Source organism: Syntrophorhabdaceae bacterium, from assembly GCA_036504895.1.
Lineage (GTDB): Bacteria > Desulfobacterota > Syntrophorhabdia > Syntrophorhabdales > Syntrophorhabdaceae > PNOM01.
In genome coordinates this window covers 1-57,671 of sequence record DASXUJ010000073.1, presented here as the reverse complement: position 1 = coordinate 57,671, position 57,671 = coordinate 1, and the positions used below count along the sequence as shown (strand labels likewise).

The window sequence follows — 57,671 nt, the reverse complement described above, 5'->3', positions numbered from 1 at the left end:
GACGCTTCTCGAATGGTATGCCAATGAAGATACCCTCGACGGCGCAGTCTTTGCGAGGACCTATAGAGATATGATTCTCCAGGGCATGCTGAAAGGGGCCGTCACTGACCTGGAAGTGAATGTGATCGTGAACAAGACAACGACTTATACCCTATCCCTGTGATGGGATGGCGGCGACAATTGTTGTTCCTATGAGTCAACTCTTTTAAGGAGGATCTCCCATGAAAGGAAGCACTGCAAAGAAATTTATGGCATTCACCCTCGTAGCCCTCTCTCTCTTCTGTTTCATCTCGACCACCGTATATGCACAGGACAAGGTTATAAAGCTCAAATATTCTACATTTTATCCACCGGTCCATAAGAACAGCGTCCTTACTGAGCAGTGGTGCAGGGAGATTGAAAAAAGGACCAATAACCGCGTAAAGATCACCTATTTCGCAGGTGGAGTTCTCACACCTGCCGCTCAGACTTATGACGGCGTGGTAAAGGGGATCACGGACATAGGCCAGAGCGTCGTAACCTACACGCTGGGAAGGCTGCCCATTACGGAAAGCATCAACCTGCCGCTGGGCTATTCGAGCGGCTACCAGGCAACCAAGATGGCCAACGCCCTCTATCAGAAATTCAAAGCAAAAGAACTTGACGATGTGAAGATCCTCTATTTCCACGCCCACGGACCCGGACTCTTCAGCACCAAGAAACCCGTTCTTAAAATGGAAGATCTCAAAGGCCAGAGGATCAAGTGCGACGGCGTGACCGCAAAGACGGTTGAGGCCATGGGCGCCCTTCCCGTAACTATGCCCGTCCCCGAAACTTACGATGCCCTGATGAAGGGTCTGGTAGACGGCATCTTGCTCCCCATGGAGGCGCTCAAAGGCTTCAGGCTCGGCGAGCTCGTCAAATCGACCTATGTGAACAGGGGGGCCGCATACAGCTCCGGCCAGTTCGTGGCAATGAACAAGGCGAAGTGGAATGCCCTGCCCCCGGATATTCAGCAGATCTTCATGAAAGTCAGCGAGGAATGGATCGAGAAGCAGGGAAAACAGTGGGACGAGCTCGATAAAGAGGGCCGCGAGTTTTCCATCGCCAAGGGTCTCAAGATCGTAAACGCATCGCCCGAAGAAGTGGAAAAGGCTTTCAAGAGAACAAGGCCCGTGGTGGAAGCATATGCCAAGGAGCTCAACAAGAAGGGTTTTCCCGGTGACGAGATAATAAACTTTTGCCTCAACTTTCTGAAAAACAACCCTTAAGAAACACGGCACGATAGCGCAGGTGATTATATGATTGAAGTGAAGTTTATCGGCAGAGGCGGGCAAGGTGCGGTCATCGCATCCCAGATACTCGCGAAGGTGTACTTTCACATGGGCAAATACCCCCAATGCTATTCCCTCTTCGGGGGGGAGCGGCGCGGAGCCCCCGTGGCGAGTTTTCTGAGGGTAGACGAGGAGAAGATCCTCCTCAAGTGCGAGATAAAAAGGCCTGATCAGATAATCTACATGGCCGCAGACCTCATCGACGAGAAGGAGATAATGGCGAACCTGAAACCGGGTGGTACGATCATCATCAATAACGCCCTCACCCGTGATGGTTTTGCCTCTCTGAGGAAGTTCAGGATCGCCCTTGTCAATGCCTTGTCCGTCTCCGAGGACTCCGGTCTCGGAAGCACAATCAATACCGCAATCCTCGGCGCGTACTGCCGGGCGAACCCCGATGTGCCCTTTACCTTTCTCGAGACGGCCATAAGAGAGACTGTGCCTGCCAGGATAGAAGAAAACGTGGCCGCCGCAAAAAGGGCATTCGACGTAACGGAGTTGCGCGAGGGGGTGCAATCTTGAAAAATAGACGCTCTTATGAACAGATCGATTTGAAAAGGATTGCCCCCTATTCCGATACCACCACGGAATCCTTTAAAACAGGCCACTGGGGTCCGCGAAAGCCGAAGTATGAGGAAAAAATATCGCCCTGCCGTGAGGCCTGCCCGGCAGGAAACGACATAGCCGGAGTGTTGGCAAAGGCAGGGTCGGGGGATTTTGACGGAGCCCTCTCCTTACTCCTCGCGGAGAATCCTTTGCCCGGCGTGTGCGGCAGGGTCTGTTATCATCCCTGCCAGACGAAATGCAATCGAGCGGAATTTGACCAGGCAGTGGAGATAAGGAGCCTTGAAAGGGCACTCTCCGACTACGGGTCCGTCACACTTCCGATTCAAAAGAACAAGAAACCAAAACGGGTAGCCGTGATCGGCTCCGGTCCCGCGGGACTGTCAGCCGCCTATTTTCTGGCGCGCCTCGGGCATAAAATAACACTGTTCGAACAAAGGGAGGAGCTCGGCGGGGTGCTCCGCTATGGAATTCCCCCCTACCGTCTTCCCAAGGACGTCCTGGACCGGGAGATCTCAAGAATCATAAATCTCGGGATAGAGGTGAAAACCAAAACAAAAGTAGATAAAAACCTGCTTAAAAAATTGCGTGCCGACTATGATGCCCTTTTTCTCTCAGTCGGCGCATGGCTGCCCAGGGGCCTCTTTTTGGAAGGTCCTCACGGGAAGGATGTGCTCAAGGGCCTCGACTTTCTTTCCAACCCCCGGGCACGTAAAACCGCAGCAGGCAAGAAGCGTATAGTGGTGATCGGAGGCGGAGACGTGGCCGTGGACGTGGCAAGAACAGCCTTGCGTCTTTCCGGGAAAGGCTCAACCGTCACCATGGTGGCCCCGGAGAGCCCTGGCAGCTTTCCCGCAATTCCCGAGGCCGTCCGGGAAGCCATGGAAGAAGGAATAAAAATGTACGGGGGATTTCGCCCCGCTGCACTCAATGGCTCCAGGAAACTTGAAAACATCACATTTTCAAAAACAAAAGTAATCAGTGACCTGGAAACGGGTCTTTACACGATGATGCCTGCCAGGGGCAAACCCCTTACCCTGGAAGCGGACCTCGTAATTTCCGCCATAGGACAGGTCCCGGAGACGAGCCCTATTTCTGCCGGGCTGCTGGAAGAAGACGGGAGCCACGTTTACGTGGACCGGTTCGGGATGACCCCGCTCGATAAACTTTACGCAGGTGGCGATCTTGTCAAACAGAGACCCGCGGTGGTGGATGCTATCGCCTCCGGCAAAAGGAGCGCCCTCGCCATTCACCTGTCAGACGGGAAAAAGGAGAAGACCATCTCTTCCATAACCCTCGGAAACGGGCCCTCTCTCTCGTTCCGGTCGTACCTGGCGCCGGACGGGGTGAACCTAAAGAAGACTGTGGAATATTCGCAGTTGAATACCCTTGTCTATCGTACAAGCACTCCGAATTACGGCGATACCCAATCTCCTGAATCGCGGGCGGCAAATTTCGCTGAAATCACCGCAGCACTAAAAAAGGAAAAGGCGATCGAAGAGGCCAAAAGGTGCTTCAATTGCGGACGATGCGTGGAATGCGATCTCTGCTATTTCCTCTGTCCTGATATCTCCATATTCAAAGGTCTTAAGAAGGGCTATGAAGTCGACAAGGATTATTGCAAAGGATGCAGTATTTGTGCGGTGACATGCCCCAGGCACGTGATCGAAATGGAGGAAAACAGATGAGAGAGCTGACTACCGGCAACTATGCGGTGGCCGAGGCAGTGCGCCTCGCGAGGGCCGAGCTGGTGGCCGCCTATCCTATAACACCTCAGACGCCGATTTACGAAAAGCTCGCCGAGATGGATGCCCAGGGCAAGCTTCCGGGTATAATGGTAAAAGTCGAATCCGAACATTCCGCCATGGCGGAATGTGTGGCCGCTTCCATGGCAGGAGTGCGCGTATTCACGGCGACCGCGTCCCAGGGACTGGCCCTGATGCACGAAATGCTCCATTTCGCCTCCGGAAACAGGACCCCGGTGGTAATGGCCTGTGTAAACCGCGTAATTGCGGCGCCCTGGGCCTTCGGAAGCGATCAGACCGACACCCTCGCCCAGAGGGATACGGGGTGGATGCAGTTTTATTGTGAGGACGGCCAGGAGGCCCTCGATACAGTCATTCAGGCTTACAGAATCGCAGAGAAGGCGCTTATCCCGGTTATGGTTATAATGGATGCTTTCTTTACGTCCCATTTCATGGAACCGATCGAGATACCGGAGCAGGCCGTGGTGGATCGTTTTCTGCCGGCCCCCAAGCTTCCGGAGAGGTTTGACGTGAAGCACCCCGCCTCCATCTCCAATGTGGTGAATGCGGTAAAGTACATGGAGTTCCGGGAACAGAGCTTCCGCGATATGGAGGGGGCACGGCCTCTCATAAAAGAGGCGGATGGGGCGTGGGGAAAACTCACCGGCCGCACCTATGGGGTGATTGAAGCAATACAGACGAAAGATGCCGAAATAGTCCTCGTCACCACCGGCGCCATGACGAGCAGCGCAAGGCTGGCCCAGAGGAAGATGCGGGAAGACGGGGTCCGGGTGGGACTCCTGAAGATAAAGGCCTTCAGGCCATTCCCTTATAAAGAGGTCCAGGAAGCAGTCAGCCACGTACGGAAAGTCGCGGTCATCGACAGAAACTGCTCCATGGGGAAAGGCGGCATTTTTTGCGCTGAACTGAAAAGCGCCCTCTGTAATCTCGATAAGAGGCCAAAGGTATGGGGATATATTGCCGGTCTTTCCGGCGCGAATGTATCTCCCGAGATGATCGAGGGAGTAGTGAGAAAAACATTGAAGCAGAAGAATCCGGGGGAACTCCCTGAATGGATTTCGGAGGAATGACCATGGCAGCGAAGCAGACTGAATTGACGGCCTTGACCGAGAAATTCCGGCAGGGTCACTATGCGTGTCCCGGATGCGGCGTGGCTATCGCCATGCGACTGGTACTTAAAGCCCTCGGCGAAAAGACCATTGTAGCAGTAGTGACCTCGTGCTCGGGCGTAATCAGTATGGCCTACCCCTTCACTGCCCTTGGAGTGCCCAATTTTCATACTGCCTTCGAGATCGGCGCCCCCACGGCGGGAGGCATTGCCCACGCCATGGAAATCAGAGGAAAGAAAGATATCAACGTGGTGACCTTCGCCGGTGACGGCGGCACTTTCGATATAGGGCTTCAGGGCCTTTCCGCCTCCTGTGACAGAAATGAGAATTTCATCTATGTCTGTCTCGATAATGAGGCGTACATGAATACGGGCATCCAATCAAGCTCGGCAACCCCCGCGGACGCATGGACCATGACCACCCCAACGGGGCGGCAAAGGAGCAAGAAAAAATTTATGGAAATTATCGCGGCTCACAGGATACCCTATGCCGCGACGGCATCCGTCGGCTTTCCCGAAGACCTTATGACCAAGGTCCTTAGAGCTAAAGAAGTCAGGGGCACCAGATTCCTCCATATTCTGACCCCTTGTCCCACGGGGTGGAGAATGAGCGAGGGCGACACCGCAAGGGCCGCCATGCTTTCGGTGGAAACCAGGCTTTTTCCGCTTTACGAGATCCGCGACGGCGTGGACTATACAGTCACTCAAGAGCCTCAGGGGCTACCGGTGAGCCGGTACCTGAAAATGCAGGGCAGATACCGCCATATGACCGATCAGGACATCTCACGGGTCCAGGAGGAGGTCGACGAGGAGTGGCTGCGGCTTATGTCCCGAGTTGCCCCTCCCTGCCGGCGGGAAAGGCAACAATCTTAATCACTATGAGCAGAAATCCTGCAGGACCGGAGAATAAGGCCCCTGCAGGGTCTTATTCTCCGGAAAGGACGAAGGCCGTGAAGAGAATAGTCGGGAAGCCTCGATCAGGCTCTTCTTCCCCTCGATAAAGGGAAATCGGGGAATCCCGAGGCCTCCGGCGCCCGGCACACGTTCCGGTAAGGAAGTATCAAAAATCACGGAGGTTGAGGATGAAACAATTTTTGTTGGCAGTCAAAAGACTCGATATCACCTGCCATACCATTGCCGGGATCGTGTTGGCTTTTATGATGCTCGTGACCCTGGGCGACGTGTTCATGCGGAATATCGGTCACCCTATCGTGGGCACTGTGGAGCTCATTTCTTTTTGCGGCTCCGTGGTCGTCGGCTTCGCGATCCCCTATGCGTCCTGGATGAAGGTACATGTCTACGTTGACATCCTGATCACAAAGCTCAATACCCGCAACAGGATGATCATGAGCGCCATGACGAGGGTCCTGGCTATCGCCCTTTTTATCTTTATCGGATATAATTTCATTCTCTACGGACTGGATCTAAAGAATACCCATGAAGTGAGCGCGGGACTCAAGCTCCCTTACTACCCCATACCTTTCGGCCTCAGCTTCAGTTGTTTCCTCCAGGCAGTCACCCTCTTTGCCGATTTTGTAAAGACCGTGAAAGGAGGCGACTATGAATGAGATAACCGTCGGTATTCTGGCCCTCCTGATACTCCTGATCCTCTTTCTCACCGGGATCGAGCTGGCCTTCTGCATGGCCATTATCGGATTTGCGGGCTTCGTCTATCTCGTCTCTTTCTCCGCGGCCTGTAATCTCCTCGTGAAAGACTTCTTCGACACCTTCACGTCTTACAGCTACACTGTTATCCCTCTTTTTGTCCTCATGGGACAGATCGCGTCAAATTCGGATATTGCGAAACGCCTCTATACCGCCTCCCATAAATGGGTAGGCCACGTGCCCGGGGGCCTTGCCATGACCACCGTGGCCGGCGCTACGATTTTCAAGGCCATGTGCGGCTCGACTCTCGCCACCGCTGCCACCTTCGCGGGGATTGCCATCCCTGAGATGGACCGCTATGGTTACAAAAAAGAGCTCTCCACGGGAGTGGTCGCTTCGGTAGGCACCATCGGCATGTTGATCCCCCCCACCGTGGTGCTCATTATATACGGCATCATAGTAGAACAATCCATAGGACGGCTCTTCCTCGCAGGGATTGTGCCGGGCCTTCTCATCGCCTTCTTCTTTCTGTGCGTAATTTATGGATGGGTGAAAATCGATCCGACTGTTGCGCCCGCGACCCCCAAGGCATCCTGGGCCGAAAGACTCCATGTATTACCCGAGTTTATCGTCGTGGCTGTCATCTTCACCGTTGTTATAGGGGGGCTCATGATAGGCGTCTTCAGCCCCACGGAAGCCGGCAGCATCGGCACCCTTGCGGTCCTTGTCCTTGCCGCGTGCAGAAAGGAGCTCACCTTCAGGGTACTCGTGAAATCATGGGACGAATCGCTGAGGACCGCGGTCATGACCCTTATGCTGATTGCCGGATCGGTGGTACTCGGCCACTTTCTCGCGGTCACGGAGATACCCTTCATCGCGGCGGACTGGGTCACGGGCCTTCCTATTCCTCGCTTTTGCGTGATGATCCTCATAATCATGGTCTACCTTGTAGGCGGCTCCTTTATCGACGACCTTGCTTTTATGATCCTTGCGACGCCCATTTTTTATCCTGCCGTGGTCAAGCTGGGCTATGATCCCATCTGGTTTGGCATCATGGTCGGCATCACCATTATGATCGGCGTAATCATTCCGCCGGTCGCAATCTGTGTCTTCGTGGTGAGGAATATCACGGGTGTGCCTTTCAACGTCATCTACAAGGGCGTTCTGCCCTTTCTCCTGAGTCTTATCGCGGCTGCCCTTCTCCTCTTTATCTTTCCCCAGATCGCCACATTTCTGCCCAATTTTTTTATGGGCTCCGGTGGCGGTTGATCCGCGGATAGGATGACTCTCGCGGGAGCATGGGTGAAGGAGGAATTTCATGGGAGCAATTGAAGAAGCAAATAAAAGGGCGGTCCTGGAGTTTTACGAGCTGCTCCTGAACAGGAAAGATTTCGAAGCCTCCAGGAGATTCATGGCTGACGGGTATATACAACATAATCCCGCGGTGGGCGACCGCCCCGAAGGACTGAAAACATTTGTCGCCTTCCTGAAGGAGAATTTTCCTGATCAAAGAAACGAAATCAAACGAGTCATCGCAGAGGGCGACTACGTGGTCCTCCACGTGCATGCCCTGCGTCCCCCTGAAACCATGGGACGGGTCATTATTGAGATATTCAGGCTCCGGGAAGGAAAGATAGAAGAACATTGGGATGTAATACAATCGATTCCCGAGCAGTCAGCGAACCCGAACGGGATGTTCTGATCCTACACTAGATGAGAGGGACCGTGGGGTGTGATACATGCCCGGTTCCCGATTGGAGGAAGACATATGAATTTTATCGATCTTAGCGGCCGGGTAGCTCTAATTACCGGCGCAGGGAAAGGAATCGGCGAGGCGATCGCCGAGAGGTTCGTCGAAGCCCGCGCTGCAGTCGCGCTTGTCAGCCTTCACGGCGCCCGGGAGGCGACCGAGAGGCTAAAGTCCAAAGGGGCCGATGTGGAGGCCTTTGCATGCGATGTGTCGGACCCGAAGGCAGTGAGGGAGACGGTCGATGCAGTCCTCAAGAGATTCGATCATATCGATATACTGGTCAATAATGCCGGTGTGGGGGGAGAGATCGCCCCGGTGTGGGAGGTATCCGACGAGGAATGGAACCGGGTAATATCGACCGATCTGTCGGGGGTATTCTATTGCTGCCGAGCAATCGTCCCCCACATGCGAAGCCGCGGATGGGGAAGGATCATCACCGTGGCAAGCGTGGCCGGAAAGGAAGGGAACCCCAATATGGCTCCCTATAGCGCGGCCAAGGCCGGCGTAATAGGATTTACAAAATCATTGGGGAAAGAGGTCGCAAAAGATAACATCACGGTGAACGTCATCACTCCCGGCGTAATTAAGACGGGATTGGTAAACGAGCTGACCCCGGAGCAAGCAAAGTATCTCATTGAGCGCATCCCTATGGGAAGGATCGGCAAGGCCGAAGAGGTGGCTGCCATGGTCCATTGGCTCGCTTCCGACGATGCCACTTTCAGTACAGGGGCGGTTTTCGACCTGTCAGGAGGACGCGCCACATATTAGAAAGAACACCTTGGATACTGGACGGGGACAGACATCTCATGCAAGGTGTCTGTCCCCGTCCAGTCTGTCTGCCATGAATTACTCACGCGTGTGTCCGGCCGAAAGCCTCCATACCCATTCTGACCGTCGCCGCCTTGCCGGGAGCCGTCATTTCCACTTCTTCATAGGACCCCACATAGGCAGGGAGCACACTCTGATGCATCACGTAAGGCGGGAGTGCACAAGTAGTATAGAGGGAAACCTTCAAAACCGCAGCCTTTCCCTTCCCCGCGCCTTCGACTATTGTCTCGATCCGGTAAAAACCATCTCTTTCAGGAACAGCCGAGAAATATGTTCCATTGTCGCCCATATGGACAGGAACGGATGAGCCGTTTGATTCCTTCAGGGAGAACTTCGCAGGGACAGCTCCTTTTGCGGTCCTGGTCCTGACGATATATTCTTTGTCTTTGTGAAGAAATACATCGAATGTGAACGAACCGTTGCCTGTGAACTCTTTCTCGAAACTCTGCAGAGACCGCTCCCTCATTAAAACATTTCTCACTGCTTCGCGTAAACTTTTCATACCTATTCCTCCTCTATGAATTGTATTGTTTTATTCAACGGAGGCATTGTTCTTGCGCCTCATGCGCGAACCGGCAGAGTACCCGCACCTCTTGCTTCTTCCTGTCCGGATCTGCTCTTTCTTTTTTTCCCACCACATGATTGCCCATTTTGATTCCCCTTCGTAGGGAAGCCTCCATATGCCTTCGGTCCGGACGAGATGATCGTCCAGAAAACGCCTTATTCTTTCTTCTTCTCTCAGGGTCAGGTCCTCGAACATCCACTTCTGTGCTTCCAGGGCTTCCTCTCTGTTGGCCCATCCATCGGACTTCTTCTCACTCACAAATACAATGTTTGCAAGGATGCCCAGATATTTGTGGATGACATCATAATAAAGCGAGGTATAACTCGGACCCATATCGAGCTTTCGGCCCGCCGCCTCATATATGCGACGATCGAAAGGCCCGTCTCCCACTGTTGCCGAGACGACAATTTTCCTTCGTGCCCTTTCATCCAATCCCACAATCATTCCGGGCAGATCTTGATAAAGTGCCGCTCCCGATGCAACGACCACATCGCATTCGTCAATGCGGTCCCACTCATGATCTTTTCCCTCATTGGGAAGAAAAGACAAATTGGTTATTCCCTGTTCGAGGCAGTACCTTCGCGCGAGATCGGTACTGCGATGGGAAAACCCTGCGACAATAACGCTTTTGACTTTTCGAGCCAGCGGGATAGCCATGTCGCCGCTTGCGCCCCCTATATCCAATACAGTCCAATCGGGATCAGCCACGATCACCTTGAGGAGGCCTTGCGCGTATTCGGTTCCCCCTGCCCGTGTCGACAGATCCGGACTCTTCCCTTTGCGGAATTCCGCCCCGTCGACCAGCCCAAGCCGGCTGACCGCACTGCCGTGGTCGTGATCGGCGATAAGCCTTGCATCCGGGGGGTTCCCACGTTTTCTGACGCTCTTGCCCCCTTTCATCTCCGACATCAATGGACCGATCGTCCTTACCTGCCCGATCTCTTGCATTTTGCCTCCTTTTCTCGGAACCCTGACGAAACGCCACGGGTCAGGATCTGTAACGCGAGCTTCCGAGTGCCTTCCATATGGCTTTTGCGTGAAATTACGGCCTTACTTCTCTCAAGATAGGCGATTCCCAAAAAGACGGACCATATGACCTGGGCGAGTGCTCGCGGGTCGCACTCGACAAACACCTTCTCCGCCACTGCATAGCCGACTATCTTGTGCTGAAGCGCAACCACCTTCGAACCCACCTCGTGAAGAAGGTCACGTAATTCCGCAGGGAGGTTTCCGATCATCTCGCTTTGATGAAAATATTGCCAGGCCGTAAAAGCTATGGGGTCCTTCTCATAAAACTTCTCGAAGCTGTCCCACAATTTCTCCAGTAGCTGGTTTTTTACCTTTTCACGGTTCTCATATACATCTTCGAGGAGAAGGGCAAAGTAATCGGCATTCGCCACTATTGCACTTATTAAGATCTCCTCCTTGCTTTTGAAGTAGAGATAGAGGGCCGCCCTGCTTAATTCCGCACGCTCCGCTATCTTTTCCATGGTAATGGCGTGGTATCCTTCCTCGTCATATATGGCCATTGCCGCATCGATCGCCGCCTCACGCCTTATCTCCCGCTCTCTCTTTCTCCGCTCGGTTAATCCCATTTGGACACTTCCTTTATATGTTAGACATCATGTCTATATTCTAGATATGTTGTTTAGTCATGTCAAGTCTTTTGTCTCAAAATGTTTCTCTTTTTAACCAGGTTTTTAGTCGGCACAGAAGCAATGCACGGGGTTTAGCAAAACGATGATAATGAAGTCAGGAGGTTACGTAAATAGTCGGTCGCCCGACATTTATTTCAAAAGATCACTTTTTGACAGAATTTCGTAGCAAAAAGCGCAACAAAAAAGAGGCTCTGTCGAGCCCCTTTTTCTATCCGGTCCCTTTGACGCGATGACCGGGACGAAAATATATAGCTTCTATCGTAATTGCCTTGATGCGGGCGTCTGGCCTCCCTGTACGCCGAGTCGTCCACCGGTCCCCAATCCTCCTTTGACTTCCTGGGCCCGGTAACTGCGTACCACTCTCACCAGTTTGTTATAAGAATCCATGAAAGCAGCGGTAAGTATTTTTCCCTCGGGTGTACTGGTGTATCCGCCCATGCCGCCCCCTCCACCGCTACCGAAGGCCGCCCCCGCCAGGGAAAAGTCGAAATTCTTTGCGCTCCCTTCCGCGGCGGCGAGTTGGATACCGGAGCGGTTGTCAACGAGTAAGAGGGTGGTAGAAGCTTCGTTCGATTTAAAACCACCCGCCACTGCGCCCACTACCTTGCCCACAGAACCGAAAAGTCCGCCCAGTGCTCCCCCCACACCACTCGTCCCTTTCTGGCTGAAATTTATGGAAGGACTCATGGTGTAATCGGCAGCTACCATCTGTCCCTTACCAAAGCCGCTACCCTTCCTCATCTCGCCACTCTGCTCCAGCGCCCGCTCCTGCATTATATTCTGCATTGCCCGGCCACGTTCTACTATCACGAAACAGTTCGACTGCTGGACCATCATCCTCAGCACGGGTATGGTAGAGCCGAGTTTATACTGAGAAAGATTCGCGTACCAGGGAGCAGTCTGGTCCTCCACCACCGCCATGGTACCGAGTGTCTCATTGCATCGTTCCAGCTGAGTATTTGCTCCTTCCGATGTCGCTCCCCCTGCCGATCCCCCGGCAGTGCTGTTGGCGCCGCCCAGAGTCGGATCCGTAGCCCATGAGCCGGTAATGCCTATTGCAGCGGCCAAAAAGAGGCTCATACAGAATGTGCCGACGTGCGTGCTCCAATTGATTCGCTTTCCCCTCATCATTTCCTCCTCGTGGTGCGATTCCATACAATACTCTTCCAACAATACCGAACGATTTAGCCCCTTCTGTCCCTCCCTCATTCTTACGCCGGGGGTCACAAAGGCACCGGGTATAAAGTTCTCACCCGGTATTAAGGATAGTCCGATTAAAAAAGTTAGTCAAGATTGAATAAAAGGGAGGATTCGTGCCGGAACTCGCGGTGAGAAAGAACGGCGAAAGGCAACGCCGCCTCACCGGAATATCTCCTCTCCCCCGTCAAGGGTTTTCTTTCAGGTGTTTGGAAGGGTCTGCGGGAGGGCCTGGCCCTTTTCCTTGAGACCTGAGATACCTTTCAAAAAGATATCGAAGATGGTCTCCGAAAGCTGCTCCCAGGTGATAGGCCCCTTAGGGTTGTACCACCTGTAAATCCAGTTGCACATGCCGAGAAGGCTGAAGGTGATCATAGTAAGCTGATCTTTCTCTATCGAAGAGCCGAGATAACCGGAAAGTACTTCCGTAATAATGCGATAATACTCCTTTTCTTTCACCAGTATCTTCTTACGGGATTTGCGGGGAAGATTATGGGCTTCGCTTATCAGGACTTTCGCCTTATACATGTTCTGAGGATAGATCTCCACATGACGAAAAATCAGTTTCCTCAACTTATCCATATCGGTCTTCTCTTTTTCCAGGTCTTCCTCGAGACCCTCCAGGACGATGTCTATGAAGCTGTTTATGATAAAGTCAAGAAGCTCCGTCTTGCTGGTAAAATAATGGTATATGCCGCCCTTGCTCAACTTTGCGGCCGTCGCCACATCATGCATGCTCGTCTCGACAAAGCCCTTTGTAGCGAAAAGTTCGGCCCCGGCTTTTGCAATAGAGCTGATTCTCTTGCTCGACGGTTTCCTGCTTTCCTCCATAACTCCCCCTTAAGATGGATGTAACCACATATCAAACCGGGTAGAGTCGGTCCAATCCGGTATCGCCTTGGATATTAACCAGTTTGATTTTTCCTGTCAAGAAAAATCTAGGATGGAAGCCGGTTTACCCGTTGCCGGGTACGGCTCCTCCCCCAGTTCGACGGGGAATATATCCGTGGCCGCCCATCGAAAGAACGCATCTCCTTACCCGGTCTGGATCCTGTTCGCGGCCGCCCCAGGCTAAGTGCCCGGGCACGCCTCGCTGAAAGCCACGCCCGCACAGACGCGGCCTTCTTAATGACGGGTCCCGGGTCTCCTCGCGCTTATCTCACGGCCCTTACCATTCGATGCCTTTCTGGGCTTTTATCCCCGAATTGAAAGGATGTTTGATCTCTCCCATCTCGGTCACGAGGTCGGCCAGCTCTATAAGCTTTTGGGGCGCATCACGGCCTGTAACGATAATGTGCAGATCGTGGGGTTTGTTTCGGAGAGATTCCATGGCCTCCGCTTCATCGACCATGCCGTAGTTGAGGGCATAGGTAAATTCATCCAGGATGATTATGCGGTGACGCCCCTCCTGAATTCGTGATTTCGCCAGTTGCCATCCATTCACGGCGGCTTCGCGGTCTTTGTCCAGATCGTCCGATTCCCATGTGAAGCCCTGACCTACTACATGAAATTCGATCAGGTCTTTAAACCTCTCGGCAGCCTTCAGTTCTCCGTAATTTCCCGCACCCTTGATGAACTGGACCACGCAGACAGGCAGTTTGTGACCCAATGCCCGAAATGCAAGCCCGAGTGCAGCGGTGGTTTTCCCCTTGCCCTTCCCTGTATGGACCATCAACAGTCCTTTTGTCGCCATCTGATTCCTCCTCACCTGGGGATAATTCAGACCCTGTTTTTCAACGGGTCCAGCCCCTTTCATTGCGCCTTGCCTTGCGTATTGTGAGGTTATTTCGTCCCTTTAGACGGCTCCCCATTCGCTTTGATATACTCCCGTGCGAACTTGAGCACATCATCACCCGGTAATCCCTTGGCCTTCATATTCTTTACATAATCTTCGAAGAGGGGTCCCAGCTTCGAAGCCCATTTCGCATTCTCCTCCGCTGAGAGGGTGATTATTTTGTTCCCTTTTTTAGCGGTAAACCTCTTTCCCGCTTCGTCGACCTGCTCCCACACCTTGATCTGCTTTTCTATCCATTCGTGATTGATCTGTTCGATAGCCTTCTGGTACCTGCACCTCCGACAACTCCTTCGGCTTGAATTTTGCGTAATAAGCGTTCATAAGGCGGGTTGCTACCGCGCCGTTCGGATACCCGAGGGGATAATCGAGCACCTCGCTGAGGGGAAATTTGCCGCTCGTATACCCGAGAACCACCGTGCCCGCGTCGACCACGCCCTGTACCATGCTGTCATAGGTCTGAGTGGGTGGATTGAGCGTCCCTCCGGCATAATGGCGGACCTTTACCCTGCCCTCAGTCCTCTTCTCTACCTCTTTGGCCCAATCCGCCGTGATTTTGGCATGCTCGTGACTCGGGGGAAAGAACGTGGAAAACCTGATGTTCACCGTCTTTTCCTGCGCCCATACACACGATATTGCAACGAAACTGAGCAGAAACCCGCAAAGCACCGCACCTACACACCTTTGCTTCATTGTACCCTCCTCGACGGCTTCCACCAAGTCTGTTCCACTTCCGGCCGTCCGGTTTGTTAATGGCCCTGCTACTATGTTACAAATTGAACTGTCAACAAAAACCTCTTTTTACTTGCTTTCTTAAATACGGGAAAAAAATGAACCTTGTTATTGTCGTCGCTGGTGCAAAGGCTTTTGACTCAACCCCTCACTGTCTTATCGCGCGGACCGGTCCAAGGATTCCGAATCCTTGCGGCGCCTCTTTATTGTTCGGTGCCGGCGGGATTAAGGGGGACATGTTATGCTACTCGATTCCCAGGTCTGTTTTCAGCGCATGGACCGCCTCGGACGCGGTGCATGTATTGGGGAATGCGCGGTTAAAGCCTATCTCCTTGAATCGCCGATCGATCTCGGGCCAATTTTTTTCAAGCTCCAGGGGCGCGGCTACCGTTCCCCCCACATAAAGTACGATGTCTTTGAGGCCGGCTTCGATACATTTCTGCCTGAGCCCTTCACAGTCCAGAAGCCCCATCCCGTACATAGAAGAGACGAGAATGGCATCCGCGTCGATTTCGATCGCCGCGTTGATAAACTCCTGTTGAGGCACCACGGCCCCAAGAAATGCCACGGTAAAGCCCGCATCCTTAAAAGCCTTTTGAAGTACCCATCCGCCGATCATATGCGCGTCCGAACCTATCGTTCCGATCACAATGGCCTTATTTACCTGTCTCTTTTCCATATCTTCTCCTCCGGAGGTCTTTATTTCTTCTTTAGTATCGAGGCGAACTGAAGGTCCTTCACCACGGACTCAAAAGTCAACTTCCGTCCCTCTATTTTCTCCCGCTCCGCCAGTTTCGCCCTATGGTATTCTTTCACCTCGTCGGGAAGAGGGATATTTCCGGAATCGAGATATCGCACCGCGTTTTCCGCGTCTCTCGCCACCACGACGTTTCCTTTATTATATTTCCATGGGGTAAGCATAGTATCGATCCATCCGGCTTCTACACCCTTGCAGAGTCCCACTGCCATATCGCCATCTCCCGCCTCCAGACATTTTTCCATTACCGCCCTCACTTCCGCCTCTATCATTGCTTCTTCCAGCCGCAGTTTTTCACTCTCCGCGATTCTTTGAGTACCCATCAGAGTAATAAGGTGTCGCGCCAATCTCACGGATCTCGTCATGCCCTCTTTCGTAGGGGTTGCAAATGCCTCATCCTGACATTTCAGTATGACGCCGGTGAAGCCGCCCATAATCGTAATTGCCGCATTCCAGGCGATCATGGCGTTTGCCTCTTCCTCGCGGGCAGGCCATGCACCCAGGAAGGGGAATCCTCCTGTAATGAAAGTGATACCCTTGTAACCGAACCGGCCGCAATATTCGTTGCAGAGTCTTTCGGTCACTCTGATCATGGCGATGTCCTGGATCATATTCATATTGAGCCCGTGTTCCAGGAACTGGTACTTTACGCCCTGTTCGGCGGCAAGCAGTGATTCGGAGACACATACAAAGGATCTGAACCCCGCGCTGTCATAGCCGGTGAGGTTTGACGGGTTATGGGGGCACTGGGGCACTCCCCGCTCCGTATAGATACCCGCGAGCCGTGCTTCATATTGATTGATCCTGATCTCTTCTTCGAGGGGTATGTTCTTGCAGTGGGCGATGACCTCCTGGAGGGACCGGGTATTGCATGCGTTCCAGCCGGAGGCAAGGGCGATCTCCGAGGCGAGACGTCCGTCCTCGTCGGTGGAATTGAGGGTCAGGGGAGACTTGACCGCCCTCTTTATCTTTCTCGCCGCCTCCACGCCGAAATTAACGATCGGCCAGCCGTTGAGCATGGACATACCCTCTTTTCTGCTCCTTTCGATACCCGCGGCTGCGCTTTTATAATCATTCTTTCGCGTATAGGAGTCGGAATAGATGTTCCACATTCCGTTGGGTGCGAGGTCCGACTCCTCTTCCACGTATTGCAGGCCCTCAAGTACATATTCGGTGAGGGCCCGGCCGAACTGGGGGATCAACAGGTGTATGCCCCTTTCCTTCGCGTCTTTGTGCTTGAGTGCATAGTTCTTGCCCTGAGACAACTCGGCGGCCTTCTCGATGCATTGATCGAAATCTTCGAGGTCTTTTCCCGTCTCCCACTGAGTCAGTACTTCCTCTTTGCGGATCTTGAAGAACTGGTCGTCCGTCAGCCGTTTGTTTTTTATCTGCTCCGCCATGTCTTCTCCTTTCCTTTTAGATCCCCTGCCCCCAGTCTGCCCCTTCATGGGAGGGGAATGGTTTACTTATCAATCGAGAATTTACCGCTTACCTTTCCACCGGTCTTCCATTCATCTTTCTATGAGCATCGACCTTGGGAATTATTGCATAACAACATCCCGTTGTCAACCGGTTGGTCGGTCTAATTGTCATTTTTTTCATCTACTTTTTTCTTTGTATTCCGTGACCCCGGCTGATTCCAAATGGCGGAGCGTGTAATAAGAACCCGCCTCGGAGAGCAGGATGCCTCCCATAATTAGTTTTACTGTTTAACCTGTTGTTACTTCTTCCCGGGCCGCGTATGTACCGGCGATCCGGCCGAAGACAATACAATCGGGTATCCCATTCCCACCGAGCCGGTTGGACCCGTGCACACCTCCGCACGCTTCGCCGGCCGCATAGAGTCGGGGAATTACTTTGCCGTCAATATCGATGACCCTTGCCTTCCGGTTAATCCTGAGTCCCCCCATACAATAATGGATTGAAGGCCACTGCGGTATGGCATAGAAAGGACCTTCCGTCAAAGGCGCCATATTGCTCGTCATGGGCTTATTAAAATCCGGGTCGATGCCGTTGGCGATGAACCCATTATGGGCGCTGATCGAATCACGCAACGATCCGGAAGGGACGTCTATCTTTCCTGCAAGATCCGCTACAGTCTGCGCCTCGATGACCCTTCCCGATGAGACTCCTTTTCGGATCTCTTCTACCGATACCGCGAGCTTACGGAACACTTCCCTGTTAAGGACGGCGTAGGTGGGTTTACCCTCCGATTCCGTCTGGGCGCGGGAGACCACGTCCCGGCGTTCGAGCTCATTTACGAACCTCTTGCCGAGCTTGTTGACATACAGAAGGCCGAAGCCGGTTCCCGAGTATGGATGAAGGGCATAAGAGTCGATCGCGCCCGTCTGCGGCTCGGCGCAGGGGTAAAGCTGCAGGAATTCCAGATGGAGGACGTCAGCCCCTATGGCCCTCGCGTAGCGAATTACTTCACCGGTGGCCCCCCGTTGGTTGGTACAGTTGTACTCGGGCGTCAAGGCAGGGTTGACGCTCATTCTCATCTTCACGTCCCTGCTGAACCCTCCGGATGCTAGCACCAGGGCCCGGGCAGTCTTTATGTTCCTCCGTAATCTCCCGGTCAGGACTTCCACGCCTGAAACCGGACCGTTCTTTTCTTCCCGCCAGATGCGGGTCACCCGGGACTGGAGGCGTATCTCCACTCCCCTGCCTAATGCCAATTCCCTGAGGGGCTCCGTAAATCCACGGCCTCGGGATTCAGATTCCAGATAATTTCGATGCGCGGTATGGCCGCCTATGCGCGGAAGGGTTTCGCGGATCTTCGCTCCCGCACCTATGAGCCAGTTAAGGCCCCCAGGCGCACCTTTCACCATTGTTTCCACAAGATCGGGGCAATTGTAATAATCTCCCCCTCTGAGCGTGTCCTTCTTATGACGCTCCCATGAATCGTCGCCAAGATTGAACTTTTCCCGCAGATGGAGCCTGCTGTCCCATGAAGAATAGCCTCCACCGGAGATAAGTGAATTACCTCCATACCGTCTCATCTTTTCCAATATCACCACGCCGGCGCCCAGCCCTGCCGCCTCCGCTGCCGCCGAAAGACCCGCAAAGCCGGAGCCGACAACAAGGACGTCGACCATCTCGTCCCATTTTTCCGGCCCCTTCCGGCTTCCATCTTCCCATCCGGTCTCTTTTTCCAAAGATCCTCCTATCGATCAGGTCCTCGGGGAGCTGTCACGGCCCGGCAGTTTCATACAGGGATAGGACGTCCGCGGGAAATGGAAATATCTCTCACTCCGGAAGAAGGAGAGCAATAAGAGTCGTCATGTCGCCCATCTCCTCCACGCGGTCGACTGCGCGTATGAGGTTCTCAACTTTTTCCTCCGTCAAGGGCTTTGCCGCGAATCCTATGCATTCCCTGAAGCGCTGCCGGTGTTCCTTTTCCGAGAGAGGGTTATCGGGAAAACCAGGGGGCACTTCGCTTTTGCGCAGGTACTCTTTACCGTCCCTTGTCGTCACCTTCATATCGAGTGGCGTGTGACCTCGTGCTTCCATGGCGGGATCGGATATCACCTCGACCTTCTCCGCAAGCTTCAGCACCTCTTCTTCTCTGATGGCCGATTCTTCGAAATGGGCGAGCTTCGATCCTTTCCTGACCAGCGCATTGGCAACACAATAGCGGATGCTGAATTGTGCGTTCACCTTCGGGTTACTCCCCACCTGAAACGGATGGCCTACAAGCTTATATGTGTACGGCGGAACGATAATCTCTACCCGGTCCACGTCGGCAGCGTCAAATCCCTCATCACCCATGAGCGACAGGATAACCTCCGTGCTCCCCTGGGTCAATCCGCAGCTGGGATACTTTTTGAATACGAGCCTGTCGACTTTATATGACGTCACCAAGCCTGACAAAGCGGTGTCGGCGGAGACCCTGTCCCTGCCGAAAAGGTGGAAATAACCGTATACCCCCTCGAGAAAGTTCCTGGGACCGGTAATTCCTTCTTTGGCAAGGCGCGCGCAAGAGACCCCCGTCTCGGCAGCCCAGCCTTCTATCACCCTCACTGCGAGAGAGCCGTCCACATTTGCCTGAAAACTGCCCCCGCACTTATTAAAGGCAAGGGCCAGGGCATTCCACATCTCTTTTTGAGAAAGGCCAAGCAGTTTGCCTGCGGCCACGGTGGCCGCAAAGGGCACACATACGCCTGTCGGGTCAAATCCGTCGTATTCGGGCTCGCCCAGATTGAGCCTCACCCCCACCTCCGTGCCCACCGCAACCGCGGCGAGAAAATCAGTCCCCCTCACGCCTCCCGCCAGCTCTGCTGCCGCCAATGCGGCGGGTATCGCTGCCGAGCCTATGTGTGCTCCGGGAGCGAGGGCGTCACAGAAATCAAGGGCTCTCGCCATCACGCCGTTTACAAAAGCTGCATGCTGAGAAGGCACTCTGCCGCCGTGTATGAGGATCGACGATTCCTCTCTGCCTCCCGTCTTCTTTGCCATATTGACAACCGTCTCGCAACCCTCCGCGTATGCTCCGGCAACCGTGGTGCCGAGGACGGCAAGGAGCTGATTCTTGATCACCTTGACCGCCGACGGCGGCAGGTCGTTATATCCGGTCTGATACACAAATTCTACAAGTTTTTGCTCGGCACCCATACTCGCCTCCCTCATTATCAGTTTTTCGAAAGAAAACCGCCGGTCCTGAGACCGGACCGTATCACCGACCTCGTGCGGATTCCTTCACTATTATATCCCTTCTTTTTCCGTTGCGATGATTTACCCCCAACCGTCACCGTCTTTTCGAAAGAGGTGTAAAAAAAGCGGAGCACCATGCTCCCCGGCAGAACGACATCTATATTCCGACCGGACGGCCTCAAGTTATCTTTGTTGCGTCCGACTGGTCGGTTCCTATGTGTAGGGTACTATGGCTCGTGCAGGGTGTCAACAGAAAATAGCTACAGAGGGAGGATATGAGAAGTTGATGTTATAAGGAAAGATCTGCGGGCCTCGGGGAGGGAACACAGGTTCCGGAGCGCCCCTTAACCGCTCCCCCTCCTGAGGTTTGCATGGCTTTAAATATCGAGTTGCCTTCGCGTGAGATATTTCTTTGCGATCCTGAGGGCTTGTGCGGGAAAGTCCTCGGCCAGCAGTCCTATGCCGTAAAGGATATATTCCCCGTCGATATAAGCTTTGGGGCTCCTCGGTTTCAGGCTCCACGGCCTTTCGGGGCTAAAGAGCGTCGACTTGAGGACCTTCTCCGGGTGAAGGCCGTACTTGAATATACCACCTGTGCCAATGAGGTTTTCAACAGGCATAAGGTTCTTCCCGTACTGGACCATTATGTCGCCTACCACGGTAAACTCCTGACGGACCGTACCCGCATGGCGCTCCACAGCAATGGCGGCCGCCGACTCGGCCAGGGCGATATCTATATTGAGACCTGCACTGCTCGAAGGGACGTGGCCTACATTATTGGAGAGGTATCTGATTCGCTCCCCCACATTACATTCTTGTCCGTCGAGGGAAGGCACCAGGGCGCGGAGCTTGGCCTTAAACAGTTCTTCTCCCACAAAATCATAGATGGTGGGAGCATTATACCGTATGCCCAGATCACCCTCTACCGTTCTTTTTATCCTGAGCTCGGGCAGCCCCTTCACGATTGTCCGGGAGTTCGCCGGCACCGGATCAGCGACCGAATGGATGTTCGTGGTAGCTCCTCCGACCTCTACGATAACAAGACTACCTATGCCGGGTTCGCCGACCGCTCCATTTGCCAAAAGCGCGGCTGCCTGGAGCGTTGCTTTCGGCGTGGGGACAATGGGCGCACCCACAAAACCCTGCGCCTTATCCAGGCCTTTCGCTTTCGTGATATGGGCGATGAATATCTCCCGAATAAGGTTCTGAGCCGGTTCCACTTCCACCGATTCGAGGGTGGGGAGCACGTTCTTTGCGGTATAGACCTTCTTGCCTCCCTCCTCCAGGAGGACCTTGACTTTCTCAGCCGCCACGCGATTGCCCGCCGCAAGTATGGGACATTGGATACGGGAGCGGGCGAGCATCCCCGCGTTATGAACGATCACATTCTTGTCGCCCCCGTCCGTCCCTCCACAGAGGAGGATTATGTCGCATTGTGCCGATTCTATGGCACCGACAATTTCCTCATCGATCTCAAAGCCGTAGGAGCATACCACTTTTGCCCCTGCGCCAAGGGCGGCCCGTCTCGCAGCTTCCAGGGTGAGCTCGGGCACCAGGCCTATGGCAGCCATTTTCAACCCCCCCGCGGCGCTGCTGCTTGCGTATTTACCCTTTATATCTTTTTCTTCTATACCGTAAGTCTCCGAAAGCTCATTTAGTGCTTCGTTGAGGCCGAGGGTAATATCGGTGCTTACCGTGGTGGGCGCCTGTGCCCGCCCCAGGATGATCTCTTTCTCTATATCGACGGCAAGGACTTTTGTGTACGTGCTCCCGAAGTCGACCAACAGATAAATACCCATTGTCTTTCCTCCTCCCCTTTTGTAAACCCGGTCGGTAGCGAAGGCGACCAAAAAAGGCGCTTTTCGTCCGACCGTCCGGTTCGTTATCTTTAAGGTACTACGGAGGTTCACGCAGTGTCAACAGAAAAAGGATTTGCCGTAGGGCGCACTGGCAACGTGCGGGACCGGGAGAAAAGAGATATCTTCTACCGGTTCATCCGTTCCGGGTCTGAACGCGCATATGTGCCAGCTCCGCGATCAGCTTCCCTGCCCACCTATAGATGTTGTTTTCTTTTACACTAGTATACATCCGGGCCATACGGTCGGTTCGCTCGGATGCAGGCAGGGAGAGGGCCTCTTTGATCGCGTCGGCCATCTCCTCTATATCATAGGGATTTACGATTATGGCGTCCTTTAATTCCCGTGAAGCGCCCGCAAATTGGCTCAGTATGAGCACGCCCCCGCCGTCTTTTCGTGAAATAACAAACTCTTTTGCCACCAGGTTCATCCCATCATGAAGGGAAGTCACCATGCAGACGTCTGCCGCCCTGTAGTACCTGTCTATCTCTTCATGACTGTGGTGGGCCTTCAGGTAGACGATCGGTTTCCACGTCTTCGTCTCGAACCGCCAGTTGATCCTCTCCACCTCCTCTTCCACCTCTGAGAGCAGTTCCCTGTACTTCCGTATATGGTCGCGGCTCGGCGCCCCAAGCTCGATAAATGTGAAGCGCCCGATAAAATAGGGGTATTTCTCGAGAAATCTCTCAATGGCCTTGAACCGTTCCGGGATTCCTTTCGTATAGTCAATCCGGTCGACCCCGATGCCCATGTAAGGAACGTCGATTCCCATCTCCCTGAGGATTGTATGCCGGTCGTCTGTGGCCGCATCGCCATCCTCAGGCTCGTTCGCATACCCCACGCTTATGGGAAAGGGTTTTATCAGCGTGGGATGGCCTCCCCGGTTAATCGAAAACTGCTCCCAATCGGTCTGTGATTCGAGAAACCGGTCTACGGTCTGAAGGAAGTTGTTACAGAAAAACTGTATGTGAAAACCCAGGAGGTCCGCTCCAAGCATGCCGATAAGGATCTCCTGCCGCCATGGGCAAATGCCGAAAGATTCCGGATTGGGCCATGGAATATGCCAAAAAAGGGCTACTTTGGCGTCGGGCCTTTGCCGCTTGACCAGAAGCGGCACGAGGGCAAGGTGGTAGTCCTGAATAAGGATCAATGGCGACTCCTCTTCTTTCACCTCTTCGAGAAGGGCATCAGCGAAAAGACCATTGATTTTCTGGTACCATTTCCAGTCTTCCAAACGGAAGACCGGCCTGATATGAGTAATGTGGCACAGGGGCCAGAGGCCCTCGTTCGAAAAACCGTAATAATATCCGTTCTCTTCCTCTCGTGTAAGCCATATACGTCGTAATGTGTATTGAGGGTCTTCCGGTGGAACTCTTACCTTGCTGTAGGCATCGACCGTTTCACGGTCGCCGTCGCCACTCCCATGGGCGAGCCATATGCCGTCACAAATCCTCATCACCGGATCCAGTGCGGTAACCAGGCCGCCCGCGGGAACGATGCACTTGACCACAGACCCTCCCCTCACATGCATATAGGGTTCCCGGTTTGAGGCAAGAAAGAGCTTCTTATTCCCCAGTTCCGCCCTCATATAGTTTTTCAGACTCTCGGAAGTCCACAGGGATTCCGGTCTCAGTTGGTGGAGCCGCGCCTCCTCATCCGCCCTTGCCCGTGCCAGGGAAAAGCTCTGAGCCAGATTGGTCACTTCGGAGATCAGGGGCGCCAGCACATCCCCTCTCGGAGGTACGGCCGGGTTCCCCCCGTTGCCTTTTTGGAGCGCTACTTCACGCACCCATCCGGCAAGACGGGCTATGGGTCCCGTGATGCTCCACCTGACTACGAGAACCGTGCTGAGGACGAGAAGAGACGAGAGGGTGAGAAAACGGAGGATATTATCTTTCCATATTTCCCTAAGCCGGACATCAATATACGATGCATCGTAAAATACCGCGAGGGCGCCGACAATCGCGTTCTCCTCTCCTTCTATCGGCACCATGCACACATAGACACGCCGTCCTCCCACCATGGTAAACCGCCCTACTGACCGGTTCTCCATCACCGTCTCCAGGGCCTGGGGGTAAGGCTCCTTCACCATGGGCTTCAGGTCGCGCGTGATGGTCAGGATCGTCCCATGGGTATCGAACATGGCAATCCCCCTCAGCCTCTCCCGGTTTCCGAAACGCTCCACGATCCGGCTTAATCTTGTAAAGCTTTTTGACATGATAAGAGGCGCCGCCGACTCTTTGAAACTTTCGGCAAGGACAAAGGACCTCCTCTCCAGGTCCCCTGCAAGACGGTTCTCCTCACCTGTCACCTGGTAAAGAGAAGAAACGAAGACCGCCAGGGCTACCACCAGAATGAGAGAGACGATCAGGCGAATGGTAATCTTCATACGGTCAGCTGGTAAGAGCCGTTCCCCCTGTTCTCCAGCGCGTACCAGACAGAAAGGTAATCGCGCATCTGTCTCGTGATAAGAAAATTCTGCCGCACTTGCTCTCTGCCAAGCTCACCCATTTTCCTCGCCATCTCCGGGTTCGTGAGAAGCTGCCGTATCCTGAAGGCCGTTCCCTCCACTGAATGAACGAGAAAACCGGTGATTCCATGAATTATCTGGAGGGGGATCCCTCCTATTGCGCCACCGATTACGGGTTTTCCTTTCCACATTGCTTCGGATACGGTAAGCCCGAAGCCTTCCTTCAGGGATTTCTGGAGCACGATGGCAGCGGCCCGTTGGAGGGCATTGATGTCCTTATCGCTGAAGGGCGGAAGGAGAAGGATATGAATATCCGGATCGCTGGAGGCATATTCTCTCACCTCATCCAGGACTTCTTCACCTTCCGGATCATCTGTGGCGGGGCTTCCTGCGAGAACGAGGATACAGTCGTTATATTTCTTGGCCATTCGAAAGGCCCTTATCACTCCTGTCGGGTCCTTGAACCTGTCAAATCGTGAAACCTGAAGGATCATGGGTCGATCCCGGGGTATGTTGAACCGTGCCAGTGTATCGTCTATCTCGGAAGGGGAGAGTACTGCGTTCTTAAGGCTCAGCGGGTCTATGGACGGGGGTATAATGAACTCCTCTATACCCAGGGCCCGTGCAAATTTGGCGACCGAAAAAATCGCCGCATCATATTTTCCGGAATAGCTGAGCAATCTCGTGCTCACGTCTCTCCTCGGGTTCGACACGTCTATATGGCAACGCCAGATCCAGGTGCCCCTTTTCCTGAAACCGATGAGGGGCGCCGGTTGAGGATCGTGGATCAGAACGGCGTCGGCGTCGAGATTCATTGTCTCCCCATTCTTCTTGTTCACCTCGTAATGGTAGTCCCACATGCTTTTCGTGATGATCTCCGGGTCCCCCTGGAGAGCGTTGTGGATTTTTTTCGTAATATCGAAAAAGGCCTCGTCGCCCTCAATGGTGCTCCAGATGGCGTTGATGCCGAGATTTTGAAGGAGCGGCACCATCCGGTGCAGTATCTCGGCCACGCCTCCCCCCTCCTTTGTGGAGTTGACATGGAGAAATGACCTGCCCCTCATTCTTTCGCCGAGGCGTTGAAGCAGAATGAGGTCGCTCTTCGGAGAAATACCCGCATAACGTTCCATCATGGCGTCATCACCTCCATTTCGCGCCTCAGGTCGTCTTCAACCGCCTCTGCCAGGCAGGACCTTATTCGGTCTATGGTGTACATAAAGGGATCGATAGCCCGTATTTTACGGGCGAGGTCCATATCTCCGATGACTTCTTCGACCCAGCTCGAGAAATCATCGGAACCATGACGGATTCGGGCTTCATAATAGTGATAGTAGATGGAGCTGGGATCGATATACCTTACGGCAATGAGAAACTCCGCAAGGTTTTTTGCCTGCATCCCTGAAGGGAATACGATAGAGACGGATTCATTAAAATGAAACTCTTCTCCCCGTGCCGCCTGCCTCGGCTCCGGGTAATGGGCGAGGTATTCATCTATGCCGGAGAGAAGCTCCTTCCGCAGCTCATTCATCCCATTCACGGAAAAAGGGTCGGTGTTGGATAGTCCTTCCGAGAGGGCGCGCTCCTCGAGGCTCTCTCCCACCCAATGGGCAAAATCGTTCGTATATTCGAGAAGATGACCCTTAAGGAAATAACGACACGTGTGGTGAAAGAGGCTTTCTTCTCCTATTGTGGCGATGTGGTCCCTCAGCTCCCGGATAGTGGCGGCTTTCTTCCCGGTTGCCTTCAGAATGGTGGCACATTCCATAAATTGAAAAGGTATTACCTGTTCCATAAGGTTTCCTCCCGGTTGCACTCGGCTTTTCAGAGAGACGGATAGGGGGCATCTCCTCAGTCGATGCTGCGAAAGGTGTGGGGAATATCGGGATCAGCCGGAGTAACACTCGCCGAAGAGGAGACCGGTGGCGCGCCGGAATCCTGTATATCAGTACCGGCTGCACCTGAAGGGAAGGCAACGCGTCTCCCTTCTCCTGCAAGAAAGATAAGACAGATTAAGCCAAGGGCAAGCCCCTCAACTGGTGAGTCGATAGGAGATAGTCGATGGTCGATAGGAGATCAACCTCAAACTCAACCTCAACCTGGGGCACTACGCATACTCTTTTCTTCTCTCTTATCGCCAATCAAGCATGCGCACGGCGAGGGCTGTTTTTGCTGATTCTTCGGCTAGCTCTGCCAGGCTTTGCGCGTCTTCCAGGGTTTTTCCGACGGCTACGAGACCGTGAGCCTGAAGGAGAACGAGATTAATAGCAGGATTGCGGAAGGCTTCGATCACCCCGTCTGCCAGCTCATGCGATCCGTCCTCGAATTCCGGCACAACGGGCATTTCCGGGAAATTCCTCCGGGCCTGCAGAGTGAGCAGGGGAATCGCGATCCCCCGGACGGCAAAGGCGGTGGCGTAGGGTGCATGGTAGTGGACGACGCCTCCCACATCCGGGCGCTCCCGATAAATTCCGAGATGGAACCTTAGCTCTTTGGTGGGTGCGCCCTGTCCGCCCACCGTCACGCCTTGTCCGTCAAGAACGAGTATGTCGGGTGTTTTAAGGCTATAGAGTGACCTGCCGCTTGGTTTCACCATATAAAATGTCTCCCAGCGCATGCTGATATTGCCCCCGGTACCGGATTGCAGCCCCAGCTTCACCGCGCGGCGGGCTATCCGGATCATCTCTTTTCTCGGTTCCTGAAATTCGCATAATGGCTCTCGGGTCTTCATAGGTTTAATGATTCCTTTCTTTTCAATGGCAATTTGCGCACGACAGGGATGGCCTCACGGTTTTTGACCGCTCCTGTCTGACGCCAACCGTCGGGGCGCGGGAAGGAGAACCAATTCCCGGTTATATTTCTCTTTCTCCTCGACAGGGCTTAATATCCAAACCATAATATATGTTGGAATACCCTGTCAAAAGAAATCCCTCCGGTAATATCCCGAAGATATCCCGTCCCATCGGGGACACAGGAAGTGGTATATCACCTTTTTCGCTATAGGGTTGACAGTCTCGCGGGTTTCATCTATCATTATTCATTCTTCAGGAGGCTCAGATGAACGAAAATGAGAAATTGGTATTTGATGCGGCAGCAATGATCGAGGGTAAAAAGAAACTTACCTGCGCGGATGCATGTAAGTTGTCGACTGAGCACAATATTTCCCTTAAGGAGATCGGTGAGATCTGCAATCAGCAGGGGATCAAAATAACTTCATGCGAGCTCGGCTGCTTTAAATAATGAAAGTAATCGTGGTGTCAGGGGCACGCTCCAACGTGGGGAAAACGCACCTGGCCCACGCATTGTGTCAGCTCCTGCCCGGAGCAGTACCGGTGAAAATCGGCCACCATCCCCATAAAGCACATAAAGCAGGAAATTATTATCCCATGGGAACCGGTTTTTCGACCCTCTCCACCATGCATAGGGACGCGCGGTTTCTCATAATCGAAAGCAATCATATCCTCGAAGAGATCACACCAGAATGCACGATTTATCTCGCAGCAGATGACCCCAAGCCCTCGGCCCGGCTCGCCATGGAGAAGGCCGATATCATCAGGGGTATGCCCGTTCCGGATTCCAAGATTTCCCTCCTCGCGACGCGGCTCGAATGCGAGGAGGCAATGATTCGAAAAATAGTCGAATTGGCAGGAGCAACAATCAGTTAATCATATTTCGTCGTGTTCGATCAATTGAATGGTCACCCTATCCCCCGCCCTTACCTTCACCTCTGATTCCGGTATGATAATGAGACAGTTCGCATCACTCATGGAGCTGAGTACGGATGATTTTTGGCTGCCCGTCGTGGTGACGTAAAACTGGTCGTTCCTGATAGTGAAACGGCCTCTCAAAAAATTCGTCTTCCCTGCCTGATGTTTCACATCTTCTTCGAGGATAGCGCTCGCAACCGGTTTATGTATTTTTTTCGCGCCCATCAACTTCAATAATGCGGGGCGCACGAATTGCATGAATGAAGTCAGGGTCGAGACCGGATTACCGGGCAGGCCGAACACCAATTTATCTCCTGTCTTTCCAAACGCGCAGGGTCTTCCCGGCTTCACATTTACCCATTCGAACTCCATTTCCACTCCAAGCTCGGAATATATCTCCTTTACAAAATCATATCTTCCCATGGACACGCCGCCGGTCGATATGACCACGTCCGATTTCAGGGCCTCGAGAAAAATTCCCTTGCCATCCTTTACCGTATCCTTCACGATGCCGAGATAGGTCGGAAGGGACCTGTATTTTCTCGTCTCCGAGTATAAGGTGTAGGCGTTCACGTCCCTGATCTGACCGATCTTGATCTCCTGGCCTATATCAGCCAGCTCATCTCCCGTCGAGATAATCGAGACAGTCGGCCTTTTGAATACTTTCACCATGTTGCGGTTTTGCGACGCGAGAATACCCACCCCCGCGGAATTAAGCCTGTCCCCTTTGCACAGGACCGTGTCTCCCTTCCTGATGCTCTCTCCCGCGAACCTGTAGTTATTGTATTTGGTCGTTTCATGGAAGATTCTGACAATGCCGCCCTCTTCCGCGGTGTCTTCAAATTTGACAATCGCATCAGCCCCCTTCGGGACCGGCGCACCGGTCATGATCCTGATGGCTTGTCCTGCTGAAACTTCTTTGTCCAGAAACGCCCCGCCTGCCTGGACTTCACCCGTAACCTGGAGCTTTACGGGCTTGTCCCTTGACGCGCCCAGGGTATCCGCGGCAATCACCGCATAACCGTCCATGGCGGAATCATCGAGGGGAGGGACCATTATGTCCGATACGATATCCTCGAAAAGCACACGGTTGACTGCCTCCATAATAGGGACGGTTTCACTGCCCAATGGACGGACCGCGTCCAGAATGATTTTCAGAGCTTCTTCAACGGAGACTGTAGATTTTCTTTCTTCCATGGTCATTCCAATTTTTATTGATTTTATAGAAAAGATAGGCCATTTTTTCCTGCCCCTATCAGATCTGCCTATAATAAAAGGGGTTTTACCCTCTCGATCGTCTGCTCCGCATCTAATCCGGCATTCCGCCCTCATGCAGGTGCGTATTATACCACGTTTCGGATCTTTGCCCGCTCAAGTCGCGCTACTGTAACGATAAAGGTATCCCTCTCTCCCGTATTCTCCGCAGCAAGACCGTGAGTGCCTTCACCATTTAATTTTCCTCGCAATGGCTAACAGTATCAAATAAAAAGAATGGTGTCAAGGGCATAAAGGAAAACTTTCACAAACATCCCGCGGCGCTGTGCTCCGACCCCCGGAATCGCTACTCCCTGCGCTCATGGTCACCCTCACCTTTCTCTCATATAAACCGTCGACAGGTCCGCTGTCCACGCCTGCGGTACAGGTAAGCAGAGGGAGAATATTCGGAATGAGGGGCGGGTTTGTACGGACCTTACCATTATTAGTATATACGGGTGGGTTAGTATAGACGGAGTGACTTTCCATCGTCGCCGACCAACCTGCATGAAACGATTCATATGCTCCTATAGCCTGGTCATTTCACGGCGCTGGTCAGCACCAGGAGCAATGGGATCAGGCGCGCCTGATCCGCTGCGGGTTGGTAAAAATCGTTGCCTTGCCCTCCCGAACCGAAGCACAAAGAGTGATGCCGCAATGTGAGGCGGCATCCAGCGCAAGCGATGTCGGGGCGGAGACGGCGAGGATGATCTCGATACCCGCGAGGCTGCACTTGGAGACCATTTCGAAACTGACCCTGCCGGAAAGCACGGCGCCGCAGCCTACGGACGTTTTTCCCTCAAGCAGTATTTTCCCGATGGCTTTGTCCAGTGCATTATGCCTGCCGATATCTTCGGCAAATGAGACCACATCCCCCCTGCCGTCGAATATGGTGATCCCGTGGGTCCCTCTTGTTTTGTTGAATACTTCCTGCCTCTCTCCCAGAGATTGCATCACGCGCTCAATTGTCTCAACATCGATGAGAAGCGTGTTTCCCACCTTCGGCAGGTCCGCAATCCTCTCCTTCATATCCGTGCTTCCGCACATGCCGCACGAGGAGACGACGAGCATGTTCCGTCCGGGTGTACCCGTCTCATTTGCCGGTGGGCTATTGAGCCGCACCCGCATCATTTCCTCGAAATCGATGCAATCCGCGAGGAGAGCAATATCCCCTACTCCCTTGATAATCCCCTCTGAAAACATAAAGCCTACGGCCATGGCCCTTCTGTCGCCCGGACTGCAGAGCACGGTGTACGAATCTACCCCTTCGATATCTATAGTTAAAGGCGCTTCGACAGCCACTCCGGCGGTTCCTTCGATCCATGGAGTATCGGAACCGGACGTGGACAAGCGCAAAACATCGACCTGAGTCAGCGATAAAACAGTCATTTCACAAAAGCTCCCTTTTTACTTAATTGATAAGAGAAAGTCGGTATAAAGTCAACAAAATTTCATGTCGACCCCTTCAGGATGAACCCCACGCGCCGGAGGCACATTCTCTCTCATTTGATCTATACGAGCTAGTAATTGGCGCTATGCCCCAGGGAGCCCCTTTTCGTTGCCACTCCCGGGTTACGCTCGATGAATTTGGGTTGTATCGCTTCCTTGGCCCCCGGACGGCGATTTTTGAGTTGATCCGAAAGTGGTTGGAAGACGACTATACGATCCGAAGCGCTTCCCGTGTTTTCCCCGGCCATCTAAGGCCGGTGCCGGCAGCCTCCCAAAGCTCTGATATTATTCGTCTTTTGCTACCTGTGAATCGGTTTATCTTTGGTGGTTGACAGCTATAGATTGATCTGATAAATTTAAATATATTCCGAATAATTCGTGAGATAAGTCCTGTCTATCCCCTACTCACAGGACGGACAGGATTAGAGGATTTGATTTGTGAAGCCAATTCACAACGGTTGCCTCAGAGGGAAAATAACCTGTTATTTGAGAGCCATGGAAGGGATGATTTTATCTTGTGAATTTTTTCATCTTTGGCTCTTGACAGGTTTAGAGCAATTTGTTAAACTTGACTACGATATTGGAAAATCTGAATAGTGAAGTGAGCCTGCGTGACCGGTAATTTGGCTGCGGAGATGCGAGGAGGGGCGAGAGGACTTAATTGTGAAAGTCCTTCACAAAATGTGGACCCTATGGCAAATCATTTCGGGAAGCCTACATACGCGGCTGAAACTGCGGGCCGCGGAGATAGATATTTAAAGGGGTAAAACATGAGATACGGAGAAACAGGGTATAATCTGGAGATCGATTTAGCTACAAAAAACATTGAACGGGTGGAGACCGACCCTAAGCTGCTGGAAACCCATCTCGGAGGTCTCGGCACCAGCGTAAAGCTCCACTGGGACCGCGTGCCCGCTGAGACGCAGGCCTTTGACGACGAGAACCTGCTGATATTCAGCTCCGGTATTCTCAACGCCACCCCGGCCTTCAGCGCGAACCGCACGGTAGTGACCTTCATGTCCCCCCAGTCGGGGCTCCTCGCCTACCCCATGATGGGCGGGTTCTGGTCAGCAGAGCTGAAGTACGCGGGGTATGACAAGGTACTCTTCCGCAACAAGTCGCCCGATTGGGTCTACATCTGGATCAACAACGACAAGGTAGAGATACGTGACGCCCGCCACCTGAAAGGCAGGGGCGCCCTCGAGACCCAGGACCTCATCAGAAAAGAGCTCAACTGCCCCAACGCCCAGGTCGCGGCCATCGGTCTTGCCGGAGAGAACAGGTGCTTCACCGCCTCCATCGAGCAGGGCAGGTCCTCCGCCAGCAGGTTAGGCGGCGGCGCGGTCATGGGAGATAAGAAGATCAAGGCAGTGGCGGTACGGGGCACGAAAGACATCAACCTCGCCAGGGGCGAAGAGTTCCTCCAGCACATGCGCGACATGATGGCCTATATCAATTACCGGAACACGAACCCCATCCCCGACGTCATGACCATCCTCTCCGGTATCGGCTCTCCCCAGGAGATGGTCCATACGGACGAGAAGTGGCACACGGAGAACTTCATGTGGGGCAACGCCCGTACGAGAAGAAGGGGATTCTGGGATGACACCATCGCAGAGGAGTGGCCGAAGACGCAGAAGGAAGGCATCAAGCGCCTCATCAGCTGCTTTAACTGTCCCCAGCACTGCGGCGCGCTGATCTCCTATAAGGATACCCCCCGCTACATGGCAAAATGCTTCGGCAAGCTGACCTATGCCATGGCTTCCTATGTAGATACCATGGACTTTGCCTGGAAGACCCTCCAGAGGGCGACCGAATACGGGATGGACTCCTTCTCGACCCCCCAGATCATCGCCTTCGGCATCGAGCTTTATGATGCCGGCATATTAACCGACAAAGATTTCGACGGAGCCCCCAAGGATAAAGAGGGAAGGTTCCTCTGGCTCCTCGACCGGGTTGCCCGCAGGGAAGGCATCGGAGACGTGCTCGCCGACGGCGTCTACTATGCGGCCCGCGCGATCGGCAACGGCGCGGAGGCATTCGACCACAATACGATCAAGAGGCATGAGCAGCTCCCTCTGAAGCTCGGGACCCTCGATCCTCTCTACTTCCTCATGTATGCCACCAACGAGAAGATCAGCATTACCCAGATCGAAGGGAACTGGCCCCAGGCCGCCTTCCCCACGAGAGAGCAGAGAGAGGCCTTCGTAAAAGAATGGCCCCAGCTTCCGAGCGAGCACATGAAACAGTACCTCCTCGACTGGGAGCCCCGAGGCGAGATGGGCATCCCCTATTTCCCCACCGCCGACATGTGCAGTGAGATCGTCGACTGGATGGAGATGCTCCACAACATCGACGACGCCTGCTGCGTATGCGCCGGCATGTCCTCCTTCTGCTTAAAGCCCCCCTACCACATTCACAACTACCCGAAGATCATCTCGGCAGCAACGGGACTCGATCTCGATGAGGCAGGGCTCAAGAAGATCGTCAATCGGAGCAGAAACCTCCACAGGGCCGTCAACAACAGACGGGGCATGAGCCGCAAAGACGAGAAGCCGCCTGTAGACCACTGGAAGAAGAGATTCCCGGAGCTCGAGCAGAACCTGCTCTCCACCTACTATAAATTTAAAGGCTGGAATGATGACGGCATCCCCACCAGGGCACGGCTCGAAGAGCTGGATCTGGGTTATGTTGCCGAAGACTTAGAAAAGAGAGGGATATTGAAAGATGGCCAAGATTAAGAAGAAAATTAAAACAATCAAGGTTGATGCGGATAAGTGCAACGGTTGCCGGGGATGTGAGATCGTCTGCTCCGCCTTTCACTCTACGCCGAAATACAGCGGGATCAACCCGGCGCGCTCCCGCATCCAAATCATCCGTCATCCCATAAAGGACATATGGCTTCCCGTCTTTGCGGGTGAATATGCCCCCGCCGAGTGCATGGGCAGAGACAAGTACATTATCGACGGCAAGGAATATGAAGAGTGCGCCTTCTGCAGGGCCGCCTGCCCTTCGAGGGACCTCTTCAAGGAACCCGATTCAGGCCTCCCCTTAAAGTGCGACATGTGCGAAGACAACCCGCCTCTCGAGAAACCCATGTGCGTCCAGTGGTGTATCAACGACGTGCTTACCTATGAAGAACGGGAAGAGGAGGTCGAGGAGCAGGTGGAGATGGAAGCGGTGGAAGCGGGATTAGGATCGCTCATCGATAAATACGGCGTCGAGAAGGTAGTGGACGCAGCGGCCCGGATGACGCAGAAGGATTAAGAAAACCCGAAAGAAAAGGATAAAATCGTGGAGACTGTAGCCCCATTCAAAGAGGTAATAGACGAGATAAAAGAAAAAGGTGGAGACGCCGTCAAGTTCTGTTATCAATGCGGAAAATGCGATACCGTGTGCCCCTGGAACCGGGTGAGAAAGTTCAGCATGCGCAAACTCATTCGAGAGGCCACATTCGGATTGAGCGAGATAGAGCGTGAAGAGATCTGGCGTTGCACCACCTGCGGAAAATGTCCTCAGCGCTGCCCCAGGGACGTAAAGCAGATCGATGACATGATATCCCTGAGAAGAATGGCCACGGGATACGGTGTCTTTCCCGCCCCCGTCAAATCCGTAAAAACTATAAGCGCAGGCCTTGCTCAACAGGGTAACCCTTTTAATGAAGACAGGAATACAAGGGCGGCCTGGGCGGAGGGACTCAACGTAAAACCCTTTGCCGAGGGCATGGATGTATTATATTTCCCCTGCTGTTACACTGCCTATGATCCGAGACTAAAGAAGGTGGCGCAGGCCACGGCGAAGATACTCACCAAGGCCGGGGTCAATTTCGGCATACTCGGCTCCAAAGAGAGCTGCTGCGGTGAGAGTATCCGCAAGACCGGCAATGAGCAGATGTTCGTAAAACTGGCAAAAGAGAACATTAAGAACTTTATCGATAGCGGGGTTACGAAAATACTGGTCTCTTCCCCTCATTGCTATCACACCTTCAAGAACGAGTATCCCCAGTTCAGGGTGAACTTTGAGGTCGTTCATATCTCCGAGTATGTATCGGAGCTTCTGAACGAAGGAAAACTTCAGGTCCTTAAAGAATACGGAAAGAAAGTTACCTACCATGATCCATGTTATCTCGGCCGTCATAACGGCATATATGATGCTCCCCGGGACGCGCTGAAGAAGATACCGGGCCTGGAACTGAACGAACTGCCTGAAGCACGGGCAGATAGCCTCTGCTGCGGTATGGGGGGAGGCCGGGTCTGGATGGAAACGGAAAAGCATGAAAGATTCTCCAACCTCAGAGTAGAACAGGCTATAGAGCTTGGGGCCACGGAACTTGTTACCTCCTGTCCCTATTGTATTACCGCTCTCGAGGACAGCAGGCTCGTCCTCAATCATGCTGACGATATAGAGGTTAAGGACATCACGGAGATTCTCCAGGAAGTAATTTAGAGAACGAAGAGATGAGGTGAGTGAAAGTGGAAAATGTAATAGTCTTAAATGAGAACATTCAACAACTTCGTAAAAGTCTCAGTGACCGAAATTTTGGAGACGTAATGGTTGTTGGCGGAGGGATCAGCGGTATTCAGGCTTCTCTTGACCTTGCGAACGCAGGCTTCAAGGTCTATCTGGTCGAGAAGGGTCCGAGTATCGGGGGCCATATGGCCCAGCTTGATAAGACCTTTCCGACCAACGACTGCTCCATGTGAATACTCGCACCTAAACTGGTCGAGGTCGGCCGGCATCCAAATGTAGAGGTACTCACCTATACTGAAGTGAAGAGTGTAGAGGGGGAGTTAGGAAATTTTAAGGTAACCCTTACAAAAAAGCCCAGGTACATCCTGGAAGACAAATGCACGGGATGCACTACCTGTGTTGAGTATTGTCCCGTGAAATACCCTGATGAATTTAATCAGGATATTTCGAATAATAAGGCGGTTCACATCTATTTCCCTCAGGCGATCCCGCTCGTTGCGTATATCGATGAAAGCTGTCTTTATCTCAAAGAAAAGAAATGCCGTATCTGTGAAGCGGTGTGCGAGAATAAGGCGATAGATTTAAAGCAGGAGCCCGAGAACGTTGACATCAACATAGGCGCCGTCATTCTTTCCTCAGGCTTTGACCCCTTTGACCCGAAGGTCAGAGAGGAATATCACTACGGAGATTTTCAGAACGTCATCACCAGTATGGATTTTGAGCGTCTCCTGTCTTCAACGGGGGCATACCAGGGCGAGATACTCCGTGGGTCAGACCTGAAACATCCCAAAAAACTGGCTTGGATTCAGTGCGTCGGTTCGAGGCAGGTGCTCGAGGGCGGCAACAGCTACTGTTCGGCGGTCTGCTGCACCTATACTCAAAAACAGGTCATCCTCACAAAAGATCATCATCCCGACTCGGAGTGCACCATTTTCCATAACGACGTCCGTGCCTACGGAAAAGATTTCGAGCGCTATTACCAGAGGACGGAAAACCTCTCCGGTGTCCGCTTCTTCAGAAGCTACACGTCGATAGTACGTGAAGATCCCGTTACCAAGAACGTGTTCGTGCGGTATTCTACCACCGACGACGGGGTAAAAGAGGAAGAGTTCGATATGGTCGTATTGTCTATCGGTCTCAATCCTCCGAAGGATGCACTCGAATTTTCGAATAAATACGGTATTGAGCTCACTGACCACGGCTTCTGTAAGATCAGCGAGATCAATCCCATGGAAACGAACAAGCCCGGCATCTTCGTGACCGGAGCGTTCCAGGGTCCTGTCGATATCCCCGAGTCCGTGTTCAGCGCCAGTGGGGCCAGCGCCCAGATTGGCGAGCTCCTCGACTACAGGCGTGGAAATCTCACCAAGGAGAGGATATACCCGGAAGAAAGGGATGTCTCCAAGGAAGAGCCGCGAATAGGCGTCTTCGTCTGTCACTGCGGGGCAAACATCTCCGGCGTGGTAAGTGTCCCCGACACGGTTGAATACTGTAAAACCTTGCCCAACGTGGTCCACGCGCAGAATCAGGTCTTTTCATGCGCCACCAACTCTGCGAGGGAGATAACGGACATCACGAGGGAAAAAGGACTTAACCGGGTCGTGGTAGCCGCGTGTTCTCCAAGGACTCTCGAGCCCCTATTCAGGGACACCCTTCGTGAAGCTGGAATTAACCAGTATTATTATGAAATGGCAAACATCCGGGAGCACAACTCCTGGGTCCATCAAAAAGAAAAAGAAGCAGCCACTAATAAGGCGAAGGATATCATCCGTATGTCCGTTGCCCGGGCATGCCATCTGGAGCCCCTGCAGGAGTTCGATCTCCCCGTAGATAAAAGGGCGCTCGTAATCGGCGGCGGCGTGGCAGGCATGAACTCCGCCCTCTCGATCGCAAATCAGGGACATGAAGTATACCTGATAGAGAAGGACAGGGATCTCGGAGGAATCGCACGGAAGATCCATTCTACCCTTGAAGGTCTCGATGTCCAGGCTTACCTGCGCGAGCTGGTGACGAAGGTCTATCAGCACCCCCTCATTCACGTGTATGCCAATGCCACCATCAAGGCAGCTACAGGCTACATCGGAAATTTCGTCACCACCGTGAAATCCGACAGGGGAACCACCGAGATTAAACATGGTGCGGCCGTTCTCGCCATCGGCGCGGACGTATATACCCCTACCGAATACCTCTATGGTCAGGACGACAGAGTCATGACCCACCTCGAGCTCGAAGCTAAGATCGCAGAAGGCGACGAAAAGGTAGTCAACGCTCAGAGCCTTGTCATGATCCAGTGTGTGGGCTGTAGAAACGAAGAAAGAAATTACTGCAGCAGGATATGCTGCAGCGAATCAGTAAAGAACGCTTTGCTGCTCAAAGAGAAGAATCCGAATATGGATATATACATTCTCTTCAGGGATGTAAGAACCTATGGCCTCAGAGAGGATTTCTACCGTGAGGCAGCAGGTAAAGACATACGTTTCATCCGTTACGAGCCTGAGGATGCACCCCAGGTAGAGCCCGGCGAGGCAGAGGACGGCAGGTCTGTCCTCAAAGTGACGACCACCGATTACATCCTCGGCAAGAAAATAGAGCTCGATGCTGATGTCCTTGCCCTGGCTGCTGCAGTGGTGCCCTCCGCGTCTACGAAAGAAATCGCGGGACTCTTTAAGGTGACCTTGAGCCCGGACGGATTTTTCAAAGAGGCTCACGTGAAGTTGAAGCCTGTAGAGTTTGCCACGGACGGTGTCTATCTGTGCGGGCTCGCTCACTATCCGAAGTTCTTGCAGGAAACCGTGAATCAGTCTTATGGAGCGGCAGGCAGAGTCCTCACCCTCCTTTCCCACGATACGGTTGTCGCCTCGGGATCGGTATGTGAGGTCGACGAAGATAAATGTGTCTCCTGCGGGGCGTGCATTACCGCATGTACCTACGGCGCAATCGATTTTTATGAAAGCCCGAACGGGAGAAAGGCTCGCGTAAATCCTGTACTCTGCAAAGGCGATGGCCTCTGCAACACGAAATGCGCAACAAACGCAATCGTTCTCAAACATTTTACCGATGAAGAGATTTTGACCGAGATCGACGCGGCCGTTTCAGATGAAGAGATATTGAAACAAATCGATACGGCGGTGGGAAATGTTTAGACCCAATCGAGTAAATAGGCCCGGGGATAGCTGGGACTACAGGCAAGGAGGTGAGAAAGAATGAGTACAGGACTTAAATTTAAACCGAAAATAGTAGGTTTTGTCTGTCATTGGTGAGCGTACGGCGCTGCTGACCTGGCTGGAGTTTCCAGACTGCAATATACATCAGAGATGAGACTTATTCGTGTAATGTGTTCCGGTCGAGTTGACCCGGCATTTGTACTCCGGGCTTTCTCAAAGGGAGCGGATGGGGTGTTTATCGGCGCCTGCCATCTGAGCGAGTGTAACTACATAACTCATGGAAATTACCATACACTCAACATGGTGCTTCTCATGAGGAAGATTCTCGAGCACATGGGCATTAATCCTGAAAGATTAAGGATGTCCTTCATGTCCGGAAGCGAAGCAAACGTGTTCGTCGAGAGCGTGAATGATTTTGTCAAGACAATTAAAGATTTAGGACCTCTGGGCGGTATCGAGGGATTGAACGAAAAGGCGTTGAAATTCAAACTGGATACAGTGACGAAACTTATTCCCTACATCAGGCTCGTGGAAAGGGAAAGGTTGAGAACGCCTGTGATGTCCGAAGAGGAATATTATAAGTTTTTCGCCAGTGAAGAGTTGTCCCAGCTCCTTAACGAAACGATCGTGGAAAAACTCGCAATCGGCCAGATCGTCTCCCTTTTAAAGGAAGGACCTCTTACCACCAGCGAAATCGCTCAGGATCTGGGTATGACCCCGTCCGAGGTATCGAGGCATCTGAGCAGCTCATCACGGGCGAGACTGGTCAGGTTCGATGAGAATCTCAAGCGCTATGCAATTGCGTAAGGGTCTAGAGAAAAAGGAAGGTTAGGTATAAGGATATGGATACGGAGAGAATCGATTCTATTATTGAGAAACACCATGGGGAAGCCAGCTCGCTGATTCAGGTGCTCCTCGAGATTCAGAGCGAGCACCATTGGCTCCCCAAAGAAGCATTGGAGAGGGTTGCGGAGAAGCTACAGGTCCCTATGACCCGGGTGCAGCATATCGCAACCTTCTATAAGGCCTTCAGTCTCGTTCCCAAGGGTCGCCACGAGATTCACATCTGCCTGGGCACCGCCTGCCATGTCCGTGGAGCGCCCCGCGTCCTCGACACGGTGCAGGAGCTGACAGGCATCAAACCGGGAGAGACGGACCTCGACCTCAAGTTCAGCCTTCAGACAGTGAACTGCCTGGGATGCTGCGCGTTGGGACCGGTTTTGGAGATTGACGGCAAGACTCACGGGAAGATGACACCGGGTCAGATGGCAGACGTATTAAAAAATTACGAGTAGGAATGACATTATGGCGCGTATAAACTCACCAGTTGAATTGGAAGAACTCAGGAGTAAAATCCTGTCGACAAGAGACCCCAAGAAGCCGTGCATCACCCTATGCTCCGGGTCTGCCTGCAACGCCTCCGGAAGTCTCGACGTTGCGGCCGCCCTCGAGGCAGAGCTTTCCGCCCAGGGCCTCACCAAGGAAGTGGATATCAGGCGGACCGGCTGTCACGGGTATTGCGAGCGGGGTCCCATCATTGTGGTCAACCCCGACAAAATATGCTATTTTCAGATAAAGCCGGAGGACGTGCCGGAGATTATCACGGAGACGATCAAAGGGAAAAAGGTCCTGGAGCGCCTGCTCTACGTCGACCCCGTCACCAATGAGAAAATCGTCCACGAACACGACATCCCCTTCTATAAATATCAGGAGCGCCTTGTCTTCGGCTCGAACGGCAGCGTCGATCCCAAGAGCATCAACGACTACCTCGCCATCGGCGGGTATGCCGGGCTCGCCAAGTCCCTCTCCGTGATGGGCGCCGAAGGGGTGCTCCAGGAAATCAAAAAGGCGAATCTGAGAGGAAGGGGGGGCGGCGGCTTCCCTGCAGGCATCAAATGGGAAGGCACCCGTAACGCTCCCGGCGACATCAAATACGTGATTGTCAATGCGGATGAAGGTGACCCCGGCGCGTATATGGACAGGTCCCTTCTTGAAGGGAACCCCCATGCCGTTCTGGAAGGCCTGACCATCGGCGCCTTTGCGGTCGGCGCCCATGAAGGGTATATCTACGTGCGCCAGGAATACCCCCTGGCCGTGGAGAACGTCTATACCGCGATCAGGCAGGCTGAGGAGCTCGGGCTCCTCGGGAAGAATATCCTCGGTACGGGCTTTGATTTCAACGTAATCGTTCATCAGGGCGCCGGCGCCTTTGTCTGCGGTGAATCGACCGCACTCATGACCGCCCTCGAAGGCCGCGCAGGAGAGCCGAGACCCAAGTACATCCGCTCCAACATCGTGGGCCTCTGGGGAAAGCCCAGCGTCCTCAACAATGTGGAGACCTGGGCGAACGTGCCGATGATCATCAACAAAGGGGCTGACTGGTTCACCCAGTTCGGCACCGAAACCAGCAAGGGCACGAAGATCTTTTCTCTCGTGGGAAAGATCACTAATACGGGACTCGTCGAAGTGCCTATGGGCACGCCTCTCAGCGATATTATTTTTAAGATAGGCGGCGGCATTCCCGGAGGCAAGAAGTTCAAGGCGGTTCAGACAGGAGGACCCTCGGGCGGATGTATTCCTGAAAACCAGCTCAACCTCCCGGTGGGTTTCGATGAATTGACCGCAGCCGGCTCAATGATGGGCTCGGGCGGCATGATCGTTATGGACGAGGATACCTGTATGGTCGATGTGGCCCGGTACTTTCTCGACTTCCTGACCGATGAATCATGCGGCAAATGCGTGCCCTGTCGCGAGGGCATGAGACAGATGCTCGCCATCCTGACAAATATCACCAAAGGCGAAGGCAAAGAGGGCGATATCGAGCTTCTCGAGCAGCTCTCCGAGACGGCGATAGAGGGCGCTCTGTGTGCCCTAGGGAAGAGCTCACCCAACCCCTTCTTGAGCACCCTCAAGTACTTTAGAGACGAATATGAAGCCCATGTCAGGGAAAAGAGGTGCCCTGCCCTCTCCTGCAAGGAGCTTATCAATTTTTACATCGAGCCTACGAAATGCAAGGCCTGTATGACCTGTGCAAAAAAGTGCCCTTCCGATGCGATCATCAGCGCCAAGGGCAAGATCCATATAGTAGACCAGGAAAAATGCACAAAGTGCGGAACCTGTTTCGAAGTGTGCCCCCCGCGTTTTCGTGCGGTGACAAAGATTTCAGGCGTGCCTGTCCCGCCTCCTGTTCCAGAAGAAGAGAGAACGATAGTCAGGGAGGGTAAGAATAAAAATGAGTGAGATCCTCTTTCAGATTGATGGAAAAGAAGTAACCGCAAAAGAAGGGACGACCGTTCTCGAGGCAGCTCAGGCAGCGGGCATCAAGATCCCTACGTTGTGCTACCACAAGGAGCTGGAGCCTTTCGGCGGGTGCCGGCTCTGCATCGTGGAAGTAGAGAGCCGGGGGTGGACAAAGCTGGTCGTCTCCTGCGTCTATCCTGTGGAGAAGGGTATTGCAGTGCGCACGAGATCGGAAAAGGTCGACCGAATCCGCAAGATGATCCTCCAGCTCCTGCTCGCCCATGCGCCCGATGCCTTCGATCTTCAGGACCTGGCAAAAGAGTACGGGGCCGATAAGAGCTGTTTTGACAAAGAGCCCTCCTTCTGCGTCCACTGCGGGCTCTGCGTGCGGTACTGCAATGAAGTGAAGAAGAAAAACGCCATCGGCTTCGTGGACCGGGGCATCCGAAAAGAAATCTGCTTCATCCCTGAGGTCGCCGCGAAAGAGTGCTGGAACTGCAAAGAATGCTTTCCCCTCTGTCCTACGGAAGCGCTCCAGGCAGCCTACGTGCTCACCCAGGCGCTGGCATTTCCGGCTGGACCTGCTGCCGGCTAGGAGCCAGGGCAACCAGACGGTTTTCATGTAAATCGCCCCCAGGGGCCCAAAAAGTATTTAAACCCCTCATCAATTTATCTAAAGATTGGTGAGGGGTTTTTCGATTCCGGTTCCACCTTTCTGAGAATCAGTTCAGGAATCCGAACATTCTCCCCCGTTGTGCCACTCAGGCGCCTCTTCGGGCTTTTACGGTGACCAATTTTCACCACCGCCGCCTTTAGTGCCTTATCAGCTTTTCGAGGCATTGCAGCGAATGTTTGACCATCCCGTAAAGTTCCCTTGAAAAGGGTGTTCCGGCGGCTTTGCTCTTTTCTGTGCGTGCAATAGGAAAATAGAGGTTGACTACTGTCTCCTCCGGCCCCCGCCGCTCGACATTCAGATCCGCTCCGTTATACTCTAAGATATCCTGTGTCCGAACCGGCGGCTTCGCTGCTTCCGTCGCCTTCGGACCGGACGCGGGTGTCAGAGCTCTCCTCAGAAACCCGCATGGCTCGGCCAGGGCCCTGTGGACTATTCGAAGGACGGCGCAGGAAGCTGACCTGCCATTTCGCTCGCTTTCCCCCGGACCATTCCTGAGGATTACTCTATGAGTCGATATGGTCAGGGTCGCGCCGTGCGGCGCAGCCCTGACCATGCTTCCTACCGCGTCTCTTATCAAAGCCATGAAAGAAGGCATCCTCATCTTTATCCGGAGCCGTTCTTTGGAAAGCCTTACCTGGGGTCTCGCGTCCACATTCAAAAGGGCGCAGATCACCGACGCCGAGTCCTTGACTATTCGATTCAGGTCCTGAACAATTGACTCCGAGCCGTGCCGGCGTAGGGAACCGGTCGACTTGCCCTTCAACTCAGGAAGTTCCGATGTCGAAGTCCGGGACCGGGAGCCGGGGGGCGCTTCCGAGCCTGATATTACCCGCAGTTTTGGAGAAATGTTTTTCTTTGCTGCCCGGCATTTCTTTGATCCGGTCTTGCCGGTTTCGGCAGGACCTTCTCCTAAATCTTCGCCCTTCTTCCGGTTCGGAGGAAGGGATGAACCTCCATAGTCCGGCAATTTTGAAGATTTCATGATCGCGGGTATGGGACGTATGTCTGATTTAACCGCCAATTTGGGATCTCCTTTCTCCCGGTTCCCGGCACTCATGTGACCCTCCTCGCAATGCATCTGATGCGGTGACCGTGTGAACACACTGAACTGGAAGTTGCCTTGAAAATCGTTTTGCCCTATCTTTTCGTAAAGTGCAGGCTCCGGTAATTCCGCGCTCGACGACTTTGTCCTCTTCGCCCTAATTTGAGAATCTCTCCTCTGCCTTACAGGGTAGATCGCCAAAAATACTTTAAGCTGGGTTTCACTATTCAGAATACAGGATACTCTGTGGGAAATATGTCGCAGACTTGTCATTTATTATGTGGAATTTTCGCGAACCGTCGTGTGGCCCTCCCCTGCACGAATGGGTTGTCGTTATGATTACGAGCGTCGGGGGGTTTTCTCTTTCGGCAGGGACATATGGAATAATCGGCCTCTGGTAAAGATATAAAAGAAACTCTTCTACGCCGGTCGCCTACTCTACGAGGCGCTGGGTTATGGCATAATGAATCAGACCGGTTGTACCCTTGACACCGATTTTTTCGAGAATACGCGCCCTGTATGTCCTCACCGTATTCGCGCTCAGGTGCAGTTCCTCGGCAATCTCTTTCACCGATTTTCCTTTTCCTATCACCTTCAGCACCTGCAGTTCCCGTTCGGATAGCTTCTCGTGGGGGCGTTTTTCCGCATCAGTTTCTAAATCGAGAACCATCTGTTCCGCAAAATTAGGGCTGACATATCGCCTGCCTGACAAGAGCTTTCGGATTGCACCGACCAATTCCGTCGAAGCAGTTCGTTTCGTCACATAGCCCCATGCCCCTGCCTTCATAGCCCGGACGGCATATTGGTCCTCGGGGTATATGCTTATTACGAGAACGGGGAGTTTCGGCTTCTTCTTCCTCACTTCTTTCAATGCTTCCAACCCATTGATATCCGGAAGAGAAACATCCAGCAAGGCAACATCGAAATCATTACTCAGCACCTTGCCCATAAACTCGTATCCTGTCACGGCTTCCTCGATTGTCACATTATCGAAACTCTCGGTAATAATCTCCTTCAGCCCCTTAAGGACCACGGGATGGTCATCGGCAATAATCATATGAAGCATTTGTTCTCCTTACCCGCCATCTTCTTAATCTGCAGCAGATCGCAGGAATTCAGGATGTATTCACCGGCACCCGTAGAAGAATGGTTGTCCCCTTCCCTTTTATACCGGTAATCGAGAACTCTCCGCCTATCACATGTGCTCTCTCGCGCATGCCCGATAATCCGAAGGAGTTCCGGTCAGTGATCTCCCGTTTTGTGATTCCCCTTCCATCATCCCTGAGCTCCATCACGAGCTCCCCATTCCTTTTCTTAAGAACAACGGTCACCTGTTGCGCCTGTGCATGTTTTGCGATATTCGTCAGGCATTCATGGAAGATGCGAAATATCTCTACAGATAGCTCCTTGTTGAGCTTCATATTTTCCGGCATGATATGGATCATGCATGATACGCGGGCTTTTCTTTGAAAATCCCTTACCCCCAGCCGAAGGGCCTCGGCAAGTCCGAAATCGTCAAAGGCCGCCGGCCTCAACGCAGTAGATATTCTCTGGATTGCGAAAATAGTGCGGTCAATATCCGCGAGGAGCGACTGCGCTTTCCTCACCGCCGGCCCCTCGTGAACCGGCAGCTGTCTCTCGAGCCATGAGAGGCCCATTTTAACAGCCGTGAGTGTTTGCCCGACTTCGCTGTGCAGTTCCCGCGCAAAGGATGCTTTTTCCTGCTCTCTGAGTTTCTGCAGATGTGCGGTCAGCATGTGCAGCCTGTCGGTTGAGTCCTTGAGCTGGGTTTCCACCGCCGTCCTTTGTTCTATTCGCCGGATAAGGTGAGCGTTCAACTCATAAAGGTGGGTGACACGCGCTTTCAGGTCCGTGTCCGAGATCTGCCTCTCTCTCAGGTCCTCGCCCACCGGCTGGTATCCGGTTTCGTAATGGGTTATATCGGTGATGCTTCCGAGATAACGGAGATCGTGGGGAAGGCCACGGGCCACCACGGGACTCCCCTTTCCCATGATCCACCTGATTGTCTTATCCTTTCTCTGCAGGCGATATTCGGACTGAAGGGGCCTTTCTCCCCTTACTGCCTTTTTCCAGGCTTCGATAACGCGCTCCCGGTCCTCCGGGTGAAGCACAGAGGTCCACCCATCGCCGTAAGCCTCTTCGGCAGAGCAGTCGTTGATGCCCAGCCAGCGCTCATCCACGTAGATACAATGCCCCTCTTTGTCAAATCCGGCAAGACCCGCAGGCGAGACCCCGCTGATGATGCTCAGCAATCCTTCCTCACGTGCGCCTTCAGTTTTTAGGTGCGAAGGGATCGTACGAATACCCCGCGGGATGACATCGCGGCCGTTCATTGAAAGCCGCTCCGGCGATAGCTTGACGCCGATGCGGCGACCATCTTTGGTTGTGAGTGGATCGGGCTTCACTACTCCTTGCGGCGCAGTCTCATCAAGGCCCCGATAACTCTTATCTGATCCGGAAAAATACGCCGCACCGGTAGTGTTTCTCTTTTTTCGCACCTTGAGGGGATTTGCATCTAAACGTATCGGCTCCTCAACGGCCCCTTTCGTTCTCCCTTTGCCGCTCATCCTAATAATCCCTCCGTGATAAAAGGGACTTTTAATCTGATGGTATACATGTTGTCCCCGTAAAACCCACACGGCAGAGCCTCTTTACGGCATCGTGCCCGCGAGACATAGACAAATAGTCCGCTCATCCCTTACGTGGGGAAAAGCCGCTGTCCACCGTCGTTTCCTTCCTGGGCAACCTTGACCCAAGCCGGCAAAGCGACAGTTTTCTTGGCTATCATGCCTTTTCCGAAAGGAACACTCAATTTAACGGTGGTCCCTTTCCCCCGGACTCCGCCGATCGAAAGCGTTCCGCCCATGGCGTCCGCCCTTTCATGCATCCCTGTTAATCCAATCGATTTGGCATCCATCATTTCCCGTTTAGTAATGCCCCTGCCGTCGTCGCTAATCTCCATAACATACCTGTTTCTTTTCACATAAAGAGAGATAACGACACTGACGGCGCCCGAATGGCGGGCAACATTCGTGAGTGATTCCTGAAGTATGCGGAACATTTCCAGGCGAATCTCTTTTTCCGGCTCCCTTTGGCGGATGCCGCCGATCACCTCGCATGCAATTCCCGTCCTCTTCTGAAAATCATCCGTCCAGGCCTCAATGGCTTCCACAAGACTGCAGTCGTCGAGAACAGGGGGTCTCAATCTCGTGGAGATCCTTTGCACCGTATGAATGGCATTGTCAATATAGGTAATGAGGAGCTTCATCCTTTCCCGAACGGTTGTTGCATCTTCAGGCAAATGTATTGCCGTCCATTCGGCGTCCATCTTGATCCCTGTCAGCACCTGCCCTAATTCATCGTGGATTTCCCTCGAAAGGCGTACCGTCTCCTGCTCCAGAATTTTTTGCAGGTAATTACTGAGATATCGCAGTCGCTCCTCTGATTTTTTTAGGGCTTTCTCTCCTATTTTCCGTTCCGCGATCTCCTGGGAAAGGAGCCTGTTCGATTCGGACAATTGGGCAGTCCGTTCCTTCACCCGTCGATCCAACTCGATATGGGCTTTCCTCAATGCCTCCTCAGCCAGCCGCCTTTGCGTCACGTCACGAATATTGCACTGAATCACGGGTTCGCCTCTTTCCTCATAGCTGTTACATCCAATCTCGGCATCGACATCCTGCCCGTCTTTTGTCCTGAGCAGCAAGTGGATATAACCTGCGGGCAGCGTACGTTTGAGCTCGGAAAAGGCGGCCCTGCCCTCTTCACCTCCCCCGAATGCAGGGATTTGCCCCATTAGCTTTCCCACAAGCTCTTCACTGCTATACTTCAGCATTCTCTCCAGGAACGGATTGACTGCCTTTATCTCGCCGGACACCCCGTCCAGTATCATTATGCCTTCACTCGCAGCCTCGAATAGACGACGATATCGGGCTTCCGATGCATGGAGGGCGTCTTCCGATTGCTTTATGCGCACCAGCGATTGGACCCGGGCAATAAGCTCTTTATTGGATATGGGTTTTATTATGTATCCGTCTGCTCCACCGTTAAGCCCGTTCGCCTGAAATTCAGATGAAGTCTTGATGCCCGAGACAAGTATGACAAATGTATTTCCCAGAAGGGGGTCGGTTTTAATCCGCGTGCATACCTCGGTGCCTTCTATATCCGGGAGCATCACGTCCAACAGGACGAGATCGGGACTGAAGGTACGGACCAAGTCGAGGCATTCCTTGCCCGTCCTTGCAGCAAGCACCTCATACCGCGCCCTCTCGAGGACCGCGGTAGTAAGATCGAGTATCTGGGGATCATCGTCAACAACCAGTATATTTCCGTTTCCCTTCATTTTTGCCGTCCCATAGAGCAGTATTCAGCTTATTAAATCCCAATACGAACTTACCTGAAACCCGGAAGGCCTTTGCGCCCGACGGTCGGTTGACGCCTCCGCAACTCGTCAAAGGCGGGGCCGGTTATGACCGGTCCACTAGAACCCCATAAAACGACCCGAAGAGCGCAAGACAATCCAACGGCCGGTCCCATCACATGAAAGGACAACCAACTGGTGAATCTTATTTAAGAGAGACTTCATCTTAATGAAACGTCAAAAATGTGGTGCAGGCCATCTAAAAGGCCCTCTAAAAACCGCGCACCGCCCATTACCGGCATGACCGTTCCGTGAAAAGCCGCATCGCTAATTAGGCACCGCAGAAGGCACACTCCATCGGCAGGCATTTGGGAATAGGGCTCAAAATAATCATCATAAGATTAGTCTCCAACGGGAATTTATAACCGACATAAGTGTTTGTAAAGGGTCAGGGCAGGAATTTATTCAAAAAAGAGGCGCCAGAATTAGTGCGGCATGACGTCAGTGATAATTCACCGGACCAAAATGGGGCATGGAACTGCGCATCGGGGGTTACCACGTTCAGGCGTGCCTGTGCATGAAATCACTCTATGAGATATTTCTTTATCTTTGAAATGAGGTTCACCCTCGATATTCCCAGGATCTGGGCTGCCTTTGTCCTGTTGCCTCCGGTATATTCAACGATTTTTGCGATATGTTCTTTTTCGATATCGGAGAGAGTCTTGAGAGGCACATCGGTGAATCCTCCCTCCAGGGATGGCGTGTTCTCGAGAAAATAATTGGGTAGTGATTTTCTGCGGATTTCTCCGGCAGATTCAATGATTACAGCGCTGTTGATGATATTCATCAGCTCTCGCACATTCCCCTGGTAATCGTACCGGGAGAGTAGCTTCATGGCCGCATCGGAAATTCTGTCGACTTTTTTATTGTTGAGCTCACAGAATTTTCTAAGAAAATGATGGGCAAGGACGGGGATATCCCCCTTTCTTTCCCTGAGAGGCGGTAAAAAAACGGAGTTCATATCGAGCCTGTAGAAAAGGTCTTTCCTGAAGTTTCCTTTCTTTATCTCCTCGTGGAGGTCCTTGTTTGTGGCCGCGATAATTCTCACATCCACTTTCAGATTCTTTGTAGAACCGAGACGGAAAAATTCCCCTTCCTGAAGCACTCTCAGCAGCTTTACCTGTATAGGCAACGCAAGCTCTCCGATTTCATCGAGAAAGAGTGTTCCTTTATCCGCCTCTTCGACAAACCCTCTCTTGTTCGAGGTGGCGCCTGTAAAAGCCCCCTGGCTGTGGCCGAAAAACTCGGATGAAAAAAGCTCGTTCGCAAAGGCGCCCGCATTTACGGCAACAAAGGGTTCCCGGTTCCTCTTGCTGATCCGGTGGATAGCCCTCGCGATCAACTCCTTGCCCGTGCCGCTCTCACCCCATATCAGGATGCTGCTGTCCGTCTGTGCCATCTTTTCAACCGCTGAAAAAATTTTGTACATCTGCTCGTTTTGGGTAATGATATTGCTGAAAGCCTCTTTATGCTTCAATCCTTCCGGATAAGAAGGCTCGCGGTCGGTGCCTTTTTGAATTTCCCGTTTCTCCAATATGGAATTTATGAGGTTAAGAAGGCGGTCGTTATCAACAGGCTTTGTCAGGTACTCCACGGCCCCGAGCTTCATTGCGGCGACCGCAAGCTCCACGTCTTCCACACCCGTGAGGACGATCGTCTCCACATCGATATTGTTGTCCTGAATGATCTTCAGGATATCGAGGCCTGTTACGTCCGGCATGTCCATATCGAGGAGGAGAAGATCGTATTGGTTCGCCTTTAACTCCGCAAAGGCTCGCCTGCTTTCATTCAGGGTAGTGACTTCCAAACTGCCTGCCTGAAGGAGAAAGATATTCAGATAATTGAGGACCGCCTGGTCGTCATCTATTATAATAACTTTTTTCATGATCCTTCCTCGGGTGCCTTGGGAATATAGATGCAGAATGTAGTCCCCGCGCCAGTCTTACTCTCCACTTCAATCCTGCCCTGATGCTCCTTTATGATGCCATATGCGATAGAGAGGCCGAGGCCTGTGCCGCCTTGGGTCCTTTTTGTGGTGAAGAAGGGATCGAATATCTGCTTTATGGTCCGCTCGTCCATCCCCTTACCGTCGTCATTTACTTTCAACATTACTTCCTTATCGTTACAGGCGGTCATCAGGCTGATGGTGCCCCTCGGACCGACGATGGCCTGTGAGGCATTAATAAGGATATTGACCACAACCTGCTGGAGCTTCTGAAGGTTGCCCACCACAGGCGGGATATCGGTCCGCAAATCCACTTTGACATCGGCCGTTCTTCTGATCTGATTATCCACGAGCCGCAGGCAGCTCTCCGCCACGAGGTTAAGGTTTACGCTCTCGTTGAGGAGACCCTCGTCACGCTTCGCGAACTTCCTGAGACCGTCCACAATTCCCTTAATTCTGTTCGCACCCCCTACCATATCATCGATCAGGACCGGCACGTTCTTTCTAAAGATATCGTAGTTGAGCCGTGCGATTTTGAAATCGGGATGGGATTGTGAAAATTGATCGAGAATGGGGAAAAGGTCATTCATTGCCTCCTGAATGATGTACAGGTTCCCCCTGATGAAGGTGTTGGGATTATTTATTTCATGGGCTATTCCCGATACAAGTTGCCCGAGTGAAGCGAGTTTATCCGCCTGAAGGAGCTGGCGCCCCATATTCTTCTCTTTTGTAATAACCCGAGAGATTTCCAGTATCCCGTCTACTTCTCCGTCCGAATCAAACATAGGGTATGCCTGGAGCAGGTAATGCTCGTCCCCGAAAGCCTTCTCCTGCGTAACAGGGGCTTTGGCCTTCACAACCTGAAGGGCGAGGCAATCTTCACACTGGGCCTCGCCGCCGAATACCTTGTGATAGCACTTCCCCTCATAGCCAATGGCTTTCTGGTTCGACATGAGGATGTTAAGATTTCTGTCAATGACCACTACCGTGTCCGTAATAGCCTTGAAAAGTGCCTTGAATCGCGTCCTGCTTTCCCTGAGCTTCCCCGCAAGGGCCAGGAGCTCCTGGTTTTTGGCCATAAGAAGGTCTTTCTGGTTCTCGAGGTCCAGCGTACGCTCCTTGACCTTTCTCTCCAGATTCTCATTCTGGTCCCTGAGCTTTTTCTCCAGCTCCTTTCTTACCCGAATATCCTTATACACCGCTTCGACACAGCGCTCTCCGTCATAATCGATGAATACGCATGATCCGATGACGGGTATCGATTCCCAGTTATTGTCCCTGATGGTGAGTTCAAAACCAACCACCTGGCCCTCCTGGGCCAGCTTCTGATGAATAATTGCCCTCATTTCATCCAAATTTTCGAAAAGATGATTCTTTACGAAATTCAGCTTCACCTGGGTGCTGTCCTCGTATCCCAGGAGGCGGTAGAATGCGCGATTGGCCTTTACTATATCTCCATTCAGCCGGGACAGGGTAATCGGCACGGGCACGCTCTCGAAAAGGTTTTCATAGCGCTCCTTGGCGCTCTCCAATTCCTCTATTTTCTTTTTAACGAGACCTTCGAGGCCGTCCACGTACCTCTGCACCTCGGCCTGAAGCTCACGCTGCTTGATGCTCCGCGAGATCCTCTGACTGATATTGTCGAGCATCTTCTGCTCTTCCTCGAGGAATTTCGCCTTTCTCCTGTAGTAGATGGCGACGGTGCCTCTCGTTTGGGAATCGACCACAATATCGGACGTAAGGGACTCGACGACTTGCTCCTTGGGTAAGGGAGCGGCCGAATACTCCTTTCCGTCAAACCATATCGATGAGGCGGCGATCTCCGGGAATTCGACCCCCCGGATGAGGTGTACCGTCAGATTCGTAAGAACATGCTCAATTTCGCCTTTGGAGGTTATTTCCGGGCCGATGTTATAGAGACATTCCAGTTCCTGCATCCGTTTCTTCAGCTCTTGCTCAACCCGCTGAATATTCGGTGAAGAGTCCATGCTTCTCATATACCATTAACCTCCACTCACGTAAAGCACATCTGCCGTCATGGTCGCAATACCACCGGCCCGGATCTATGGGTTGTTAACCCCTCAACCTCTCTCTCACTTTCACTTCAAAAAATTTTTCAGAATTAAGGTAAGGCTTCTTACCGGAGGATTGGGGCGCCACGTCGGCCGCGAAGGCGCTGAACCTGCCCAATCCGCTGCCCGTCATGAAGCGATCTTTGAGGAAATCCTTTCCCCAGAATTCGCCGTCCGCGACACCGGTATATTTCGCATTCACCTCTCCTATCTCGCGGGTAATCGCCTCGACCGACTTCCAGCGTGTCTCCATTCCCAGGCGGTTGGCAAGGGCGGCGATAATCTGCCACGTCTCCATCCCCGCAGGCGGCTCGAATATTTTTGCGGTGCGCTGGACCCTCCGGTCGCAGCTCGTCATCGTACCGCTCGTTTCTATAGGCAGGGATGCCGGTAATATCACATCGGCCTCGAAGGCGGTGGCCGTCATGGCGGTATCCACCACGAGCACGAACTCAGCGCCTCCGGTGAGTCCGAGGTTCACTGTTTCTGCGAGCGGATCCTCCCCAAAGATCAGCAGGGCCTTGATCCGGTCCTTGTCCATCTCCTCTTTCAGATCTATCGGCTTAAAGATGCCCTTCAGGTCGAAATTCCAATGGGCTCCCACGTCCTTGATCCCCGCGCTGTCCTTTAATGTTACATTGCCGGGCAGGTAACGGGAATCTGCGCCCATGTCGAAGAGACCCTCCGAATTGGAGAAATCTCTCAGAATTATCACACCGTTGCCCGGTTTGCCGACCCTTCCCGTAAGCATCAGAAAATTACCGATCGCTTTAAGATCGTTTTTCGACTTTTCCCATGGAGAATCGATATTGTAAAGCACGATCACATTGAGTTCGGGCTTTGCCAGAAGGTCGTAAAGGAGGGAGAGCTTTTCGGCATCCACTCCGGTCATGGAGGAGACTTTCGCCACATCCATGGAAGCGACGGAATCCTTAAATTCCTCAAAACCTTCCGTCTTTTTCCCGATATATTCCATGTCCGCAGTCCCCTTCTCTATTACCGCCCTGCCAAGACCCTGCAGGAGGGCCGAGTTTGCACCTCTTTTGGCATCGATCCACAAATCGGAGAATTTATTGAGAGGAATTTCGGAAGAATTCACCGTCACGAGGCGGGTACCTGTCTTCTGTGCCGCTTTTACCTTGAGCTCGGCAATAAGGTTCTCCTCCGAAAGGTCCGCGTTGACCACGAGCACCACATCGGCCTGCGCCAGCTCATCCATCGTCGTCGTGGAGGCGGTAATGCCGAACACGTCGTCGAGGGCATCCTGCTCGACGCCGTTCAAGAGATTGCTGAAACTCCCTATATTATTTGTCTTAAGTCCGGTCCGCACGAATTTCTGAAGCAGATAAAGCTCTTCATTTGTCATACGGGGGGAGCCGAATACCGCAACGGCCTCCGGTCCATGGGTACTTATAATAGATTTCAGCCGACTCGCTGCAACATCGAAGGCTTCATCCCACGTAGCCGTCACGTGGCCGCCCTTTTTCTTGATTGCAGGGGCAGAAATCCTGTCCCCTTCCAGCATATACCGATATCCCCATCGTCCCTTTGAGCAGAGATAGCCCTTATTATGGGACGTACCGTTCACGTTCTGAACTGTAAAGATATGATCGCCGAAGACTTTATAACTCAGGTTGCAGCCGATGGAACAGAAGCTGCAGATCGATCCTATCTCCTCCGAAACCCATGGTCCCGGCTTGGAGTACGGCAGTTTTTCGGTTATGGCTCCCGTAGGGCATGCGGCCACACAATTACCGCAGGAGATGCACGTGGTGTCGAGGAGTCTCTTCTCCATGGACGGCTTTACTACGGATTTAAAACCCCGGGAGATAAAGCCGAGGGCCGAGACCTTCAGGATCTCGGAGCACGTCCTCACACACCGGCCGCAGTTGATGCACTTGTTCGGATCGAGAGAGATAAACGGATGGGTCTGATCGACCTTGTGCTGACGCACGCCGCCCATGAATCTCGAGATATCGACATTGAAATCGGATGCAAATTTTCGTAGATCGCAATCAAAATAAGCGGTGCAGCCGCACTCCAGACAACGAGCCGTCTCCTGTGCCACCTGTGCCGCCGTAAAACCGGTCTCTACTTCCTCAAATGTTTTTATACGGGCGGCCACGGGAAGCTCGGCCATCTTCTCCTTCGCGATCGGTTTCATCAGGGAAAATTCGCTCTCCGGGATTTCGCCGTATGATTCCTTCCTGCTGATGAACCCCTTTATTCCTTCTTCCGCCTTTCCCTTTCGAATGTATCCGTCTATCGCCTCAGCCGCGATCTTACCATGGGCTATGGCGTCGATAGCCACGGCCGGCCCCGTAATTACATCCCCTCCTGCAAAAACACCGGGGACAGAAGTCTCCATCGTGCCCTCCCGGGCGACGATCACGCTTCCCCACTTTGTCTTAAGATCGCCATTACTCTTGAGCGTGCCCAGGTCTATGTCCTGACCGATGGCCGAGATAGCAAAGTCGCATCTGAGATCGTATTCCGAGCCCTTCATGGTCACAGGGCTTCTCCGTCCGCTTGCATCGGGCTCTCCCAACTCCATCCGGATGCAGGTAAGCGCCTCGAGGCGCCCATCCTTCTTTACGATGCCGGTGGGAGCGGAAAGCTGGATCAGCTCCACCCCTTCCTCCAGGGCGGCTTCTATTTCCATGTCATGGGCAGGCATCTCTTTCTTCGTGCGCCGGTAGAGGAGGGTCACCTTCTCCGCGCCCATTCTCAGCGCCGAACGTGCCGCGTCGATTGCCGTGTTGCCACCGCCTACTACTACCACGGTGCCGTATATTTTGGGAATCTCTTTTCCCTGTAGCCCGCGCAGAAAATCAGCACCACGGATAACACCCTCGGTCTCGTCTTCTCCGGGTATGCCCATGGCCTTTCCCTTCTGGGCGCCGAGGGCGAGAAAAACCGCATTGAACCCGCTCCCCTTCAGTGAATCAAGGGTAAAATCCTCCCCGAGCACGGAATTCAGATTTACCTCGACTCCAAGGTCAGTGATCCACTTTATCTCCTTGTCCAGGGTCTTCTTGGGAAGTCGGTATTCGGGGATGCCGTATCGCAGCATTCCACCAAGGTGTGGCGAACCCTCATAGAGGGTAACTCCATAGCCTTTAAGGGTCAGAAAATAAGCACACGTGAGGCCGGCCGGTCCGCCGCCCACTACTGCAACTTTATAACCATTACGGGTCGCAGTCTCCGGAATCCAGGGATTTTCAAGGTCCACGTCGGCAGCATAACGTTTCAGGTAGTCTATGCCTACCCGATCGTCTACTCTGTTCCTCCGGCAGGCGGTCTCACATTCCCTCACGCATACTCTGCCGCAGACGATCGGGAGGGGGTTCGTCTGCTTTATCAGCTTCACTGCTTCCTGGAATTTGCCCATTGCCATAAGAGCGATGTATCCCTGAACATCCACGCCCGCAGGGCATGTCTGGGTGCAGGGGCCAAGACAGTCCGCATAGTGATTGGAGAGTAGCAATTCGAGGGCAGTTTTCCTCGACTGCCGTATCCTGTCATTGTTCGTCTCGATGACCATATTTTCGGCCACGGGGCTCGAGCATGAGGGGACTAGCTTCTCCAGGCCTTTCACTTCCACTACACACAAGTAGCACGAGCCGTAAGGAGGCAGCTTCGCGTCCCAACAGAGGGTCGGTATGTCATCAACCTGATTCGCCCGAACAACATCGAGTATCATTTGTCCGGGAGTCGCCGAAAATTCTTTGCCGTTTATAGTTATCTTGAAATTTGTCGTCATTTAAGGGCTCTCCATAATTAGTTTTTTGTCACCGCACCGAACTTGCAGGATTCAAAACACTTGCCGCATTTTACACAAAGGTCGGAGTTGATCTCATGAACTTTCTTTTTTTCTCCGGTGATTGCATCGGAGGGACACGCCTTCGCGCACACCATACAACCCTTGCACTTCTCTGCAAGTATACCGTAAGTGATCAGGGCCGAGCAGCTATGGGCAGGGCACTTCTTGTCGTGTATGTGGGCTGCGTATTCTTCGGGAAAATATTTCAGTGTAGTGAGCACGGGGTTGGGCGCTGTTTGCCCGAGTCCGCAAATCGCATTGTTCTTGATTTGATAGGCCAAATCCTGGAGGAGATCGACGTCTCCCTCTTCTCCCTTGCCGTCGGTGATCCTTTCGAGGATCTCGAGCATGCGCTTTGTCCCAATGCGACAGAAGGTGCACTTGCCGCACGATTCCTCCTGGGTGAAGGTGAGAAAGAACTTCGCCATTTCCACCATGCAGGTAGTCTCGTCCATAACCACCAGACCGCCTGAGCCCATGATGGCCCCTGTCTTGTTTATTTTCTGATAATCTATCTGAAGGTCTCCCATAGTCGCCGGGATACAGCCTCCGGACGGTCCGCCCATCTGGACGGCCTTGAACTTCTTGTTGTCCTTTATGCCTCCGCCTATCTCATACACGATTTCATTGATCGTGATCCCCATCGGCACTTCCGCAAGGCCGCCACGGGCGATCTTTCCCGCCAGGGCAAATACCTTGGTCCCTTTGCTGTCATCGGTCCCCATTGACGAAAATGCCTCCGCACCGTTCAAGATAATCCAGGGTACGTTCGCATAGGTTTCCACATTGTTGATATTGGTCGGTTTTCCCCAGAGCCCGCTGTTGGCGGGAAAGGGCGGCCTGAACCTCGGCATTCCCCTCTTCCCTTCGATTGAAGCGATAAGGGCTGTCTCCTCGCCGCACACAAAGGCCCCCGCTCCCTCCTTAATCTTGATCGAAAAATTGAAGTCGGAGCCGAAGATGTTCTTTCCCAGAAAGCCCCTGGAAAGGGCTGAGCGAATTTGATCTTTGAGCCTCTGCACCGCTTTGGGATACTCCGCCCGGCAGTAAATATAGGCCTCATCCGCCCCTATGGCGTAGGCACAGATCATCATGCCTTCCAGTACGGAGTGGGGATCGCTTTCGAGGGTGCTCCTGTCCATGAACGCACCGGGATCGCCTTCATCGGCGTTACAGATGATATACTTTTTGTCTCCGGGAGCCTGCCTGCAGAATTTCCATTTGAGCCCGGAAAGGAAACCACCGCCGCCCCTTCCGCGCAAACCCGAGTTCGAGATGATCTCTATGACTTTTTCCGGCGTATATTCGGACAACACCTTCCGGATTGCCTTATAACCGTCGGCTGCAATATACTCATCAATGGAGTTGGGATCGATGATCCCGCAATTCCTGAGCACGATCCTCTTCTGTTTCATGAGGAAAGAATCATCAGACGATGGTACGGAATTTTTTATAACCCACTCTTTTACCGGGCTGTTTCCGACGATGTGCTCGGTCATAATTTTTTTTGCTTTTTCCGGGGTAACTTCGCCGTAAAGGAAGGAATGGCTCTCTTCATCGATCACTTCCATAAGAGGCTCCCGATAGCACATACCGTTACACCCGGTCTCCTTCAGGATCACCTGGATATTCTGTTTTTCTATCTCGTTTTTTATAGCTTCAAACGTCTTCTCTCCACCGGCGGAGACGCCGCAAGTCCCAAGTCCGACCTTAATAGTTTTCATCGCTCATCGCTCTCCCTTCGAAGTCTCGTTTTCTCTGTACTGTTCAAGAAGCTGCT

At 53.0% G+C, this 57,671-nt stretch carries 46 protein-coding genes and 2 pseudogenes (1 of these 48 running past the window's edge); 21 read left to right on the top strand and 27 right to left on the bottom strand.

Annotated elements, in window-relative coordinates; all coding sequences use genetic code 11:
* The 10 genes from VGJ94_10170 to VGJ94_10125 all read left to right on the top strand — a co-directional run.
* A protein-coding gene (locus tag VGJ94_10170; protein HEY3276975.1) for a TetR/AcrR family transcriptional regulator crosses the window boundary here: on the top strand, window positions 1-163 show its final stretch. 548 nt of this gene lie to the left of the window's left edge; 163 of the gene's 711 nt are visible here — the last part of the coding sequence; the start codon falls outside the window, past its left edge; its stop codon occupies window positions 161-163.
* Between the two features lie 58 nt (window positions 164-221).
* Window positions 222-1,250, top strand: coding sequence for a TRAP transporter substrate-binding protein (locus VGJ94_10165; GenBank protein ID HEY3276974.1), 1,029 nt, complete (start codon window positions 222-224; stop codon window positions 1,248-1,250).
* Between the two features lie 30 nt (window positions 1,251-1,280).
* Window positions 1,281-1,835 (top strand): 2-oxoacid:acceptor oxidoreductase family protein, encoded by a 555-nt coding sequence (locus VGJ94_10160; protein ID HEY3276973.1) that lies wholly within the window; start codon window positions 1,281-1,283, stop codon window positions 1,833-1,835.
* Window positions 1,832-3,565 carry an FAD-dependent oxidoreductase gene (locus tag VGJ94_10155; GenBank protein ID HEY3276972.1) on the top strand — a complete coding sequence of 578 codons (1,734 nt, stop codon included), beginning with the start codon at window positions 1,832-1,834 and terminating at the stop codon, window positions 3,563-3,565. Before VGJ94_10160 ends, VGJ94_10155 begins: the two co-directional genes overlap by 4 nt.
* The gene (locus tag VGJ94_10150) at window positions 3,562-4,713 is read left to right on the top strand and encodes a hypothetical protein (GenBank protein HEY3276971.1); all 1,152 of its coding nucleotides are present in this window, start codon (window positions 3,562-3,564) and stop codon (window positions 4,711-4,713) included. The genes VGJ94_10155 and VGJ94_10150 overlap by 4 nt, the downstream gene beginning before the upstream one ends.
* Window positions 4,695-5,624: a thiamine pyrophosphate-dependent enzyme gene (locus VGJ94_10145; protein HEY3276970.1), complete on the top strand. Its 930-nt coding sequence runs from the start codon at window positions 4,695-4,697 to the stop codon at window positions 5,622-5,624. The genes VGJ94_10150 and VGJ94_10145 overlap by 19 nt, the downstream gene beginning before the upstream one ends.
* Window positions 5,625-5,833: 209 nt before the next feature.
* On the top strand, window positions 5,834-6,319 hold the full coding sequence (locus VGJ94_10140) for a TRAP transporter small permease (GenBank protein HEY3276969.1): 486 nt from the start codon (window positions 5,834-5,836) through the stop codon (window positions 6,317-6,319).
* Window positions 6,312-7,625, top strand: coding sequence for a TRAP transporter large permease (locus VGJ94_10135; protein HEY3276968.1), 1,314 nt, complete (start codon window positions 6,312-6,314; stop codon window positions 7,623-7,625). Before VGJ94_10140 ends, VGJ94_10135 begins: the two co-directional genes overlap by 8 nt.
* A gap of 49 nt (window positions 7,626-7,674) precedes the next feature.
* A complete protein-coding gene (locus VGJ94_10130) occupies window positions 7,675-8,058 on the top strand; it encodes an ester cyclase (GenBank protein ID HEY3276967.1) in 384 nt (127 codons plus the stop codon).
* A 66-nt stretch (window positions 8,059-8,124) separates the two neighbouring features.
* Window positions 8,125-8,874 (top strand): SDR family NAD(P)-dependent oxidoreductase, encoded by a 750-nt coding sequence (locus tag VGJ94_10125; GenBank protein ID HEY3276966.1) that lies wholly within the window; start codon window positions 8,125-8,127, stop codon window positions 8,872-8,874.
* Window positions 8,875-8,956: 82 nt separating this feature from the next.
* On the opposite strand, the gene VGJ94_10120 is transcribed toward VGJ94_10125, so the two are convergent.
* From VGJ94_10120 to VGJ94_10040, 17 genes are all read right to left on the bottom strand, one after another.
* Complete coding sequence (locus tag VGJ94_10120) at window positions 8,957-9,436, bottom strand: hypothetical protein (protein ID HEY3276965.1); 480 nt, start codon at window positions 9,434-9,436, stop codon at window positions 8,957-8,959.
* Window positions 9,437-9,466: 30 nt separating this feature from the next.
* On the bottom strand, window positions 9,467-10,447 hold the full coding sequence (locus VGJ94_10115) for a class I SAM-dependent methyltransferase (protein ID HEY3276964.1): 981 nt from the start codon (window positions 10,445-10,447) through the stop codon (window positions 9,467-9,469).
* Entirely contained in the window at window positions 10,426-11,094 is a 669-nt protein-coding gene (locus VGJ94_10110) for a TetR/AcrR family transcriptional regulator (protein HEY3276963.1), read from the bottom strand. Before VGJ94_10110 ends, VGJ94_10115 begins: the two co-directional genes overlap by 22 nt.
* 318 nt (window positions 11,095-11,412) lie before the next feature.
* Window positions 11,413-12,285, bottom strand: coding sequence for a CsgG/HfaB family protein (locus tag VGJ94_10105; protein ID HEY3276962.1), 873 nt, complete (start codon window positions 12,283-12,285; stop codon window positions 11,413-11,415).
* A 270-nt stretch (window positions 12,286-12,555) separates the two neighbouring features.
* Window positions 12,556-13,185, bottom strand: a complete 630-nt coding sequence (locus VGJ94_10100; GenBank protein ID HEY3276961.1) for a TetR/AcrR family transcriptional regulator — start codon at window positions 13,183-13,185, stop codon at window positions 12,556-12,558.
* A 337-nt stretch (window positions 13,186-13,522) separates the two neighbouring features.
* On the bottom strand, window positions 13,523-14,047 hold the full coding sequence (gene cobO, locus VGJ94_10095) for a cob(I)yrinic acid a,c-diamide adenosyltransferase (protein HEY3276960.1): 525 nt from the start codon (window positions 14,045-14,047) through the stop codon (window positions 13,523-13,525).
* A gap of 89 nt (window positions 14,048-14,136) precedes the next feature.
* Entirely contained in the window at window positions 14,137-14,364 is a 228-nt protein-coding gene (locus VGJ94_10090) for a hypothetical protein (protein HEY3276959.1), read from the bottom strand.
* Window positions 14,321-14,839 carry a hypothetical protein gene (locus tag VGJ94_10085; GenBank protein ID HEY3276958.1) on the bottom strand — a complete coding sequence of 173 codons (519 nt, stop codon included), beginning with the start codon at window positions 14,837-14,839 and terminating at the stop codon, window positions 14,321-14,323. Before VGJ94_10085 ends, VGJ94_10090 begins: the two co-directional genes overlap by 44 nt.
* A gap of 283 nt (window positions 14,840-15,122) precedes the next feature.
* Window positions 15,123-15,557 carry a methylaspartate mutase subunit S gene (gene glmS, locus VGJ94_10080; GenBank protein ID HEY3276957.1) on the bottom strand — a complete coding sequence of 145 codons (435 nt, stop codon included), beginning with the start codon at window positions 15,555-15,557 and terminating at the stop codon, window positions 15,123-15,125.
* Window positions 15,558-15,577: 20 nt separating this feature from the next.
* The gene (locus tag VGJ94_10075) at window positions 15,578-17,035 is read right to left on the bottom strand and encodes a hypothetical protein (GenBank protein HEY3276956.1); all 1,458 of its coding nucleotides are present in this window, start codon (window positions 17,033-17,035) and stop codon (window positions 15,578-15,580) included.
* Between the two features lie 309 nt (window positions 17,036-17,344).
* Window positions 17,345-18,793 carry a flavocytochrome c gene (locus tag VGJ94_10070; protein ID HEY3276955.1) on the bottom strand — a complete coding sequence of 483 codons (1,449 nt, stop codon included), beginning with the start codon at window positions 18,791-18,793 and terminating at the stop codon, window positions 17,345-17,347.
* 91 nt (window positions 18,794-18,884) lie between these two features.
* Window positions 18,885-20,249: an MmgE/PrpD family protein gene (locus tag VGJ94_10065; protein HEY3276954.1), complete on the bottom strand. Its 1,365-nt coding sequence runs from the start codon at window positions 20,247-20,249 to the stop codon at window positions 18,885-18,887.
* A 416-nt stretch (window positions 20,250-20,665) separates the two neighbouring features.
* On the bottom strand, window positions 20,666-22,087 hold the full coding sequence (gene glmL / locus VGJ94_10060; protein ID HEY3276953.1) for a methylaspartate mutase accessory protein GlmL: 1,422 nt from the start codon (window positions 22,085-22,087) through the stop codon (window positions 20,666-20,668).
* Window positions 22,088-22,280: 193 nt separating this feature from the next.
* Window positions 22,281-24,533 (bottom strand): trehalose-6-phosphate synthase, encoded by a 2,253-nt coding sequence (locus tag VGJ94_10055; protein ID HEY3276952.1) that lies wholly within the window; start codon window positions 24,531-24,533, stop codon window positions 22,281-22,283.
* Entirely contained in the window at window positions 24,530-25,747 is a 1,218-nt protein-coding gene (locus tag VGJ94_10050) for a glycosyltransferase (GenBank protein ID HEY3276951.1), read from the bottom strand. Before VGJ94_10050 ends, VGJ94_10055 begins: the two co-directional genes overlap by 4 nt.
* Window positions 25,744-26,406 (bottom strand): DUF5752 family protein, encoded by a 663-nt coding sequence (locus VGJ94_10045; protein HEY3276950.1) that lies wholly within the window; start codon window positions 26,404-26,406, stop codon window positions 25,744-25,746. The genes VGJ94_10050 and VGJ94_10045 overlap by 4 nt, the downstream gene beginning before the upstream one ends.
* A 336-nt stretch (window positions 26,407-26,742) precedes the next feature.
* Complete coding sequence (locus tag VGJ94_10040) at window positions 26,743-27,342, bottom strand: class II aldolase/adducin family protein (GenBank protein HEY3276949.1); 600 nt, start codon at window positions 27,340-27,342, stop codon at window positions 26,743-26,745.
* Between the two features lie 326 nt (window positions 27,343-27,668).
* On the opposite strand from VGJ94_10040, the gene VGJ94_10035 reads away from it, so the two are divergent.
* Together VGJ94_10035 and VGJ94_10030 are read left to right on the top strand one after the other, a co-directional pair.
* Window positions 27,669-27,851: a hypothetical protein gene (locus VGJ94_10035; GenBank protein HEY3276948.1), complete on the top strand. Its 183-nt coding sequence runs from the start codon at window positions 27,669-27,671 to the stop codon at window positions 27,849-27,851.
* Window positions 27,851-28,276 (top strand): hypothetical protein, encoded by a 426-nt coding sequence (locus VGJ94_10030; GenBank protein HEY3276947.1) that lies wholly within the window; start codon window positions 27,851-27,853, stop codon window positions 28,274-28,276. Before VGJ94_10035 ends, VGJ94_10030 begins: the two co-directional genes overlap by 1 nt.
* On the opposite strand, the gene glp is transcribed toward VGJ94_10030, so the two are convergent.
* Together glp and fdhD are read right to left on the bottom strand one after the other, a co-directional pair.
* A complete protein-coding gene (gene glp, locus VGJ94_10025; protein HEY3276946.1) occupies window positions 28,277-29,515 on the bottom strand; it encodes a gephyrin-like molybdotransferase Glp in 1,239 nt (412 codons plus the stop codon).
* A gap of 633 nt (window positions 29,516-30,148) precedes the next feature.
* A complete protein-coding gene (gene fdhD / locus VGJ94_10020) occupies window positions 30,149-30,961 on the bottom strand; it encodes a formate dehydrogenase accessory sulfurtransferase FdhD (GenBank protein ID HEY3276945.1) in 813 nt (270 codons plus the stop codon).
* Between the two features lie 830 nt (window positions 30,962-31,791).
* Between fdhD and VGJ94_10015 the strand changes: the two genes are divergently transcribed.
* The 9 genes and pseudogenes from VGJ94_10015 to VGJ94_09975 all read left to right on the top strand — a co-directional run bounded on the left by VGJ94_10015 (window position 31,792) and on the right by VGJ94_09975 (window position 42,490).
* On the top strand, window positions 31,792-33,762 hold the full coding sequence (locus tag VGJ94_10015; GenBank protein ID HEY3276944.1) for an aldehyde ferredoxin oxidoreductase C-terminal domain-containing protein: 1,971 nt from the start codon (window positions 31,792-31,794) through the stop codon (window positions 33,760-33,762).
* A complete protein-coding gene (locus VGJ94_10010; GenBank protein ID HEY3276943.1) occupies window positions 33,749-34,288 on the top strand; it encodes a hypothetical protein in 540 nt (179 codons plus the stop codon). Before VGJ94_10015 ends, VGJ94_10010 begins: the two co-directional genes overlap by 14 nt.
* Before the next feature lie 27 nt (window positions 34,289-34,315).
* A complete protein-coding gene (locus tag VGJ94_10005) occupies window positions 34,316-35,467 on the top strand; it encodes a (Fe-S)-binding protein (GenBank protein HEY3276942.1) in 1,152 nt (383 codons plus the stop codon).
* 38 nt (window positions 35,468-35,505) lie between these two features.
* Entirely contained in the window at window positions 35,506-38,634 is a 3,129-nt protein-coding gene (locus VGJ94_10000; GenBank protein ID HEY3276941.1) for an FAD-dependent oxidoreductase, read from the top strand.
* 60 nt (window positions 38,635-38,694) lie between these two features.
* Window positions 38,695-39,462, top strand: a complete 768-nt coding sequence (locus tag VGJ94_09995) for a hydrogenase iron-sulfur subunit (protein ID HEY3276940.1) — start codon at window positions 38,695-38,697, stop codon at window positions 39,460-39,462.
* Between the two features lie 35 nt (window positions 39,463-39,497).
* The gene (locus VGJ94_09990) at window positions 39,498-39,950 is read left to right on the top strand and encodes an NAD(P)H-dependent oxidoreductase subunit E (protein ID HEY3276939.1); all 453 of its coding nucleotides are present in this window, start codon (window positions 39,498-39,500) and stop codon (window positions 39,948-39,950) included.
* A gap of 10 nt (window positions 39,951-39,960) precedes the next feature.
* A pseudogene (locus tag VGJ94_09985) lies at window positions 39,961-41,583 on the top strand (NADH-ubiquinone oxidoreductase-F iron-sulfur binding region domain-containing protein).
* A gap of 48 nt (window positions 41,584-41,631) precedes the next feature.
* Window positions 41,632-41,895, top strand: a pseudogene (locus VGJ94_09980) (4Fe-4S binding protein).
* Window positions 41,888-42,490 carry a 2Fe-2S iron-sulfur cluster-binding protein gene (locus tag VGJ94_09975; protein ID HEY3276938.1) on the top strand — a complete coding sequence of 201 codons (603 nt, stop codon included), beginning with the start codon at window positions 41,888-41,890 and terminating at the stop codon, window positions 42,488-42,490. Before VGJ94_09980 ends, VGJ94_09975 begins: the two are co-directional and overlap by 8 nt.
* 217 nt (window positions 42,491-42,707) lie before the next feature.
* Here the strand turns inward: VGJ94_09975 and VGJ94_09970 are convergent, their stop codons facing one another.
* The 8 genes from VGJ94_09970 to VGJ94_09935 form a co-directional block, all read right to left on the bottom strand.
* Window positions 42,708-43,628, bottom strand: coding sequence for a hypothetical protein (locus tag VGJ94_09970; protein HEY3276937.1), 921 nt, complete (start codon window positions 43,626-43,628; stop codon window positions 42,708-42,710).
* A 418-nt stretch (window positions 43,629-44,046) separates the two neighbouring features.
* Window positions 44,047-44,679 (bottom strand): response regulator transcription factor, encoded by a 633-nt coding sequence (locus VGJ94_09965; GenBank protein ID HEY3276936.1) that lies wholly within the window; start codon window positions 44,677-44,679, stop codon window positions 44,047-44,049.
* A 49-nt stretch (window positions 44,680-44,728) separates the two neighbouring features.
* On the bottom strand, window positions 44,729-45,886 hold the full coding sequence (locus VGJ94_09960; GenBank protein ID HEY3276935.1) for a PAS domain-containing protein: 1,158 nt from the start codon (window positions 45,884-45,886) through the stop codon (window positions 44,729-44,731).
* A 446-nt stretch (window positions 45,887-46,332) separates the two neighbouring features.
* On the bottom strand, window positions 46,333-47,973 hold the full coding sequence (locus tag VGJ94_09955; GenBank protein ID HEY3276934.1) for a response regulator: 1,641 nt from the start codon (window positions 47,971-47,973) through the stop codon (window positions 46,333-46,335).
* Between the two features lie 601 nt (window positions 47,974-48,574).
* On the bottom strand, window positions 48,575-49,936 hold the full coding sequence (locus VGJ94_09950; protein ID HEY3276933.1) for a sigma-54 dependent transcriptional regulator: 1,362 nt from the start codon (window positions 49,934-49,936) through the stop codon (window positions 48,575-48,577).
* A complete protein-coding gene (locus tag VGJ94_09945; protein HEY3276932.1) occupies window positions 49,933-51,993 on the bottom strand; it encodes an ATP-binding protein in 2,061 nt (686 codons plus the stop codon). Before VGJ94_09945 ends, VGJ94_09950 begins: the two co-directional genes overlap by 4 nt.
* A gap of 76 nt (window positions 51,994-52,069) precedes the next feature.
* Entirely contained in the window at window positions 52,070-55,831 is a 3,762-nt protein-coding gene (locus VGJ94_09940) for a molybdopterin-dependent oxidoreductase (GenBank protein ID HEY3276931.1), read from the bottom strand.
* 17 nt (window positions 55,832-55,848) lie between these two features.
* A complete protein-coding gene (locus VGJ94_09935; protein HEY3276930.1) occupies window positions 55,849-57,615 on the bottom strand; it encodes an NADH-quinone oxidoreductase subunit NuoF in 1,767 nt (588 codons plus the stop codon).
* Between the last annotated feature and the right edge of the window lie 56 nt (window positions 57,616-57,671).

What these genes read in the sequence shown, in the direction of transcription:
- VGJ94_10165 (HEY3276974.1), top strand. Translation starts at nt 222, where the DNA reads ATGAAAGGAAGCACTGCAAAGAAATTTATGGCATTCACCCTCGTAGCC.
- VGJ94_10160 (HEY3276973.1), top strand. Translation starts at nt 1,281, where the DNA reads ATGATTGAAGTGAAGTTTATCGGCAGAGGCGGGCAAGGTGCGGTCATC.
- VGJ94_10150 (HEY3276971.1), top strand. Translation starts at nt 3,562, where the DNA reads ATGAGAGAGCTGACTACCGGCAACTATGCGGTGGCCGAGGCAGTGCGC.
- VGJ94_10145 (HEY3276970.1), top strand. Translation starts at nt 4,695, where the DNA reads ATGGATTTCGGAGGAATGACCATGGCAGCGAAGCAGACTGAATTGACG.
- VGJ94_10140 (HEY3276969.1), top strand. Translation starts at nt 5,834, where the DNA reads ATGAAACAATTTTTGTTGGCAGTCAAAAGACTCGATATCACCTGCCAT.
- VGJ94_10135 (HEY3276968.1), top strand. Translation starts at nt 6,312, where the DNA reads ATGAATGAGATAACCGTCGGTATTCTGGCCCTCCTGATACTCCTGATC.
- VGJ94_10130 (HEY3276967.1), top strand. Translation starts at nt 7,675, where the DNA reads ATGGGAGCAATTGAAGAAGCAAATAAAAGGGCGGTCCTGGAGTTTTAC.
- VGJ94_10125 (HEY3276966.1), top strand. Translation starts at nt 8,125, where the DNA reads ATGAATTTTATCGATCTTAGCGGCCGGGTAGCTCTAATTACCGGCGCA.
- VGJ94_10120 (HEY3276965.1), bottom strand. Translation starts at nt 9,436, where the DNA reads ATGAAAAGTTTACGCGAAGCAGTGAGAAATGTTTTAATGAGGGAGCGG.
- VGJ94_10115 (HEY3276964.1), bottom strand. Translation starts at nt 10,447, where the DNA reads ATGCAAGAGATCGGGCAGGTAAGGACGATCGGTCCATTGATGTCGGAG.
- VGJ94_10110 (HEY3276963.1), bottom strand. Translation starts at nt 11,094, where the DNA reads ATGGGATTAACCGAGCGGAGAAAGAGAGAGCGGGAGATAAGGCGTGAG.
- VGJ94_10105 (HEY3276962.1), bottom strand. Translation starts at nt 12,285, where the DNA reads ATGAGGGGAAAGCGAATCAATTGGAGCACGCACGTCGGCACATTCTGT.
- VGJ94_10100 (HEY3276961.1), bottom strand. Translation starts at nt 13,185, where the DNA reads ATGGAGGAAAGCAGGAAACCGTCGAGCAAGAGAATCAGCTCTATTGCA.
- cobO (HEY3276960.1), bottom strand. Translation starts at nt 14,047, where the DNA reads ATGGCGACAAAAGGACTGTTGATGGTCCATACAGGGAAGGGCAAGGGG.
- VGJ94_10085 (HEY3276958.1), bottom strand. Translation starts at nt 14,839, where the DNA reads ATGAAGCAAAGGTGTGTAGGTGCGGTGCTTTGCGGGTTTCTGCTCAGT.
- glmS (HEY3276957.1), bottom strand. Translation starts at nt 15,557, where the DNA reads ATGGAAAAGAGACAGGTAAATAAGGCCATTGTGATCGGAACGATAGGT.
- VGJ94_10075 (HEY3276956.1), bottom strand. Translation starts at nt 17,035, where the DNA reads ATGGCGGAGCAGATAAAAAACAAACGGCTGACGGACGACCAGTTCTTC.
- VGJ94_10065 (HEY3276954.1), bottom strand. Translation starts at nt 20,249, where the DNA reads ATGGGTGCCGAGCAAAAACTTGTAGAATTTGTGTATCAGACCGGATAT.
- glmL (HEY3276953.1), bottom strand. Translation starts at nt 22,087, where the DNA reads ATGGGTATTTATCTGTTGGTCGACTTCGGGAGCACGTACACAAAAGTC.
- VGJ94_10055 (HEY3276952.1), bottom strand. Translation starts at nt 24,533, where the DNA reads ATGAAGATTACCATTCGCCTGATCGTCTCTCTCATTCTGGTGGTAGCC.
- VGJ94_10050 (HEY3276951.1), bottom strand. Translation starts at nt 25,747, where the DNA reads ATGATGGAACGTTATGCGGGTATTTCTCCGAAGAGCGACCTCATTCTG.
- VGJ94_10045 (HEY3276950.1), bottom strand. Translation starts at nt 26,406, where the DNA reads ATGGAACAGGTAATACCTTTTCAATTTATGGAATGTGCCACCATTCTG.
- VGJ94_10040 (HEY3276949.1), bottom strand. Translation starts at nt 27,342, where the DNA reads ATGAAGACCCGAGAGCCATTATGCGAATTTCAGGAACCGAGAAAAGAG.
- VGJ94_10035 (HEY3276948.1), top strand. Translation starts at nt 27,669, where the DNA reads ATGAACGAAAATGAGAAATTGGTATTTGATGCGGCAGCAATGATCGAG.
- VGJ94_10030 (HEY3276947.1), top strand. Translation starts at nt 27,851, where the DNA reads ATGAAAGTAATCGTGGTGTCAGGGGCACGCTCCAACGTGGGGAAAACG.
- glp (HEY3276946.1), bottom strand. Translation starts at nt 29,515, where the DNA reads ATGGAAGAAAGAAAATCTACAGTCTCCGTTGAAGAAGCTCTGAAAATC.
- fdhD (HEY3276945.1), bottom strand. Translation starts at nt 30,961, where the DNA reads ATGACTGTTTTATCGCTGACTCAGGTCGATGTTTTGCGCTTGTCCACG.
- VGJ94_10015 (HEY3276944.1), top strand. Translation starts at nt 31,792, where the DNA reads ATGAGATACGGAGAAACAGGGTATAATCTGGAGATCGATTTAGCTACA.
- VGJ94_10010 (HEY3276943.1), top strand. Translation starts at nt 33,749, where the DNA reads ATGGCCAAGATTAAGAAGAAAATTAAAACAATCAAGGTTGATGCGGAT.
- VGJ94_09990 (HEY3276939.1), top strand. Translation starts at nt 39,498, where the DNA reads ATGGATACGGAGAGAATCGATTCTATTATTGAGAAACACCATGGGGAA.
- VGJ94_09975 (HEY3276938.1), top strand. Translation starts at nt 41,888, where the DNA reads ATGAGTGAGATCCTCTTTCAGATTGATGGAAAAGAAGTAACCGCAAAA.
- VGJ94_09970 (HEY3276937.1), bottom strand. Translation starts at nt 43,628, where the DNA reads ATGAGTGCCGGGAACCGGGAGAAAGGAGATCCCAAATTGGCGGTTAAA.
- VGJ94_09965 (HEY3276936.1), bottom strand. Translation starts at nt 44,679, where the DNA reads ATGCTTCATATGATTATTGCCGATGACCATCCCGTGGTCCTTAAGGGG.
- VGJ94_09955 (HEY3276934.1), bottom strand. Translation starts at nt 47,973, where the DNA reads ATGAAGGGAAACGGAAATATACTGGTTGTTGACGATGATCCCCAGATA.
- VGJ94_09950 (HEY3276933.1), bottom strand. Translation starts at nt 49,936, where the DNA reads ATGAAAAAAGTTATTATAATAGATGACGACCAGGCGGTCCTCAATTAT.
- VGJ94_09945 (HEY3276932.1), bottom strand. Translation starts at nt 51,993, where the DNA reads ATGAGAAGCATGGACTCTTCACCGAATATTCAGCGGGTTGAGCAAGAG.
- VGJ94_09940 (HEY3276931.1), bottom strand. Translation starts at nt 55,831, where the DNA reads ATGACGACAAATTTCAAGATAACTATAAACGGCAAAGAATTTTCGGCG.
- VGJ94_09935 (HEY3276930.1), bottom strand. Translation starts at nt 57,615, where the DNA reads ATGAAAACTATTAAGGTCGGACTTGGGACTTGCGGCGTCTCCGCCGGT.